The sequence below is a fragment of the Streptomyces sp. NPDC048185 genome (assembly GCF_043202495.1).
Lineage (GTDB): Bacteria > Actinomycetota > Actinomycetes > Streptomycetales > Streptomycetaceae > Streptomyces.
In genome coordinates this window covers 1-56,344 of the sequence record NZ_JBIDAN010000014.1, presented here as the reverse complement: position 1 = coordinate 56,344, position 56,344 = coordinate 1, and the positions used below count along the sequence as shown (strand labels likewise).

General features: G+C 73.1%; 50 protein-coding genes and 1 pseudogene (1 of these 51 cut by a window edge). 14 read left to right on the top strand and 37 right to left on the bottom strand.

Annotation, left to right across the window (positions count from 1 at the left end; genetic code table 11):
- The 4 genes from ACGF3H_RS31405 to ACGF3H_RS31390 form a co-directional block, all read right to left on the bottom strand.
- On the bottom strand, positions 1-1,226 hold the 5' end (the start) of the coding sequence (locus ACGF3H_RS31405) for an AAA family ATPase (RefSeq protein ID WP_362491727.1). The gene continues 1,723 nt to the left of window position 1, outside the view; 1,226 of the gene's 2,949 nt are visible here — the first part of the coding sequence; the start codon lies at positions 1,224-1,226; the stop codon falls past the left edge of the window.
- A gap of 63 nt (positions 1,227-1,289) precedes the next feature.
- On the bottom strand, positions 1,290-1,643 hold the full coding sequence (locus ACGF3H_RS31400) for a UBP-type zinc finger domain-containing protein (protein ID WP_362491730.1): 354 nt from the start codon (positions 1,641-1,643) through the stop codon (positions 1,290-1,292).
- On the bottom strand, positions 1,640-3,097 hold the full coding sequence (locus ACGF3H_RS31395; protein WP_362491732.1) for an ATP-binding protein: 1,458 nt from the start codon (positions 3,095-3,097) through the stop codon (positions 1,640-1,642). Before ACGF3H_RS31395 ends, ACGF3H_RS31400 begins: the two co-directional genes overlap by 4 nt.
- Positions 3,094-4,770, bottom strand: coding sequence for an FAD-dependent oxidoreductase (locus ACGF3H_RS31390; RefSeq protein WP_393588255.1), 1,677 nt, complete (start codon positions 4,768-4,770; stop codon positions 3,094-3,096). The genes ACGF3H_RS31395 and ACGF3H_RS31390 overlap by 4 nt, the downstream gene beginning before the upstream one ends.
- A gap of 185 nt (positions 4,771-4,955) precedes the next feature.
- Here ACGF3H_RS31390 and ACGF3H_RS31385 point away from each other — a divergent pair, with 185 nt between their 5' ends.
- A complete protein-coding gene (locus ACGF3H_RS31385) occupies positions 4,956-5,828 on the top strand; it encodes a universal stress protein (protein ID WP_362491735.1) in 873 nt (290 codons plus the stop codon).
- Between the two features lie 17 nt (positions 5,829-5,845).
- Here the strand turns inward: ACGF3H_RS31385 and ACGF3H_RS31380 are convergent, their stop codons facing one another.
- From ACGF3H_RS31380 to ACGF3H_RS31330, 11 genes are all read right to left on the bottom strand, one after another.
- On the bottom strand, positions 5,846-7,078 hold the full coding sequence (locus tag ACGF3H_RS31380; protein WP_362491737.1) for a DUF4032 domain-containing protein: 1,233 nt from the start codon (positions 7,076-7,078) through the stop codon (positions 5,846-5,848).
- A 10-nt stretch (positions 7,079-7,088) separates the two neighbouring features.
- Positions 7,089-7,835, bottom strand: coding sequence for an MBL fold metallo-hydrolase (locus ACGF3H_RS31375; protein ID WP_362491740.1), 747 nt, complete (start codon positions 7,833-7,835; stop codon positions 7,089-7,091).
- 76 nt (positions 7,836-7,911) lie between these two features.
- Entirely contained in the window at positions 7,912-8,541 is a 630-nt protein-coding gene (locus tag ACGF3H_RS31370) for an alpha-ketoglutarate-dependent dioxygenase AlkB (RefSeq protein ID WP_362491743.1), read from the bottom strand.
- A gap of 50 nt (positions 8,542-8,591) precedes the next feature.
- Complete coding sequence (locus ACGF3H_RS31365; protein WP_362491745.1) at positions 8,592-9,302, bottom strand: hypothetical protein; 711 nt, start codon at positions 9,300-9,302, stop codon at positions 8,592-8,594.
- Positions 9,299-9,880: an RNA polymerase sigma factor gene (locus ACGF3H_RS31360; protein WP_362491791.1), complete on the bottom strand. Its 582-nt coding sequence runs from the start codon at positions 9,878-9,880 to the stop codon at positions 9,299-9,301. The genes ACGF3H_RS31365 and ACGF3H_RS31360 overlap by 4 nt, the downstream gene beginning before the upstream one ends.
- A gap of 34 nt (positions 9,881-9,914) precedes the next feature.
- Positions 9,915-10,895: a serine/threonine-protein kinase gene (locus tag ACGF3H_RS31355; RefSeq protein WP_362491748.1), complete on the bottom strand. Its 981-nt coding sequence runs from the start codon at positions 10,893-10,895 to the stop codon at positions 9,915-9,917.
- Positions 10,892-12,766, bottom strand: a complete 1,875-nt coding sequence (locus ACGF3H_RS31350) for an ABC transporter ATP-binding protein (RefSeq protein WP_362491751.1) — start codon at positions 12,764-12,766, stop codon at positions 10,892-10,894. The genes ACGF3H_RS31355 and ACGF3H_RS31350 overlap by 4 nt, the downstream gene beginning before the upstream one ends.
- A gap of 75 nt (positions 12,767-12,841) precedes the next feature.
- The gene (locus ACGF3H_RS31345) at positions 12,842-12,976 is read right to left on the bottom strand and encodes a hypothetical protein (RefSeq protein ID WP_362491753.1); all 135 of its coding nucleotides are present in this window, start codon (positions 12,974-12,976) and stop codon (positions 12,842-12,844) included.
- A gap of 97 nt (positions 12,977-13,073) precedes the next feature.
- On the bottom strand, positions 13,074-14,096 hold the full coding sequence (locus ACGF3H_RS31340; RefSeq protein WP_362491794.1) for an NAD(P)/FAD-dependent oxidoreductase: 1,023 nt from the start codon (positions 14,094-14,096) through the stop codon (positions 13,074-13,076).
- A 14-nt stretch (positions 14,097-14,110) separates the two neighbouring features.
- Positions 14,111-14,626 (bottom strand): isoprenylcysteine carboxylmethyltransferase family protein, encoded by a 516-nt coding sequence (locus ACGF3H_RS31335; protein ID WP_362491755.1) that lies wholly within the window; start codon positions 14,624-14,626, stop codon positions 14,111-14,113.
- Positions 14,627-14,634: 8 nt separating this feature from the next.
- A complete protein-coding gene (locus tag ACGF3H_RS31330) occupies positions 14,635-15,777 on the bottom strand; it encodes a 3-oxoacyl-[acyl-carrier-protein] synthase III C-terminal domain-containing protein (protein ID WP_362491757.1) in 1,143 nt (380 codons plus the stop codon).
- A 69-nt stretch (positions 15,778-15,846) separates the two neighbouring features.
- On the opposite strand from ACGF3H_RS31330, the gene ACGF3H_RS31325 reads away from it, so the two are divergent.
- The 4 genes from ACGF3H_RS31325 to ACGF3H_RS31310 all read left to right on the top strand — a co-directional run bounded on the left by ACGF3H_RS31325 (position 15,847) and on the right by ACGF3H_RS31310 (position 19,868).
- The gene (locus tag ACGF3H_RS31325) at positions 15,847-16,674 is read left to right on the top strand and encodes a UbiA family prenyltransferase (protein WP_362491760.1); all 828 of its coding nucleotides are present in this window, start codon (positions 15,847-15,849) and stop codon (positions 16,672-16,674) included.
- A gap of 326 nt (positions 16,675-17,000) precedes the next feature.
- Positions 17,001-17,648, top strand: coding sequence for a TetR/AcrR family transcriptional regulator (locus tag ACGF3H_RS31320; RefSeq protein WP_362491762.1), 648 nt, complete (start codon positions 17,001-17,003; stop codon positions 17,646-17,648).
- A 28-nt stretch (positions 17,649-17,676) separates the two neighbouring features.
- The gene (locus ACGF3H_RS31315) at positions 17,677-19,350 is read left to right on the top strand and encodes an FAD-binding dehydrogenase (protein WP_362491765.1); all 1,674 of its coding nucleotides are present in this window, start codon (positions 17,677-17,679) and stop codon (positions 19,348-19,350) included.
- 68 nt (positions 19,351-19,418) lie between these two features.
- Positions 19,419-19,868: a DUF6098 family protein gene (locus ACGF3H_RS31310; RefSeq protein ID WP_362491767.1), complete on the top strand. Its 450-nt coding sequence runs from the start codon at positions 19,419-19,421 to the stop codon at positions 19,866-19,868.
- 10 nt (positions 19,869-19,878) lie between these two features.
- On the opposite strand, the gene ACGF3H_RS31305 is transcribed toward ACGF3H_RS31310, so the two are convergent.
- Together ACGF3H_RS31305 and ACGF3H_RS31300 are read right to left on the bottom strand one after the other, a co-directional pair.
- On the bottom strand, positions 19,879-20,130 hold the full coding sequence (locus ACGF3H_RS31305) for a WhiB family transcriptional regulator (RefSeq protein WP_362491770.1): 252 nt from the start codon (positions 20,128-20,130) through the stop codon (positions 19,879-19,881).
- Positions 20,131-20,246: 116 nt separating this feature from the next.
- Positions 20,247-21,161, bottom strand: coding sequence for a LysR family transcriptional regulator ArgP (locus ACGF3H_RS31300; RefSeq protein ID WP_362491772.1), 915 nt, complete (start codon positions 21,159-21,161; stop codon positions 20,247-20,249).
- Between the two features lie 96 nt (positions 21,162-21,257).
- Here ACGF3H_RS31300 and ACGF3H_RS31295 point away from each other — a divergent pair, with 96 nt between their 5' ends.
- Positions 21,258-21,872, top strand: coding sequence for a LysE/ArgO family amino acid transporter (locus ACGF3H_RS31295; protein WP_393588241.1), 615 nt, complete (start codon positions 21,258-21,260; stop codon positions 21,870-21,872).
- Positions 21,873-21,973: 101 nt separating this feature from the next.
- Positions 21,974-23,290 carry an MFS transporter gene (locus tag ACGF3H_RS31290; RefSeq protein ID WP_362500390.1) on the top strand — a complete coding sequence of 439 codons (1,317 nt, stop codon included), beginning with the start codon at positions 21,974-21,976 and terminating at the stop codon, positions 23,288-23,290.
- A 7-nt stretch (positions 23,291-23,297) separates the two neighbouring features.
- Here ACGF3H_RS31290 and ACGF3H_RS31285 read toward each other — a convergent pair whose 3' ends face one another.
- The 3 genes from ACGF3H_RS31285 to ACGF3H_RS31275 form a co-directional block, all read right to left on the bottom strand.
- Positions 23,298-23,753, bottom strand: a complete 456-nt coding sequence (locus ACGF3H_RS31285) for a cyclic nucleotide-binding domain-containing protein (protein WP_362500389.1) — start codon at positions 23,751-23,753, stop codon at positions 23,298-23,300.
- 324 nt (positions 23,754-24,077) lie between these two features.
- A complete protein-coding gene (locus tag ACGF3H_RS31280; protein ID WP_362500388.1) occupies positions 24,078-25,556 on the bottom strand; it encodes an ornithine decarboxylase in 1,479 nt (492 codons plus the stop codon).
- Positions 25,557-25,786: 230 nt separating this feature from the next.
- Positions 25,787-26,008 carry a hypothetical protein gene (locus ACGF3H_RS31275; protein ID WP_362500387.1) on the bottom strand — a complete coding sequence of 74 codons (222 nt, stop codon included), beginning with the start codon at positions 26,006-26,008 and terminating at the stop codon, positions 25,787-25,789.
- A gap of 164 nt (positions 26,009-26,172) precedes the next feature.
- On the opposite strand from ACGF3H_RS31275, the gene ACGF3H_RS31270 reads away from it, so the two are divergent.
- From ACGF3H_RS31270 to ACGF3H_RS31255, 4 genes are all read left to right on the top strand, one after another.
- Positions 26,173-26,595: an ATP-binding protein gene (locus tag ACGF3H_RS31270; RefSeq protein ID WP_362500386.1), complete on the top strand. Its 423-nt coding sequence runs from the start codon at positions 26,173-26,175 to the stop codon at positions 26,593-26,595.
- A gap of 179 nt (positions 26,596-26,774) precedes the next feature.
- The gene (locus ACGF3H_RS31265) at positions 26,775-27,641 is read left to right on the top strand and encodes a SigB/SigF/SigG family RNA polymerase sigma factor (RefSeq protein WP_362500385.1); all 867 of its coding nucleotides are present in this window, start codon (positions 26,775-26,777) and stop codon (positions 27,639-27,641) included.
- Between the two features lie 305 nt (positions 27,642-27,946).
- Positions 27,947-28,780: a DUF1206 domain-containing protein gene (locus ACGF3H_RS31260; protein ID WP_362500384.1), complete on the top strand. Its 834-nt coding sequence runs from the start codon at positions 27,947-27,949 to the stop codon at positions 28,778-28,780.
- A 41-nt stretch (positions 28,781-28,821) separates the two neighbouring features.
- Positions 28,822-29,256, top strand: a complete 435-nt coding sequence (locus ACGF3H_RS31255; protein WP_359403252.1) for a hypothetical protein — start codon at positions 28,822-28,824, stop codon at positions 29,254-29,256.
- Positions 29,257-29,260: 4 nt separating this feature from the next.
- Here ACGF3H_RS31255 and ACGF3H_RS31250 read toward each other — a convergent pair whose 3' ends face one another.
- The 10 genes from ACGF3H_RS31250 to ACGF3H_RS31205 all read right to left on the bottom strand — a co-directional run bounded on the left by ACGF3H_RS31250 (position 29,261) and on the right by ACGF3H_RS31205 (position 45,058).
- Positions 29,261-31,507: an FUSC family protein gene (locus ACGF3H_RS31250; RefSeq protein WP_362500383.1), complete on the bottom strand. Its 2,247-nt coding sequence runs from the start codon at positions 31,505-31,507 to the stop codon at positions 29,261-29,263.
- A gap of 89 nt (positions 31,508-31,596) precedes the next feature.
- Positions 31,597-32,970: an NAD(P)/FAD-dependent oxidoreductase gene (locus ACGF3H_RS31245; protein ID WP_362500382.1), complete on the bottom strand. Its 1,374-nt coding sequence runs from the start codon at positions 32,968-32,970 to the stop codon at positions 31,597-31,599.
- Between the two features lie 224 nt (positions 32,971-33,194).
- Entirely contained in the window at positions 33,195-34,931 is a 1,737-nt protein-coding gene (locus ACGF3H_RS31240; protein WP_362500381.1) for a SpoIIE family protein phosphatase, read from the bottom strand.
- The gene (locus tag ACGF3H_RS31235) at positions 34,928-35,992 is read right to left on the bottom strand and encodes an ATP-binding SpoIIE family protein phosphatase (RefSeq protein WP_362500380.1); all 1,065 of its coding nucleotides are present in this window, start codon (positions 35,990-35,992) and stop codon (positions 34,928-34,930) included. The genes ACGF3H_RS31240 and ACGF3H_RS31235 overlap by 4 nt, the downstream gene beginning before the upstream one ends.
- Positions 35,992-36,432 (bottom strand): anti-sigma regulatory factor, encoded by a 441-nt coding sequence (locus tag ACGF3H_RS31230; RefSeq protein WP_362500392.1) that lies wholly within the window; start codon positions 36,430-36,432, stop codon positions 35,992-35,994. The genes ACGF3H_RS31235 and ACGF3H_RS31230 overlap by 1 nt, the downstream gene beginning before the upstream one ends.
- Entirely contained in the window at positions 36,432-36,863 is a 432-nt protein-coding gene (locus ACGF3H_RS31225; protein ID WP_362500379.1) for an STAS domain-containing protein, read from the bottom strand. The genes ACGF3H_RS31230 and ACGF3H_RS31225 overlap by 1 nt, the downstream gene beginning before the upstream one ends.
- Positions 36,860-37,756: an STAS domain-containing protein gene (locus ACGF3H_RS31220; RefSeq protein WP_362500378.1), complete on the bottom strand. Its 897-nt coding sequence runs from the start codon at positions 37,754-37,756 to the stop codon at positions 36,860-36,862. The genes ACGF3H_RS31225 and ACGF3H_RS31220 overlap by 4 nt, the downstream gene beginning before the upstream one ends.
- A 154-nt stretch (positions 37,757-37,910) precedes the next feature.
- Positions 37,911-38,303 (bottom strand): STAS domain-containing protein, encoded by a 393-nt coding sequence (locus ACGF3H_RS31215; protein ID WP_362500377.1) that lies wholly within the window; start codon positions 38,301-38,303, stop codon positions 37,911-37,913.
- Positions 38,304-38,475: 172 nt separating this feature from the next.
- On the bottom strand, positions 38,476-40,965 hold the full coding sequence (locus ACGF3H_RS31210) for a SpoIIE family protein phosphatase (protein ID WP_393816563.1): 2,490 nt from the start codon (positions 40,963-40,965) through the stop codon (positions 38,476-38,478).
- A 97-nt stretch (positions 40,966-41,062) separates the two neighbouring features.
- Positions 41,063-45,058, bottom strand: a complete 3,996-nt coding sequence (locus ACGF3H_RS31205) for a HAMP domain-containing protein (protein ID WP_362500376.1) — start codon at positions 45,056-45,058, stop codon at positions 41,063-41,065.
- Between the two features lie 346 nt (positions 45,059-45,404).
- Here ACGF3H_RS31205 and ACGF3H_RS31200 point away from each other — a divergent pair, with 346 nt between their 5' ends.
- Positions 45,405-45,776: a PRC-barrel domain containing protein gene (locus ACGF3H_RS31200; RefSeq protein ID WP_362500375.1), complete on the top strand. Its 372-nt coding sequence runs from the start codon at positions 45,405-45,407 to the stop codon at positions 45,774-45,776.
- A 61-nt stretch (positions 45,777-45,837) separates the two neighbouring features.
- The gene (locus tag ACGF3H_RS31195; protein ID WP_362500374.1) at positions 45,838-46,290 is read left to right on the top strand and encodes an ATP-binding protein; all 453 of its coding nucleotides are present in this window, start codon (positions 45,838-45,840) and stop codon (positions 46,288-46,290) included.
- Positions 46,291-46,299: 9 nt separating this feature from the next.
- On the opposite strand, the gene ACGF3H_RS31190 is transcribed toward ACGF3H_RS31195, so the two are convergent.
- Positions 46,300-46,734 carry an ATP-binding protein gene (locus tag ACGF3H_RS31190; RefSeq protein ID WP_362500373.1) on the bottom strand — a complete coding sequence of 145 codons (435 nt, stop codon included), beginning with the start codon at positions 46,732-46,734 and terminating at the stop codon, positions 46,300-46,302.
- A 134-nt stretch (positions 46,735-46,868) separates the two neighbouring features.
- The gene (locus ACGF3H_RS31185) at positions 46,869-48,779 is read right to left on the bottom strand and encodes an AMP-dependent synthetase/ligase (protein WP_362500372.1); all 1,911 of its coding nucleotides are present in this window, start codon (positions 48,777-48,779) and stop codon (positions 46,869-46,871) included.
- 149 nt (positions 48,780-48,928) lie between these two features.
- Between ACGF3H_RS31185 and ACGF3H_RS31180 the strand changes: the two genes are divergently transcribed.
- Entirely contained in the window at positions 48,929-49,162 is a 234-nt protein-coding gene (locus ACGF3H_RS31180) for a DUF6480 family protein (RefSeq protein ID WP_362500371.1), read from the top strand.
- 52 nt (positions 49,163-49,214) lie between these two features.
- Here ACGF3H_RS31180 and ACGF3H_RS31175 read toward each other — a convergent pair whose 3' ends face one another.
- From ACGF3H_RS31175 to ACGF3H_RS31155, 5 genes and pseudogenes are all read right to left on the bottom strand, one after another.
- Complete coding sequence (locus ACGF3H_RS31175) at positions 49,215-50,306, bottom strand: glutamate--cysteine ligase (RefSeq protein ID WP_362500370.1); 1,092 nt, start codon at positions 50,304-50,306, stop codon at positions 49,215-49,217.
- A gap of 110 nt (positions 50,307-50,416) precedes the next feature.
- Positions 50,417-52,639, bottom strand: a complete 2,223-nt coding sequence (glgB, locus tag ACGF3H_RS31170; protein ID WP_362500369.1) for a 1,4-alpha-glucan branching enzyme — start codon at positions 52,637-52,639, stop codon at positions 50,417-50,419.
- A gap of 3 nt (positions 52,640-52,642) precedes the next feature.
- Entirely contained in the window at positions 52,643-54,004 is a 1,362-nt protein-coding gene (locus ACGF3H_RS31165; protein ID WP_362500368.1) for a maltokinase, read from the bottom strand.
- Positions 54,005-54,032: 28 nt separating this feature from the next.
- Positions 54,033-55,751: a maltose alpha-D-glucosyltransferase gene (gene treS, locus ACGF3H_RS31160; protein ID WP_362500367.1), complete on the bottom strand. Its 1,719-nt coding sequence runs from the start codon at positions 55,749-55,751 to the stop codon at positions 54,033-54,035.
- Positions 55,748-56,344: pseudogene (locus tag ACGF3H_RS31155) on the bottom strand (alpha-1,4-glucan--maltose-1-phosphate maltosyltransferase); the annotation flags it as partial. The gene treS and the pseudogene ACGF3H_RS31155, both read right to left, overlap by 4 nt.

The following is a 56,344-nucleotide window of genomic DNA, read 5'->3' as shown; positions in this document are numbered from 1 at the left end:
GGCGCGCCGACGCGCTGGGCGTGGTCGGCGGCCTCCAGTGAGGCGGCCAGGGCCTCGGGCAGGTCGTGGCTCTCGCGGTAGTGATGAGCGCGCTCGGCGGCGCTGCCGGACCGGCGGCCCGGCACGGCGAGCAGCCGGGCGAACGCGCCGTGCAGCCGGGCCCGTTCGCCCGAGAGCAGATCGGCGTAGACGGCCTCCCGCGCCAGCGCGTGCCGGAAGGAGTACGTGTTCCCGTCCCCGGAGACGAGCAACTGCCGCTCCACGGCCTCGCGCAGGGCCGACTCCAGCTCCTCCTCGGGCAGCTCCACGGCGTCCCGCAGCAGGTCGTGCCCCACGCGGCGCCCGGCCACGGCGGCGGTGCGCAGTACCTGCTGGGCGGTCTCGGACAGCTGCTCGAAACGGATGAGCAGGACGTCGGCCAGGCCGCTGGGCACGCCCCCGGCCGGGGTGTCCGTGGCCGCGACCAGTTCCTCGGCGTAGAAGGCGTTCCCCTCGGCGCGTTCGACGATCCGGTCCACGGTGGTGTCCGGCAGCGGCCGGTCGCGCAGCGCGCGTACCAGCCGGGCCACGTCGGAGTCCGGCAGGGGCCGCAGCTCCAGCCGCTCCACGGCGGGCAGCCGCACCAGCTCGGCGAGGAGCGGGCGCAGCGGGTGGCGGCGGTGCAGGTCGTCCGCCCGGTAGGAGGCGAACACCGAGATCCGGTGGTGCTGCAGCACCCCGCGGCCGAGCAGGAACCTCAACAGGTCGCGGGAGGACTGGTCGGCCCAGTGCAGGTCCTCGAGGACCAGCAGCAGCGGGGCGATGTCCGCCACGTCGGTCAGCACGGCGGCCACGTCCTCGAGGAGCAGCAGCCGCGAACGCGGGGCTCCGGCGTCGTCCTCGGGGCCGCCGCCGAGCAGCCGCTCGGCCACCGGGTGCGCGGCCGGCACGGCGGCGAACCGCTCGTCGGCGGCCAGCGCTCCGAGGATCTCGGTGAACGGCAGATACGGCAGACCGACGTCCCCCAGGTCGACGCAGTGCCCGGTGAGCACGGTCGTCCCGGCCGCGGCGGCCCGCGCGGCGACCTCGTTCAGCACCCGGGTCTTGCCGACGCCGGCGTCCCCGGCGAGGAGCACCGCACGGGCCTCACCGGCACGGGCGCGTTCCAGCGCGCCGGTGAGACGCGCGAGTTCGTCCTCGCGACCGACGAGTGGGCTGGTGAATGAGGTCCGCGACACGCCGCCCATCCTGACACGCGCCCGCGGCGACGGACGTGGCCCCGCACGCACGGGCCGCGGGCCCGCGCGCGGTCAGCGACGCAGCGTGGCGGCCCAGTCCGCCGGTACCCGCCCCTCCGGTCCCGGTGAGGGCTGGTCCCCGGGGTGACTGGCCGGCGGGGCGAGGTCCGGTCCGGAGGCCCGGACCTCTTCCGTCGCGTAGTCCCAGAACCAGTCCTCGCCGGGCTCGAAGCTCTGCACCACCGGATGCCCGGTGTCCCGGTAGTGACCGGTCGCGTGCTGCCCCGGCGAGCTGTCGCAGCAGCCGACGTGGCCGCAGGCCGCGCAGCGCCGCAGGTGGAACCACCAGCCGCCCGCCGCGTCGCACTCGACGCAGCCGGCGCCGCTCGGCGGGACGGCGGGGTCGATTCCGGTGTCACTGGTCATGCCGGCTCCTCGGTCGGTTCGGACGCGGCCGCGGTGAGCGGAAGGAGGACCTGGAAACGGGTGTCTCCCGGCACGGAATCGACCCGGAGGGTGCCGTGGTGCTTGTTGACCACGATCCGCCAGGAGATGTCCAGGCCGAGCCCGGTGCCCTCGCCCACCGGCTTGGTGGTGAAGAACGGGTCGAAGATGCGCTCCCGGATCTCCGGGTCGATCCCGGTGCCGGTGTCGCGGAACTCCACCAGCAGCCGGTCGTGGTGGAGCGCGGTCCGCACGGTCAGCATGCCCTCCCCGCCCGCGGCGTTCACGGCGGAGACCGCGTTGTCGATCAGGTTGGTCCACACCTGGTTCAGCTCCGCGGGATAGGCCGGGACGGCCGGCACCGTGCGGTCGTACTCCTTGACGACCTCGATCCGGGAGCCGATCTTGCCCGACAGCATCAGCAGCGTGCTGTCGAGGAGTTCATGGACGTCGACGGTCCGGTAGGGCGCCCGGTCCAGCTGGGCGTACTGCTTGGCCGCGTCGACGAGATGCGAGATGCGGGCGGTGGAGTCCGCGATCTCGTTCATCAGCAGCTCGGTCTCGACGGTGTAGTTGAGCCAGCCGACCGCTCCCGGCAGGATCTCCGCGTCCACCGCCGCCGCGACCTGGTCCAGCCACTCGGTGTCCAGTCCTGCCTGCACGAAGGTCGGCGCGAGCTGCCAGCCCTGCTCGATGCCGTGGTCCTCCAGCCAGTCGGTGAGGGTGTCCTCCCGGTCGGCCGCCTCCAGCGGGCTCAGCGACGGCGCCTTCGCGACCCGCTCGGCCGTGCGCTCCTGGATCTCGATGAGACCGGCCAGGGCGTCCCGGGAGAACGGCCCCTCGGCGATGACGGCGAGCTTGTGCCGCATCTTCGCCACCCGCTCCCGCAGCGTCGAGGTGGCGCGTACGGCCGCCGCCGCCGGGTTGTTGAGCTCGTGCGTGAGACCGGCGGACAGCGAACCGAGCGCCAGCAGCCGCTCCCGCTGCCCGATGGCCCGCTGGGTGGACTTCGAACCGAAGAACAGCCCCTCCAGCAGGTGCACCGCCATGGGGAACCACTCCCGCATGACCGCGGCGAACGTGTCCGCCGGCAGCACGAAGAACCGCGTCGGTTCGGTGACCCGCATGGAGTTGTTGTAGACCTGCGGCACCCGGTCGCCGACGTACGCCTGCATCGCGCCCGCGTACACCCCGCGCTGCGAGGTGCGGTTGGTCTCCACGTCGTCCCCGGCGACCCGGCGGGAGAGCACGACCGTACCGTCGAGCATCACGTAGAAGCAGGTCGCCGGCTCGCCCTCGGTGTACACCGGGCCCGGTTCGAACAGCTCCACCCGGCCCTCGGCGCACAGCCGGCCGAGCTGTTCGGGAGACAGCTTCTCGAAGAGGAACAGCGCACCGATCTCGCCGGGGCTGCACGGCATCGGCCGCCCGCTCACGACTGCTCCAGGTAACGGTGGACGAGCATCACGGCCATGGCTCCCTCTCCGACGGCGGACGCGACCCGCTTCGCCGACTCCGCGCGGGCGTCACCCGCCACGAACACGCCCGGGACGCTGGTCTCCAGGTGGTACGGCGGCCGGTCCAGCTCCCAGTCCGCCGGCGGCCGTCCGTCGGGGGTCAGGTCGGGCCCGGCCAGGATGAACCCGCGCTCGTCCCGCAGCACGGTGCCGTCCAGCCAGTCGGTGAGCGGGGCCGCGCCGATGAACACGAACAGCCACTGGGCGTCGACGAGTTCGGTGCTCCCGCTCTCCGTGTCGCGCAGCGTCAGCCGCTCCAGGTGCCCGTCGCCGTGCGCGCTCTCGACGACCGTGCCGCAACGCACGTGGATGGTGGGAGTCTCCTCGATCTGCTGGATCAGGTAGTGCGACATCGACGCGGCCAGGGAGCCGCCGCGCACCAGCAGCGTCACCGACTTGGCGCCCCGGGCCAGGTACATCGCCGCCTGCCCGGCCGAGTTCGCCCCGCCCACGATGTACACGTCGTGGTCCTGGCAGGAGGCGGCCTCGGTCAGCGCCGAGCCGTAGAACACCCCGCAGCCGGTCAGCTCGTCCGTGCCCGGCGCGGGCAGCTGCCGGTAGGAGACGCCGGTCGCGAGGATCACGCTGTGCGCGGCGACCGCCGAGCCGTCCGAGAAGCGGACGACCCGCGCAGCCCCGTTGGCCTCGAGTCCCGTCACCTCCCGCGCGGTGAGGATCTCCGCGCCGAACTTCGCCGCCTGCCGCCGGGCCCGCTCGGTGAGCTGGCCGCCGGACACGCCGTCGGGGAAGCCGAGGTAGTTCTCGATCCGGGAGCTCTGCCCGGCCTGCCCGCCGGTCGCCGACCGCTCCACCAGCACCGTCCGCAGCCCCTCCGAGGCCCCGTAGACGGCCGCCCCGAGCCCGGCCGGACCGCCGCCGACGACCACCAGGTCGTAGAACTCGGCCGCCGGCGTCGTCGCCAGCCCCACCCGGGCGGCGAGGTCCGGCGCCTCCGGCTCCACCAGTGGCGTCCCGTCCGGTGTGATCACCACCGGCAGCCGCTGTCCGTCCTGCCCGGCCGCCGACAGCAGCCGCCGTCCCTCCGGTTCGTCGGAGGAGTACCAGCGGTAGGGGACCTGGTTGCGGGCCAGGAACTCCCGGACCTCCGAGGAGCGCGCCGACCAGCGGTGCCCGACGACCTTGGTGCTGGGCACCGGGCGGTGGTCGCCGGTGCGCCACGCCTGCAGCAGGTCGTCCAGCACCGGGTAGAGCTTCTCCTCCGGCGGGTCCCACGGCTTGAGCAGGTAGTGGTCCAGGTCGACGACGTTGATCGCGTCGATGGCCGCGTTGGTGTCGGCGTACGCGGTCAGCAGCACCCGGCGGGCCCCCGGGTAGACGTCGAGGGCCTGCTCGAGGAACTCGATGCCGTTCATCTGCGGCATCCGGTAGTCGGCGAGGATCACGGCCACCAGGTCCCCGCGCAGCTTCAGTTCGCGCAGTGCCTCCAGCGCCGACTCGCCGGACTCCGCCCGCACGATCCGGTACGAGGCGCCGTAGCGCCGCCGCAGGTCACGGGCGACGGCGCGGGAGACCCCCGGATCGTCGTCCACGGTCATGATGACGGTCCGCGTCGCCCCGTCCGCCTGTGCCATACGTCCCCCACGTCAACGGCCGGATTCACGGCACGGCGTCCCCGTCACCGCACCGGCCTGCGACCCATCGTATGTTCGTTCGCCCCGCACCGCTCGGTCCGGCGGAGGGCCGCCGTGCCCGTCCGGCGCCCGGTGTGGGGAAGACTGGGCCCATGGACGTGACCGCGACACACGAGGGGACCCGCATGACACGCCCGATCACGGCAGGGGTGGACGGATCCGAGGAGAGCCTGGCGGCACTGGCCTGGGCCGCCAGGGAGGCGGTCCGGCGGGGAGCTCCGCTGCACGTCGTGCACGCCTGGCGGGCCGAGCCGGAAGCGGCCGGCGCGGGGGACCGGGACGCGCAGGAGCGGTGGATCCGGGACTCGGTCGACGAGTCGGTCCGGACCGTCACCGAGCGGCACCCGGACCTCACGGTGTCCACGGACGTCACCGAGGCCGACGACGCCGTCGCCGTGCTGCTCGCCGCCGCGGCCGACGCCCGGACGCTGGTCCTCGGCTCGCGCGGCCACGGAGCGGTCGTCGGCTTCCTGCTCGGGTCCGTCGGGCAGCAGGTGATCGCCGAGGCGCCCCGGCCCGTCGTCCTCGTGCGGGCCGGGGACGAGGCCGCGGCGGAGGCCGCCGGCCGTGAGATCGTCGTGGGCCAGCAGGGGGAGCCGGAGGACAGCGCCGACGTGATCGGCTTCGCTTTCGAGGCGGCCGCCGCGCGCGGCGCCACCGTGCGGGCCGTGCGGGCCTGGACCCTGCCGACGGTCTTCACCTACAGCCCGGGCTCGATGCGCCTCGCCGACGAGGCCGGGGGCCTGGAGCAGTACGAGCGCAAGGCCCTCGGCGAGGCGCTCGGGCCGTGGCGCGAGCGCTTCCCCGACGTCCCGGTGATCGAGCACGTCGAGATGGGCAGCGCGGGACAGGTGCTGCTGACGGCGGCCGCGAACGCCCAGCTGACCGTCGTCGGCCGCCGCGCCCGCCGCACCGCCGTCGGCGCCCGGATCGGCTCGGTGGCGCACGGCGTGCTGCACCACGCCGCCTGCCCGGTGGCGGTCGTCCCGCACGCCTGACCCGTGCCCGGAGGGCCTCAGTCCGAGGTGGGCTGGAGCGTCTCCCGGGCCTTCGGCAGGATGTTCGTGAGGTAGTCCCGGACGACGGTGTCCAGGTCTATGTCGTGCTGGGCCCGCTCGGCCAGGTACCAGCGGTGCTCCAGCAGTTCGTGGTAGATCTCGGCCGGGTCCATCGCCCCCCGCAGTTCGACCGGCACCGCCCGCACGGTCGGCCGGAACACCTCCCGCACCCAGCGGTGGGCGAGGACCTCCGGGCGGGCGCCGAGGGGGTCGCCCGGGGCGTAGTCGTCCTGGGTGGCCATCCAGCTCTCCAGGTCGTTGAGCAGCCGCCGGGCCTGGTTCTCCTCGGCGTCCAGGCCCGTCAGGCGCAGCAGTTGGCGCTGGTGGTGGCCCGCGTCGACGACCTTGGGCACGAAGGTGACGGTGTCGCCGTTGGAGGCATGCTCGATCTGCATCTCGGCCACGTCGAAACCGAGGTCGTTGAGCCGCCGGATCCGGCGCTCGATGTAGTGGTGCTTGCCCGCCGGGTAGACGGAGGTGCGGGTCAGCTCCTCCCACAGGCGGCCGTAGCGCGCGCAGATCTCCCTGCCGAAGTCCACCGGGTCGACGGACGGGTGCAGCGCCCCGGACGCCTCCAGGTCGAGGAGTTCGCCGCTGATGTTCACCCGGGCCAGGTCGAGGTCGTAGTCGCGTTGGCCGTCGCTCAGCCGCGGGTGCAGTTCACCGGTCTCGGCGTCCACCAGGTAGGCGGCGTAGGCGCCCGCGTCGCGCCGGAAGAGCGTGTTGGACAGCGAGCAGTCGCCCCAGGCGAACCCGGCCAGGTGCAGCCGGACCAGCAGCACGGCGAGGGCGTCCATCAGCCGGTGCATGGTCGCCGGGCGCAGCGTCGTCTCGAACATCGACCGGTACGGCATGGATCCGCCGAGGTGCCGCGTGATCAGCACCGGCTCCAACGGCGCACCGGCGCCGTCGGTGCGGCCGGTGACCACGCCCAGCGCGTCCACCGCGGGGATGGCCAGCCGGTCCAGGTCGCGCAGCAGCCCGTACTCGCGCAGCGCGGGCCGCTCGGCGAGCTCCTTGACGGCGATCACCTCGTCGCCGGCCCGGGCGTAGCGCACGACGTGGCGGGAGATGCCGCGCGGCAGCGGCACGAGGTACTCCTCGGGCCACTCCTCCAGCGGCAGGTGCCAGGGCAGTTCGAGCAGGAGCGCCGGGTGCTCCGGATTGGTGGCACTGATCTGCAAGGCCATGGCCCGAACTCTAGAACGTCCGTTCCCCGGCCAGTCGCGCGGCGTCCCGCACCGGGCCGCGGTGGACGGGCCCGTGCCCGGGGAGCAGCACGTCGCCGTCGAGCCGGGCGATGATGTCGAGCGAGGCCACGGTGCGGTCCCGCTCGTGGTGGAACATGCCGGGCAGCAGCTGGGGCCCCTTCACCCGCGAGGTGGGGTGTCCGCTGACCAGGGCGTCGCCGGAGACCACCACCCCGGCGTCCGGCAGGTGGTAGACGCAGTGGCCGTCGGTGTGCCCGGGGGTGTGGACCGGCACGGGCCGGCCGGGCAGGTCGAGCGGGCCGGCCGCGGGGAAGGGGGCGGGGGCGGTCACCGGGTGCCGCTGGGTGCCGCCGGAGCGGAGCACGTGCACCATCCAGGGCAGCACGCCCGGCCGCCAGCTGTTGCGCAGTACCTCGCCGACCGACACCTGGTGGAGGAAGTCCCGCCGGGCGTGCGGTACCTCGGCCTCGTGGAGGAGGACGGGGGTGCCGTGGACGGCGCGCAGGTACTCGGCCGAGCCCAGGTGGTCGTTGTGGGCGTGGGTGATCAGCACGGCCGTCACCGCCTCGGGTGAACTCCCGATCGCCGTGAGGGAGTCGAGCAGGAGCGGCCGGTCGCCGGGGTATCCGGTGTCGATCAGGGTCACCGCGTCGCCCTCGGTGAGAAGGACCCAGTTGGTGTTGCTGCCGTGCACCAGGTAGGTGCCGTCCGCGACCTGCCGCACGTCCGCGCGCATGGCTGTCCCCGCATTCCCGGTTGCCGTCCGAGGGGACAGCCAATCAGACGCGGCGGTCACGCCGGGTGCGCGACGCTCAGCGCACTCCGTGCGGACGGAACTGGATGCTGATCCGCGGGCCCACGGCGCGGGTGCTCTTGGGGACGCAGTGCTCCCAGGTGCGCTGGCAGGAGCCGCCCATCACGATCAGGTCGCCGTGGCCCAGCGGGCGGCGCACCGTGTCCCCGCCACCGCCCGCCGGGCGCAGCAGCAGGTCGCGGGGCGCGCCGACCGAGAGGATGGCGACCATGGTGTCCTGGCGCCCGCCCCGCCCGATCCGGTCGCCGTGCCAGGCGACGCTGTCCCGGCCGTCGCGGTACTGGCACAGCCCGGCCGTCGTGAACGGCTCGCCCAGTTCCTCGGCGTAGTACGCGGAGAGCGCGTCACGGGCCTCGTCCAGCAGCGGGTGCGGCAGCGGTTCCCCGGCGCCGTAGAACGCGAGCAGCCGGGGCACGTCGACCACCTGGTCGTACATGGCACGCCGTTCCGCCCGCCACGGCACGTCGGCGGCCAGCCGCTCGAACAGCGCGTCGGCCCCGCTCAGCCAGCCGGGGAGCACGTCGATCCACGCGCCGGAGCCCAGCACGGTCCGGCGCAGCCCGTCGAGGGCGCCGAGCCGGGTCTCGTCCGTCTGGTCGAAGAGCGATCCCTGCAGGTGCCTGGTCATGGGGCCAGCGTACCGCGCATTCGAAAATAGGTTCTATTCCGGTCGACGTCTCAGCCGGACGGGTGAAGAGTGGCGCTCGCCACGACCGAGCTGTCGGCCGCGAGCAGGTGCACCTCGGTCACGGGCGGCGAGCCGGCGGGGTAGGAGGCCACCCAGTGCGCGTAGCCGGAGGTCAGGGAGAAGGTGCCGATGGTGGTGGTGGAGCCGTCCGCCCGTTCGATCTGACAGGTGAGGGTGGTGTGCAGCGCCGCTCGGTCGCGCGCGGGCAGGTCGTCGGCGTCCACCGACACGTACACCCAGTGCGGCGTCCCCGTGTACGCGAAGACGCGTCCCACGTCCTGGCGGTGGGAGGTGAGGTCGGCGCTGAGCAGCCGGTCGGGCCGGGCGGGGCCGACGGCGGACGGCGCGGACGTCGAGCTGACGCCGATGGCCCATCCGCCCAGGGCCAGCGCCGCGGCTGTCACGGCGGCGGCGAGGCCGACGGCGAACCGTCGGCGCATCGTCGGGCGCCGGTGCCGGGGTGGCGGTCCGATGCGCTGGAGCACGCGGCTCTCGAACCCCGCCGGCGGCTCGCGCCCGGGGATCAGGTGGATCAGTTCGTCGGCCGTGCGCGCCAGCTCCCGGACGTTCGCCAGGCAGGCGGGGCAGCGCTGCAGGTGGGCCAGGGCCGCGGCGCGCTCCTCGGCGGGCACCACTCCCAGGGCCACCTCGGCGGCCACGTCCCGCAGCCGCGGGCAGGCGAAGGTGTCGTCGCCGGTCATGACCGTGTGTCCTGCCTGCGTGTCAGGGCCTCGCGCAGTTTGGCCAGCGCCGTCCTGATCCGGGTCTTGGCGGTGCCGAGGGGGACGTGCTCCAGATCCGCCACCTGCTGTGCGGTCATGCCGTAGACGCCGGCCATGACGATGGCGCGGGCCTGGCCCGGCGGCAGCTCCGCGATGGCCCGCCGCAGCTCGGCCGACTCCTCGTCGGCCACCGCCACCCGCTCGGGGGTCTCGGTGATCGCCTCCATGAGCGGTGCCATCCGGGTGGGATCCACGGGGACGGCTCTGCGGGCGCGCACGGTGTCGATCGCCAGGTTGTGGGCGATGGCCGTCAGCCACGTCCGGACCGATCCACGGCGCGAGTCGTACACCTGGGCGTGGCGCCAGGCCTGTTCGAAGGTCTGCTGGGCCACGTCCTCCGCGAGCTGGGCGTCACCGGTGACCGTCATGGCCACCCCGAAGACCTTGTGCTGGAACCGGCGGACGAACGCCACCGCGAACTCGGGGTCGCCGGTCGTCAGCCCCGCCAGCAGCGCGTCGTCGGGCATCCGCTCCAGAGAAAGCCCCAAAGGGTGCATAACCCTCATACGTAGCATCCCCGCGGAGGGATTGTCACAGGTCCGCCCCGGGCGACGGTGGTTCCGCGTCCCTGCGGTGGACGGGCAGCACCGCGTCGAACGCCGCGGCGAGGGAATCCACCCCGGGCCGGGCGCCGGGGTCCGGTTCCAGGCACGCGTCGATCGCGCCGGCGAGCCCCGGCGGCAGGCGGCGCCGGGAGCCCACGGGGGCGGCCCTGTCCTCCAGTTGCGGGTACCGGCTCCGTCGGCCGTAGGTGCCGTCGAGGCTCGCGGACGCCGTCGGGGCGCGGGAGTCACCGGTGGGCTCTTCTCCCGTGGTCGTGGAGGTGACCTCGGGGAACGGGAGGTCGCCGGTGGCGGCCTCGTACAGGGTGATGCCCACCCCCCACACGTCCGCGGCGGCGGTCAGGTCGCCACCGCGGGCCTGCTCGGGGGAGAGGTAGCAGCGCGTGCCGACGCCGGCGGGCGCGGGCCCCGGCGGGCGGGCGACGCTGAGATCGAGGAGTTTGGCGCGCCGGCAGTCGATGATCACGTTCGACGGCTTCACGTCCAGGTGCAGCAGGTCCCGGCCGTGCAGGTAGTGCAGGGCGGAACACAGGTGCAGGCCCAGGAAGGCCACGTCCTGGGCGGCGAGCCGGTGCCGCAGCCGCTCGATGAGACGGGTGACGGTCTCGCCGGTCAGTGTCTCCAGGACCACGAGGGGCTCGGGCAGTTCGACGGTCTCGTACGCGCGGACCAGGTGCGGGTGGCTGAAGCCCTGCAGCCAGCGGCCCTCGCGCAGCAGGCGTTCGCGCAGGCGCTCTTCCCGCCGGCGGTCCGGACGCAGCGTCTTCACCAGGCAGCGGCAGTCCCGCTCGTGGCTCCAGGCGTCGTACACGTCGAGCCATCCGGTCCGGGTCAGGTGGGCCAGCACCTCGTAACCGGCGACCGGGGTCGCCCCCGGCGGCAGGGGAGGGGGCGCGACGGCCCGGTGCGGGGCCGCCGCTCGCGGTGCGGGGGCGTTCGGCCGGCTCATGGGAAGGCCTTGATCACGGGAGTCGTGGCAGAGGGGTCCGCGGCGGCGTGGAACCGGTGCAGCCGGGCGTAGGTCTTCCCGCTCAGCAGCAGGTCGTCGTGGGTTCCCTGCTCGACGACCCGGCCGTGGTCCAGCACCAGGATCCGGGAGGCGTCGCGGACGGTGAGGAGGTTGTGGGAGATGACGATCGTGGTGCGTCCGGCCATCAGCCGCCGCAACGGCTCCATGACGCGTCGGCCCGACTCGGCGTCCAGGCCGGTGGTCGGCTCGTCCAGGATGAGCACGGGCGCGTCGCGGATCATGGCCCGGGCTATCGCCAGGCGCTGGCGCTGCCCTCCCGACAGCAGCCTGCCGCGCTGGCCCACGACGGTGTCGTAGCCGTCCGGCAGAGCGGTGACGAAGTCGTGCGCGTCCGCGGCGCGGGCCGCTGCGACGACCTCCTGCTCGGTGGCGTCCGGGCGGCCGTAGAGGATGTTCTCGCGCACGGTGCCGTGCAGGACGAGCGTCTCCTGGAGCACCACGGCCACGTTGTCGCGGACGTCGGCGAGCCGCAGGGAGGCCAGGTCCGCGCCGTCCAGCCGGACGGTGCCGCGCTCGGGGTCGTAGAAGCGCAGCAGGAGTTTGGCGACGGTGGACTTGCCCGCGCCACTGGGTCCGACCAGGGCCAGGGTCTGCCCGGGCTCCACACGCAGCGACACGTCGCACAGCGCCTCCCGGTCGGTCCCCGGGTAGGTGAAGCCGACGCCGTCGAACTCCACTCGTCCCCGGGCCCGCCCGAGCCGTACGGGGGAGGCGGTCTCGTGCACCTGCGGGCGCTGGTCGAGCAGCTCGACGATCCGCTCCGCGGCCGCGGAGGCCGCGTAGAAGGTGCCGGTGAGGTGGGACATGCCCCGGATCGGGCTGTAGAGCTTGCTCAGCAGGGCCAGGAAGACCAGCAGCTCTCCCAGGGTGAGTCGGCCGCGGGCCAGTTGCCAGGTGCCCAGGCCCATCACCAGCAGGGCGCCGCTCAGCTCGACGAGGTCGACCAGCGGACCGAAGACGGCACGGATCCTGGTCGCGGCCATGGTGGCGCGGTACCGTCCGACGATCTCGCGCTGGAACCTGTCCTGCTCCCAGGTCTGGCGGTTGTACGCCTGCACCAGGGCGATGTTGCCCAGCACCTCCTCGGCGACCGCGCTGACCGACCCGCTGCGCCGGCGGCGCTCCCGGGAGGCGGCCTTCACCAGCCGGGAGAAGTAGCGGGCGGCGCACCAGAACAGCGGCACGATGACGAGCGCGAACAGCGTCAGGTCCCAGCTCAGGTAGAAGAGCAGGCCCAGGAAGATGCCGAGCCGCATCACATACCACAGGGCCTGGGCCACCCCCGAGAGCAGGAACGTCTCGACCGCGTCGACGTCACCGGTGATCCGGGCCAGCACGTCGCCGAGCCGGCGCCGTTCGAAGAGGGAGAGGCGCTGCATGTGCCGGAAGACGTCCGCCCGCAGGGCGAGCAGGAAGCGTTCGCCGACCCAGGTGGAGGTCACGTCGTCGGCGAACGCGAGGACGCCCGAGGCGAGGCTGAGTCCGACGTAGGCCAGGGCGATCGGCAGGAACGGGCTGAGATCGCGCTGGACGAGCACCTCGTCCACGACCACCTTGAACAGCCATATCTCGGCGGCGTCGATGGCGGGGCCCACGACACAGAACGCCACGAGCGGCAGCAGCCACTTGCGCCCGCCGTGCGTGTACGGCCAGAACCGCCGGAAGATCTGCCGCACCGGCAGTACCGGCGCGGCGGCGACGACCTGTTCGCTCTCCGGCTCGGACACGGAGAACAGCCGTCGCAGCCCCGAGGCCGGGGCTGCGTTGCGGACGGCACGGCGAAGCTTCACGGAACGGCGCCTTACCGGACGTCGGCCCCCGGCGACCGGAGGATCATGGCCACCGGCCGCCGAGGGGTACCGGACTCACTTGCGGTGGCCGGTGCTGGAGGTACGACGGTGGTGTTTGCGGTGGTGGGACGTCCTCCCCTTCGCGCTGGTCGTGGTCTTCTTGCCCTTGGAGTGCCTCTTGGCGGGTGCCAGGTGGCTGAAGAGCGACATGGTGTTTCCTCTCATCTCGCACGCTTCACTAGGACATACGTGCGGCCTCGCCCGGGGGATGGCGGTTCGGCAAGATTTTTCTCCGGTCCGGCAGCGGTCATGCCAGTGCGTTCACCGCCGCCGCGAAGACGCGGGGCAGGCGCACGGCCGTGGGCACGATGAGTGAAGCCAGCGCCGGTTGCCGGCGGGCCCGCACCAGGAGGTCGGTCAGCAGCCGGTGGCGGCGGGTCGCGCGGCACCAGTCGGTCTCGTAGCGGCCGGGTGTGCCGCGACGCACGTTGGCGACCAGGGCCTCGGCGCCGCTGAGGGCGAGCCGGATGCCCTCGCCGGTCAGCGCATCGGTGTAACCGGCGGCGTCGCCGACGAGCAGCACCCGTCCGTGCGTGCGGGAACGCGCCCGCCTGCGCAGCGGTCCCGCACCGCGTACCGCGGTGACGGCCGCCCCCGCGGGGAGGCGGGCCGCCAGTTCGGGGAAGGCCTCGAGCTGACGGCCGAAGGGCGCTCGCCGGGCCGTGAGCAGGGCGACGCCGACGAGCGCGGGGCCGAGCGGGGTCACGTACGCCTCTCCGTACGGCCCCCAGTGCACCTCGACGTGCGAGGACCAGGGAGGCACCGCGTAGTGGCGCCGCAGGCCGTATCTGGGCGCCGCGCCGGTCTTCACGTCCAGGCCGAGCGAACGGCGCAGCGGTGAGTGGAGTCCGTCCGCGGCCACCAGCCACCGCGCGCGCAGGCCCGTACCGGGTAGCGTCACGCCCGTCGCGTCCTGACGGACCTCCCCCACCCGCAGGGGCAGGACCGGCACCCCCGCGTCCACCACGGCCCGGTGCAGGACGGTGTGCAGGTCGGTGCGGCGCACGCCGAGGCCGGGGCCGTGCCGGAACGCGGCCTGGACCCGGTGGGAGCCCTGGACGTAGCGGATGCCGGTGACCGGGTGGCCGGGCACCTCGAGCCCGAGTGCGCCGAGGGCCCGGACCGCGCCGGGCATCAGGCCCTCGCCGCACGCCTTGTCGACCGGCGTCCGGCGCGGCTCCGCCACGACGGTGTCGAACCCGGCGCGCGCGGCGTGCAGCGCGGTCGCGAGACCTGCGGGACCGCCTCCGACGATCAGCAGGTCGTGCACGTCGTGGCCGCCGCTCACGCGGGCGCCGCCGTGGCGAGCGCCGTGTTCTCGCAGCGGATGCGGACCGCGAGCAGCAGCGCGTTGGCCGCGGTGAACGCCGTGGCGGTCAGCCATGCGGAGTGGACCAGCGGCAGGGCGGCGATCTCCACGACGACGGCGACGTAGTTGGGGTGCCGCAGGAACCGGTAGGGCCCGGCGCCGACCAGGCGCGCTCCGGGGACGACGATGACCCGTGTGTTCCAGTACGGCCCCAGCGTGGTGATGCACCACCAGCGCAGTGCCTGCGCGAGGACGGCGAGCGCCAGCATGGGCCACCCGAGGACGGGCAGGAACGGCCGGTGGCCGAGCACCGGTTCGGCGAGACAGCAGACGAGCAGCCCCGTGTGCAGCACGACCATGACGGGGTAGTGGCCGCGGCCGTGCTCCACGCCGGCGCGGGAGAGCGTCCAGGCGGCGTTGCGCCGGGCGACGAGCAGTTCGGCGACGCGTTCGGCCGCGACGGCGAGGACGAGCAGCGTGTACCAGGGCATGAGGGCACTCACCAGCGCAGCAGGACGACTTCGGAACAGAACCCCGGCCCCATCGCCAGGAGCAGGCCCCACGTGCCGGGCGGCGGGCGACGGGATTCCCCGGTCCCCTGCAGGATGTGGAGCACGGAGGCGGAGGACATGTTCCCCACCGCCGCGAGGGACTGCCGGGCGGTGTCCAGCGCGTCACCGGGCAGGCCGAGGGCGTCGGCCACGCCGGAGAGCACCTTGGGCCCTCCCGGGTGACAGACCCAGCTTCCGATGTCCTGCGGGGTGAGACCGTGGTCGGCCAGGAAGGCACGCACCTGCCGGCCGAAGGGGCCCCGCACGATGCCGGGGACACCGGCGTCGATCACGACGCGGAACCCGGTGGGGCCGATGTCCCAGCCCAGGAGCTGTTCGGTGTCCGGGTACAGGTGGCTGCGGGTGGCGACCACGAAGGGTCCCGTTCCGTCCGGCCCGGCGCCGCCGCCCCGCGCCACGAGCGCCGCCGCGCCGTCGCCGAACAGGGCGCCGGCGACCAGGTTGGCGCGGGAGGCGTCGCGCCGCTGGAGGGTCAGCGAGCACAGCTCGACACTGAGGAGCACCGCGGTGTCCGCCGGGTGCCCGCGCAGGTAGTCGTGCAGCCGGGCGAGACCGGCCGCCCCCGCCACGCACCCCAGGCCGAACACCGGGAGCCGCTTGACGTCGGGCCGCAGTCCCACGCGCCCGGCCAGCCGGGCGTCGAGCGACGGAGCGGCGATGCCGGTGATGGAGGTGCACACCAGCAGATCCACGTCGGCGGGTTCGAGGCCGGCCGCACGGAGCGCGCCGACGAGGGCTTCCTCGCCCAGTGCGAGTCCGGCGGCCATCCACGCGTCATTGCTCCGCCCGAAGTCCCCGAGGTCGGAGTACCGCTCGATCGGCAGGGCGAGATGGCGGGTGCGCACACCGGCGGAGGCGTGGAGGCGGCGCAGCAGGGCGCGGTCGGCCCCGGGCGGCAGGCACAGGTCCCCGATCGCCTCGGTGAGGTCGTCCTGGGCGTACCGGTACGGCGGCAGCGCGGTGCGGATCGCCGTGACCGCGGTCGTCGCGCGGGGCGCGGACGGCCGGGGCGGCGCGGAGGCCAGGGGAAGGGCGTCGTCGACAAGTGCAGTGACACGCATGTCGGTCATGCCTTCCTCGTGCTCTTTCTCCCGTAACGTCCCCGTGTGTCTCTCCACGCGCCCGGAGCCCGTCTGCCCGTGACACGCCGAGTCCCGGCGTTGTTGCGCTGCTGCCACCTGGAGCCGGCGCTGGCGGTGACCGCGTTCGTGACCTCGCTCGCCGTGGCGGCGGGCCGTGGGGCGGCGGGGTCCGTGGCGGTGGCCGCGGCCGTGCTGGCCGGCCAGCTCTCGGTCGGCTGGTGCAACGACGCGGCCGACGCCCGGCGCGACGCGGAGTGCGGGCGCCGCGACAAACCGGTGGCCACCGGTGAGCTGCCGCCCCGGGCGGTGGCCGTCGCGGCCGGGACCGCGCTCGCGCTGTGCGTGCCGCTGTCCCTGCTGAGCGGCGCCGCCGCCGGAGCGGCGCATCTGGGCATGGTGGCCATGGGCTGGGCCTACAACCTGGTGCTCAAGCACACGGTGTTCTCGCCGCTGCCCTACGCCGTCGCGTTCGGAACGCTGCCGGCCTTCGTGACCCTCGGTCCGCCCACGCCGTCCTGGCCCGCCTGGTGGGCGGTGGCGGCCGGTGCGCTGCTGGGTGCGGGGGCCCACCTGGTCAACGTGCTCCCGGACATCGAGGACGACATCGCGACCGGTGTGCGCGGGCTGCCGCAGCGGCTGGGCCGCCGTACCTGCCGGTGGCTGGCCCCGTCGGTGCTGCTGACGGCGGTGGGCGTACTGGTCGTGGGCCCGCCCGGAGCGGTGGGCGGGCCGAGCGGGGCCCTGGCGGCGACGGCCGGTGCCGTCGCGGTCGCGGGCACGGCCGTGCCGTCGGACACCCGGAGCCGGTGGCCGTTCCGAGCGGCGATCGTCGTGGCGGGCATCGCCGTGGCGCAGATGCTGCTGCGCGGCTCGGAGCTGGTCTGACCCGATCCGGGGGCGCCCCGGCCGGCGCGCCCCGGGCCCCGCCGCCCGGTGAGACGGGCTCCATGCCGGTGACGCCGCGTGAGCCGGAGGCGGGAGACTCGTGGGGGCCCGCCCGCCCCGGAGAGGGGAGAACCTGTGGGGGCTGCGTCCCGGAGCGGCGGGAGAACCTGTGGGGGCTGCGTCCCGGAGCGGCGGGAGAACCTGTGGGGGCTGCGTCCCGGAGCGGCCGGCGCGGGACCGCTGGGGGCGAAGAGTGCGCGGACCCTTTCGATACATCGGTGTATCCGATACATTCGCGTATCGAACAGCGGAGAGGCGGTGCCGACATGCCGGTGGGGCAGGCCTCCGGGCGCACGACCAGACGGCGCGCGCGAACCCGGGCCGACCTGCTGGAGGCGGCGTTCGCGGTGTTCGCCGCCAAGGGCTTCGGCCGGGTCCCGATCGAGGAGGTCTGCGAGGCCGCCGGCTACAGCCGGGGCGCCTTCTACTCGAACTTCGACAGCCTCGACGAGCTGTTCTTCGCCCTCTACCGCGAACGGGCCGACCTGATCGCGGACCAGGTGTCCGGGGCTCTCGCCCTCGACGGACCGGACCTGGACGTGCGGGCCGCCGTGGAGCGCGTCACCGAGGTGCTGCTGCTGGACCGGGACTGGCTCCTGGTCAAGACGGACTTCCTGGTGCACGCGGCCCGGCACCCGGACGTGGCACAGACCCTGCTGGAACACCGGGCGCGGCTGCGCCGCGCGATCGCCGGCCGCCTCGCCCGGGCGCACGCCCGCACCCCGCTGCCCGCCGCGCTGGGCGACGCCGAGGCCGCCGCGCACGCCGTGGTCGCCGCCTACGACGGCGTCACCACGCAGCTGCTGCTCGACGGGGACGCCGAGCACGCGCGCCGCTGGCTCGGGCAGTTGCTCACCGCGCTGCTCACCGACGGCGGCAGCACCCCCGGCAACACCACCGACAACACCCCGTGACAACACGGACGAGGAAGGGACGGTCGCCATGGACGCCGACGTCATCGTGGTCGGAGCGGGCCTCGCGGGCCTGGTCGCGGCGCACGAGCTGACCAGCCGGGGCCGCAGGGTCGCGCTGGTCGACCAGGAGAACGCGGCCAACCTCGGCGGACAGGCCTTCTGGTCCTTCGGCGGCCTCTTCCTCGTGGACTCCCCCGAGCAGCGGCGCCTCGGCGTCAAGGACTCCTTCGACCTGGCCTGGAGCGACTGGCAGGGCAGCGCCGGCTTCGACCGGACCGAGGACGAGGACTCCTGGGCGGTGCGCTGGGCGAGGGCGTACGTCGAGTGGGCGGCGGGGGAGAAGCGGTCCTGGCTGGCCGGGCACGGCATCACCTTCCTGCCCACCGTCGGCTGGGCCGAGCGCGGCGACCTCACGGCCGGCGGGCACGGCAACTCGGTGCCCCGTTTCCACATCGCCTGGGGCACCGGCACCGGAGTCGTCGAGCCCTTCGTGCGGTACGCGCGGCAGGCCGCGCGCGACGGCCTGCTCACCTTCCACCACCGTCACCGCGTCGACCACCTGGTCGTCGAGGGCGGCATCGCGCGCGGCGTGCGCGGCACGCTCCTCGCCGAGGACACCTCGCCCCGCGGTGTCGCCTCCAACCGCGACGCGGCCGGGGAGTTCGAACTCACCGCGCAGGCCGTGATCGTCACCTCCGGCGGTATCGGCGCCGACCACGACATCGTGCGCCGCCACTGGCCCGCGCGCCTCGGCACGCCGCCCGCCGAGATGGTCACCGGCGTCCCCGCCTACGTCGACGGGCGGATGCTGGACATCAGCGCCGAGGCGGGCGTCCGCCTGGTCAACCGCGACCGGATGTGGCACTACACCGAGGGCCTGCGCAACTGGGACCCGATCTGGCCCGGTCACGGCATCCGCATCCTGCCCGGACCGTCGTCCCTCTGGTTCGACGCCCTCGGCCGTCGCCTCCCCTCGCCGTACCTGCCCGGCTACGACACCCTCGGCACGCTCAGGCACCTGCGCACCGCCGAGGATCTCGCGGACCACGACCACTCCTGGTTCATCCTGACCCAGAAGATCATCGAGAAGGAGTTCGCCCTCTCCGGCTCCGAACAGAACCCGGACATCACCGCCAAGGACCGCGGGGGATTCCTGCGCGAACGCGTCCTCGGCAAGGGCGCGCCCGGTCCGGTGGACGCCTTCCTGCGCAACGGCGCCGACTTCGTGACCGCGCCGAACCTGGAGCAGCTGGTCGACCGGATGAACGGGCTCACCGACAAGCCGCTCCTGGACGCCGCCTCGATCCGGCGCCAGATCGAGGCCCGGGACCTCCAGATGGACAACCCGTACGCCAAGGACGCGCAGGTGCTGGGCATCCGCAACGCCCGCCGCTACATCGGTGACCGGCTCGGCCGGGTCGCGTCCCCGCACCGCGTCCTCGACCCGGAGGCGGGTCCGCTGATCGGGGTCAAGCTGCACATCCTCACCCGCAAGACCCTCGGCGGCATCCAGACCGACCTCGACTCCCGTGCCCTCGGTGCCGACGGCACGCCGGTCGAGGGGCTGTACGCGGCCGGAGAGGTGGCGGGTTTCGGCGGCGGCGGGGTGCACGGCTACAACGCCCTGGAGGGAACATTCCTCGGCGGGTGCCTGTTCTCCGGCCGGGCGGCGGGCCGGGCCGCGGCACGACGGACCGCCTGACCCACGCGATTTCTCCCTGCCCTCCCGGGTACTCCGTCGCCCCGACGGACGACGAGGGAGGTTCGCACATGGGCGCATCGGACGACCTGCCGGTCGTGCGGACCCTCGCCGAACTGGCCGACCTGGTCGAACACCACCGGGGCCTGTACGTGCGCTGGTCGCGCGGCCCCGGGACCGATCTCCCCCGGGTCTCCAGCACCGACGAGCTCACCGGGGTGGCCATGCCGGGGCTGTCCGCCAACCCCCTCGACGTGGAGGAGTGGTGGGCGGACCGCCCCGTACGGGTGTGGGCGGCCCGCAGGCTGTACGACTACGGGCATCTGCTCCACGACAAGGGCCGCGGTGTGCGGCCCTGGGTCCTCACCGGCCGCGAGGCCGGTCGCGGCCCGGACAACGAGCCGTTGGTGACCGACGCCCGGCCGATGTGCTGGATCGCCCCCCGGGTCATCGAGGAGGCACGGAGCGAGGTGGAGCGGCAGGAACGGCCCTGGGGCCCGCTGCGCCGCACCGGCCGCTGAGGGCCGGCGCTCACCCGGAGCGCCGCCGTGCCGCCGCCCGGCGCTTGAGCGCGCGGCGCTCCGTCTCGCTGGTCCCGCCCCAGACGCCGAGGGACTGCCCCGTGTCGAGTGCCCACTGAAGGCACTGCTCCTGGACCGGGCAGCGCCGGCAGACCGCCTTCGCCTGCTCGGTCTGCAACAGGGCCGGGCCGGTCGTGCCGATCGGGAAGAACAGGTCGGGGTCCTCCGTACGGCACGCGGCGTGCTCGCGCCAGTTGTCCATCAAAAGTCACCTGCGATCGAATCGAGTCGTGCCCTCGTGAATCCCTTACTCCGTTTCGGGTGACCTGTCGACAGCGGAGTGAAACCGGCGGTCTTCCGCGAGTCCCGGCGGGCCGCTCAGTTCCGCAGGGTTTCGGCCGCCGCCGTCACCACCGCGTCGGCCACCACGGCCAGCGCGGGGGAGTCGAGCTTCCACTGCTGCCAGTACAGCGGCACGTCGACGGCCAGGTCCGGTGCGAGGTCGACGAGCCTGCCGGTGCCCAGCAGGGGGTCCGCCTGCTGCTCCGGCACCATGCCCCAGCCCAGCCCGGCGGCGACCGCCGCCACGAAGCCCTCGGAGGTCGGCACGTAGTGCCGCGCAGTGCCGGCGCCGTCCCGCGCGAGCCTGCGCACGAAGCCGTCCTGGAAGTCGTCCCGCCGGTCGAAGACCACCACCGGCGCCCCGGTGAGGGCCTCCGGCAGTGGGCCACCCACATGCCGGGCGGCGAAGCCGGGAGCCGCGCAGGGCCGGTAGCGCATCCGGCCCAGGGGCCGGACGGTGCAGCCCGGGACCGGCTCGGGCGAGGAGGTCACCGCGGCCATCACGACCCCCTCGCGCAGGAGGGCCGCGGTGTGGTCCTCGTCCTCGCGGCGCAGCTCGAAGCAGAGCCGGGGCTCCTGGGGCACCCGCGTGAGCACGCCGAGGAACCAGGTCGCGAGCGAGTCGGCGTTCACGGCCACCGAGATCCGGGTGGGCTCCCCGGCGCCGCTCAGCCCCAGCTGCGCGTACGCGTCCCGCTCCAGCCGTGTCACCTGCCGGGCGAGCCGTACCAGCACCGCCCCGGACTCCGTGGGCCGCACCGGCTTGGTGCGCAGCAGCAGCACGCGTCCGGTGCGCTGTTCCAGCGCCTTCACCCGCTGACTGACCGCGGACGGTGTCACGTGCAGCACGGCGGCGGCCGCGTCGAACGTGCCCTCGTCCACGACGGCCAGCAGTGTGCGCACGTGGTCCAGCGGCAGATCCGCGAACCTCGCTGGATTGTCCGTGCTCACCGCGGCTCCTCCATTCGTCCGACCATCAGCTCGGCTGAAGATACGTAAGAATCTTTAGCTGTACGTCCGGTGATCCGCTCGCTTAGCGTCACCGGCATGACCAACGCACTCACCGCCGCGGCCGCCGGCTTCGGCACCGGTCTCTCGCTCATCGTCGCCATCGGTGCCCAGAACGCCTTCGTGCTGCGCCAGGGGATCCGCCGCGACGCCGTCCTCGCCGTGGTCGGCATCTGCGCCCTGTCCGACGCCGTCCTCATCGCCCTCGGCGTCGGCGGGGTCGGCGCGGTGGTGGTGGCCTGGCCGGACGCGCTGACCGCGGTCGCCTGGGTCGGGGGCGCCTTCCTGCTCTGCTACGGCGCCCTGGCCGCCCGGCGGGCGTTCCGGCCGGCCGGCGCGCTGCGGGCGGAGGGCGACGCGGCCGGCTCGCGGCGGCGGGCGGTGCTCACCTGCCTGGCGCTGACGTGGCTCAACCCGCACGTCTACCTCGACACCGTGTTCCTGCTGGGCTCCGTCGCCGCCGACCGCGGCCCGCTGCGCTGGACCTTCGGCCTGGGCGCCGCCCTCGCCAGCGTGTGCTGGTTCGCCGCGCTCGGTTTCGGCGCCCGCCGGCTCGGCCGCTTCCTGACCCGGCCCGGCGCCTGGCGCGTCCTGGACGGACTGGTCGCCGCCACCATGATCGTGCTCGGGCTCACGCTGATCGCCGGCGCGTGAACACGGCCGGGGCCCGGACCTGCCGCGCTGCCAAGGCCGTCGAACAGGGCTGCGATAGTAAGGCCCTGAACCGAAAGATGTAACGAGCATGTAGGAAGCGCGTGGACACGAGCGAGAGCAGTACCGAATCCCCGGACGAGGCCTCCGCCCCGACACAGGCCCTCGCCCCGGACGGGGGCCGGCGGCGCGGCTGGCGCCGCTGGGCGATGGACACCCGGCCCCTGCGCCGTCCCGCCTACCGCAGGCTGTGGTCCTCGACCATCGTCACGGCCGTCGGCAGCCAGCTGACCGCCGTCGCCGTGCCCAAGCAGATCTACGACATCACCGGCTCCTCCGCCTGGGTCGGCGCCGCGAGTCTGGCCGGGCTGCTGCCGCTGATCGTGTTCGCGCTGTGGGGCGGCGCGGTCGCCGACACCATGGACCGCCGCAAGCTCCTGCTGATCACCAACACCGGCATCGCCGTCACCTCGCTGCTGTTCTGGGTGCAGGCCGTCACCGGCCTGGCGTCGGTGGCCGTCCTGATGCTCCTGCTCGCGCTGCAACAGGCCTTCTGGGGCCTCAACGCCCCGGCCCGCAACGCCTCCATCGCCCGCCTGGTCCCCGAGGGCGAACTCGCCGCGGCCAACGCGCTCGGCTCGACCGTCATGCAGACCGGCCAGGTGGTCGGACCGCTGCTCGCCGGCGCCCTCATCCCCGTCGTCGGCCTGCCGGAGCTCTACCTCATCGACGCGCTGGCGCTCTGCGTCACGGTGTGGGCGGTCCACCGGCTGCCCGCCCTGCCGCCGCTCGCCGGCACGGCGGTCCGGCGCGCGGGAGTCCGCGAGGTCGTGGCCGGCTTCCGCTACATCGCCGGGCACAAGGTGCTGCTGCTGTCGTTCCTGGCCGACGTCGTCGCCATGGTGTTCGGCATGCCCCGCGCGCTGTTCCCGCAGCTCGCCGCCGAGACGTACGCCCCCTGGGGCGAGGGCCTCGCCCTCGGGCTGCTGTTCGCGGCGATCCCCATCGGCGCGGTGGCCGGGGGACTGTTCTCCGGCACCTTCTCCAGGGCGCGCCGGCACGGCTGGATGGTGATCGGCGCGGTCGTCGTCTGGGGGGCGGCCATCGCCGGGTTCGGGCTCAGCGGCAGCCTGTGGCTCGCGGTCGCCTTCCTCGCCGTCGCGGGAGTCGCCGACATGGTGTCCATGGTGTTCCGCGGGGCGATCCTGCTGTCCGCCGCGACCGACGAGATGCGCGGGCGCATGCAGGGCGTCTTCACCGTGGTCGTCGCCGGCGGCCCGCGCCTGGCCGACGTCCTGCACGGCAGCGCGGGCTCCGCCTTCGGCGCACGGCAGGCGGTCGCGGGCGGGGGGCTGCTCGTCGTCGTGGTGATGCTGGCCCTCGCCGCCGCCGTACCGGCACTGCGCCGCTACCGCGTCTGACGCGGCGTCACAGCGCGCTGCGGCCCCGCAGCGCGGCGTACTCCATGAGCCGGCCCCGGGTGGCCTCCAGCCGGTGCGCGAGGATCTCGGCCACCGTCCGCACCAGCACGATCCCGAGCTGCGGGTCCTCCTCGCACAGGGCGAGCACCGAGGCCGCGTCGAACTCGTAGGCGCGCACCGGGCTGAAGGCCTCGGCGCCGAAGTCCCATTCGTACGGCGGGAACAGCCAGGACCAGCCGAGCAGGTCGCCGACGCCCAGGCTGGCGACCGTCACCCGTTGCAGGGAGGTCACCTGCTGGGTCAGGGAGACGGCGCCGGACCGGATGACCCAGAAGCGGTCGGCCCTGTCTCCGGCCTCGAAGATCCGGGCGTCCTCCGGGAAGGAGACCTCGCGGGCGAGCGCCGTGAGACGGCCGCGCTGGGGCGGGGGGAGGGCGGTGAGCAGTTTGATCTCTTTGGTCATGACCTGGGGCTCCTCGCCGGAGATGCGGTTCCGGTGCTTTCCCTATGCACCATTTGAGCCGCTGCCGCCGCCCTGAGCACCTCGGCGGACGGAGAATCCCGTGCGAATTCCGTGCCGGTCGTGGGGACGCGGGGCCAAGGGCATGAAAAAGCCCTGGCTGGACGGGGGAAGCCAGCCAGGGCCGTAAGCGGTGACGCACGGAGGACATGTCCGTCGACTCCGTCGCCACGTATGGATGAACGCTAAACCATCTTTCGGCGTTCCGGAAACCCGGAAGCGGGTCACGTGACCTGTTTCACTGGCTCGTCACACGGTGGCGAACAGTCACCCGCTGCCGGGCGCGACGACCCGGACGGTGTCCAGCGACGGATCGCTCGGGTCCGGCAGGAACATCCCCGCGTCCAGACCGCTGCGCAGGTACCGCAGCACGGGCTCGGTCAGCCGCTCGCCCGGCAGGACCGCCGGGATGCCGGGCGGATACGGCGTGATCATCCCCGCGGCCACGCGCCCGGCGGCCCGGTCGAGCGGCACCGCCTCGGCCGGCCCGAAGAAGGCGTCCCGGGGCAGCATGACCTGGGCCATCCGCAGCTCCGACGGCGACGGGACCTCGACACGCGGAGCGGCGTCCAGGCCCGGGGCCGCCTGCGCGAGGTCCTTGAGCGCCGCGAGCAGTTCACCGGCGGTCTCCGGGTCGTCGCCGTGGGAGAGCTGGGTGCCGATGCGGCGGTGGTCGGTCAGCTGAGCCACGATGCTCCGGTGTTCGCGCAGCCAGTCCGCCGCCTGGTAGCCGGACACCCCGAGCTCGTCGAGGTCGACGACCACGGGCAGCGGGTCGAAGCCGTGGGCGAACCCCGGGTCGCAGAAGTCGTCGCGGTCGTTGACGTGCAGCCCGTCGATGTCCTCGACGGCCGCCCGGACCTCGGCCGCCAGATCCAGCGCACCGCCCATGATCTCCCGCCCCCGCAGCGCCATCTGGCGGCGCCAGCCGTCCAGGCCGGCGAAGATCAGCGCCGACGGGCTGGTCGTGCCCAGCAGGTCGGCCCGCATCCCGAGCAGCTCCGGCGGAACCAGGTCGCCGCGCAGATGGAACACGGAGCCCTGCTCCAGGCCGCTGCCCATCTTGTGGATGCTGGTCACGCAGATGTCGGCCCCGGCGTCCATCGCCCAGGACGGCAGATCGGGGTGGAAGGGGAGGTGCGCCCCCCACGCCTCGTCGACGATCAGCGGCGCCGAACGGCGGTGGCACACGTCGGCGACGGCGCGCAGATCGGCGCTCGCCCCGTACGGCGTCGGGCTGACGACGAGCGCGCCCCTGGCGTCGGGGTGGGCGGCGAAGGCCCGCTCGAACGCGTCGGCGGACGGGGGATGGGCGAGGTGCCGCTCCGCGTCCCAGCTGGGCTCCACCCAGACCGGCTCGATGCCGGAGAGGATCAGACCCGCCACGACGGACTTGTGGGCGTCCCGGCCGATCAGCAGCTTCTCGTGCGGGCCCGCCACGGCGAGCATCGCCGCCTTCACCGACAGGCTGCTCCCGCAGGTCGAGAAGAAGGTGTGGTCGGCGTGCACCGCGTCGGCCATCAGCTCCTGGGCGCGCTGCAGCACGCGGCCCCCGGTGAGCCGGTCGTCGAGGCCGCCGGTGGCGAGGACGTCGCTGAAGAAGGCGGCGTCGCCCAGCACCTCCCGCACCGCCGGGTCGGCACCGCGTGCCTGCTTGTGTCCGGGCGGCGTGAACGACAGCCGTCCGTCGCGGCGGTATGCGTCGAGGGCTTCCAGGACGGGCGCGCGGGTGTGATCGACGGTCATGCCGCCCCGGTTTCCCACCCACCCCCTCGTCAATCCGCCACCGCCCCGCCGACGCGTCTCGCCCGCCGACTCGCCGGCCCGATGTCTGTCGGCCCTGCCGGGACGGGAACCAGCCGTCTCGCCGACCCGTGGCCCACCGGCCGCTGATCCGGAACCCGCGGCCGGTCGGCCCGGAGCCGGCCCCGGCCCTGCCCGTGTGCCGCCCGGCCGCAGGGATCCGTGCCGGGGTGTCAGCCGGGTTCCGTGTGGCGGCCCGGGGTCAGTACCTCGTCCAGCACCCGCAGGACCGCCTCGTACGCCACCGTCCGGACGGCTGCCTCGCGGGAGGCCTCCGGGTCGGTCGTCCGCAGCTCTTCCCTCCGCGCCCGCCACGTCCGTTCCTGTTCCATCGCGCAGGCCCTCGCGCGGTGCATGCGGCGCAGCAGTTCGTCCGAGTCCACAACATCCGTCATGCATTCCGCGTACCCCCGCACGGCGCCCGGATGGCCGTTGGGCCGTAAGGAGGGCCGCAGGTTTGGGGGTGCGGTCAGAGGTCAGCCGGAAAAGCGAGGCCCGCCGCGGAGCACCGCGCGGGATCCGGCCGTCCCGCCCATGTCACCGACCAGGGAGCTGACGGATGTACGACAGGCACACCACCTCACCCGCCCGACGCCGGCCGTCACCGCCATGCAAACCCGCCGAGGCACGCAGCGCGGTGGAGCGCGTGGTCACCGAATGCTGCCGCACCGACCACCTGCCGTGCGACGCCGGAGCCCTGTCGGACGCGGTGCTCGTCGCCTCGGAGCTGACCACCAACGCGATCCTGCACGGAGGCGGCATCACCGACTTCCAGGTCGACGTGGTCGGTCCCGGCGTCCGCCTCTCGGTGTGCGACCGCAGCTCCGAGCTGCCGGTGGCCGTCGCGCCGACCGATCCGCAGGGCCGCCGCCGCGTCGGCGGCCGCGGCTGGCCGATCGTGTGCCGGCTGGCACGCGACGTGCGCGTGGCAGATCTTCCGTCCGGCGGCAAGCGCATCACCGTCGTCGTTCCGCTGTCCTGAGTACATTTCGAAAAGCGGAGTTTGTTCCACCGGGGCGGGGGCAGTCGCAAGTTCGTGCTTCGGACCGGAGGCGCAGCAGCGGGAGCGGTATGACTGCTCCGGCCCCTCCGGGTGGACACCCGGACAGTGCCGCTTCCGCGGAAAGTTCCCCTGAGACCACCGTTCAGGAGCGAATCCGCATGCTCATTGAATCGCCCACCATCCGTCCCGGTACCCCTGAGCCCACTCACGCCTCCGCCGCCCCTGCCGCCGCGACCCGCCGCCGGCACGACGACGCGCCGGACACCGCCGCCCTCTTCGCGCGGCTGTCGGCCCTGGAGGACGGGCTCGAACGGGATGCCGTCCGCGACGAGCTCGTCACCGCCTGGCTGCCCATGGCCCACCGCATCGCCGGCCGCTTCCGGGACCGCGGCGAGTCCATCGAGGACCTGCGCCAGGTCGCGGCGCTCGGGCTGGTGAAGGCCATCGACCGCTTCGACCCGGAGCGCGGTGCCTTCGAGAGCTACGCGGTGCCCACCATCACCGGCGAGGTCAAGCGGCATTTCCGGGACCGGATGTGGGCGCTGCGCGTGCCCCGCCGCGTCCAGGAACTGCGCAACAAGGTGCGAGTGGCGCGGCGCGAGCTCACGCAGAGCCCGGGCAGTCCCGAACCGTCGGTCGCGGCCCTGGCCGCCCACACGGGCCTCACCGAGGACGAGGTCAGCGCCGGGATGGAGGCCCTGGAGAGCTTCAGCACCCTGTCGCTGGACGCCGAGCTGTCGGCCGGCGACGACGGCTACAGCCTCGCGGACACGCTCGGCGCGGCCGACGCCTCGTACGACACCGTGATCGACCGCGAGTCCGCCAAGGAGGGCCTGCGCAGGCTGCCCGAACGGGAGCGGGCCATCCTCTACATGCGCTTCTTCGAGGACATGACGCAGAGCCGCATAGCCGACCGCCTGGGCATCTCGCAGATGCACGTCTCGCGGCTCATCAGCCGCAGCTGCGCCCGCGTGCGCGACGAGGCGTTGGGCCAGGGCCCGGTCCGCCGGCGCACGACGATGTGAGGACGGCCGGACGGCTCCGCCGGGACGCTCCCGGGATGCGAGGGGACGGATCCTGACGCCTCACCCGCTCCGCCGCGCCGGTTCGCCGCCGGCCACGGCCGGCGGCGCGGACCGCGGCGCGACGGACGGGCAGGGCGAGGTGGCGTGCCGCCCCGTACGCGATCGACGAACGGTCGACGGCGTACGGGGCGGACGCATGTCCGCATGTCCGCGCCGGAGCTGAGCGGGCGCGCGCACCGGCCGCGAAAGTGCCCCGTGTGCAGGGGAGAAGGCGGGGCATGCGGAGTCCCGGAGGGGAGGCTCGCATGAGTGTTCTGACACGCACCGGCCGCAGCAGGGCCCGACGGGCGGCCAACGGATCGGCCGCCGAGGGGGCCGCACGGGCGGGACTGACCGCTCGCGGCGTCATCTATCTTCTGGTCGGCCTGCTGGCCCTGCGGATCGCCTTCGGCGACGGGCAGCGGCAGGCGGACCGCGGCGGCGCCCTGGCCGAGCTCTCGGACAAGCCGTTCGGCGCCGTACTGCTGTGGGCACTGGGCGCCGGGCTCGTCGGCATGGCGCTGTGGCGGCTGTCCGAGGCGCTCTTCGGCGCCGTCGGAAAGGACGGCCACAGCGCGAAGAAGCGTGTGCCGGCCGCCGCCCGCTGCGTCTTCTACTCGTTCGTCGCCTACTCGGTGCTGGCCTTCGCGGCCGGCTCCCGCGGCAGCGGCGGCGGAGCCGGCGACCGGCAGTCCCGGGACGTCACGGCCAAGGTGCTGGAGATGCCCGCCGGACGGTGGGCCGTGGGTGTGGCCGGGATCGCGATCGTCGTGGCCGGAGTGGTGATCGCCGTCCAGGCCGTGCGCCGCAGCTACCACAAGAAACTGAAGCTCGGCGAGCTGAGCCCGCGGGTGCGGCGGCTGGTCGACGTCACCGGCGTCGGCGGCGGCGCGGCCCGGGGAGCCGTGTTCGCGGCGGCGGGCGCCTTCGCCGTGCAGGCCGCCGTCGACTACGAACCCGACAAGGCCAAGGGCCTGGACGACACCCTGCGCTCCTTCGCCGGCACCCCGCTCGGACCGTGGCTGCTGGTCGGTGTCGCCGCCGGTCTGGTGCTGTTCGGCGTGTTCTCGTTCGCCCTGGCACGCTGGCGCCGGGTCTGAGGCCGAGGTCTGAGCCGCGCCTCACGGGGAACACGGGGCGAATGAACGAACACGAGATTCCTCCGCCGGACGGACGTCCCGTGGACGTCTACCTGGACCTCCTGCGCTTCCGCATGGAGACCGACGACTACCAGCTGCTGCTCAGCGTGGTGGAACCGGTCCTGCAGGCGATCGACGAGCACCAGATGCCCACGATCGACTTCTCCCTGGACGGCGACAACGCCGAGGCGCTGCCCCAGGAGATCCGCGACGAGGCCGCCCTGGTCATCGCCACCGCCGTCACCGGCCGGCTCGACAACGAGGTCGTCGAGATCAGCACCGACGAGACCGGTCCCGTCCGCGTCGTCACGGACGCGGTCACCGCCTCCGACCCCGAGCGCCTGGGCGAGATCGCCGACTACCTCAAGGAACGCCACCGGCAGAACGAGGAGCTGCGCGGCATCGCCGAGGCGAGCGGCATGCCGACCGACTTCTGACCCGTCACCGCTTCGGCGTCGCGACGGACACGCCCAGCGGCCGGGCGAGGCCCACCACGGCCTCGTCCAGCCGCTCCAGATGCCGCAGGACGCGCCCGGTGATCCTGCCGTACCGCGGCACACCGCCCGGCTCGAACTCCAGCAGCGAGGCGATGCTGGGCCCGGTCTCCACCTCGGTCCTGACGTCCGCGTCGGCGACACGCGCCGCGATCGCCTCGATGTTGCGCACCGTGCGCCGTACCGCCCCGCGCAGCCGCGGATCGGCCGCGATCGACGGATGGGTGGGCAGCAGCTCGGCCGTCGCCGCCAGGGACCGCGCGTGATAGGCGCACGTCTCCAGCAGCGCGACCACGTACTGGGCCGTGTTCCGGCGCGCCCGCAGCGGCGTGATCGGGTGGGTGAGCGGCTGGGTGGCGCCGCGCAGGTCGCCCAGCGCCTGGTCCAGATCGCGCGCCGTGTCCAGCAGGTCGGCGGCCGGCCCGCCGCTGAGCTGGTCCACGGCGCCCTCGGTGACGTCGACCAGCCGTTCCAGCACGGTGCCCAGCAGTTCGTTCGTGCGCCGGTCGGTGCGGATCGGCAGCACCAGCGCCGCCGCGATGATCCCGCAGGCCGCGCCGAGCGCCGTCTCCTCCACCCGCAGCACGAGCACCGCCATGCTGTACGTGTGCAGCAGGGTGTACAGCAGCCCGAGCATCGCGGTCACGAAGAACGACATCAGCGTGTAGGACAGCGGCGCCGTGTAGAACATCGCGAAGATGAACAGCAGCACCAGGCCGAACGCGGTCCAGGTGTGGTTCCCGACCAGCCCGGCCAGCACGATCCCGGCCACCACCCCCAGCATGGTCCCCACCAGCCGGCGGTACCCCTTGACCAGGATCTCCCCGGTGGAGGCCGTGTTGAGGAAGACGATCCAGCAGGTGAGCACCGCCCAGTACCAGCGCTGCGAGGACAGGAACTCCCCGCCGACGATGGCCAGCGAGGACCCCACGGCGACCTGCACGGCGGCGCGGGTGGTGGGCCGGCGCAGGCCGGTCGGCTCCTCCTCCGTCGCGGCCTCCTCACCGGCGTCGATGGCGGCGTCCTCGGCGTCCAGCTCCTCGCGCGAACGGGCCGTCGCGGGGCTGTCGTCCGACTCGTCCTGCGGGCCGTCCAGCGCGATCCTGAGGCCCATGACCGCGCGGGCGGTCTCACCGATCCCGCGGAAGACGTCCTGCACGGCAGGCGTCGCCTCGGGCAGGTTCTCCTCGTCGCGGTAGCCGAGCAGCCGGTTGCGCAGGTGGGACAGGGCCGTACCGCGGGCCTCGGCCGGGGGTCGCAGCACCAGCGCGCGCAGCGCCCCGAGGTCCCGGCGGAGGACCGCCGTGGCCTCGCCGGGCGCGGGAGTGCTCCCCACCGACGGGGCCGGAGCGCCCGGCAGGTGCAGGGTGAGGGTGTCCGCCCGCTCGGCGCTGCGCGCGGTCAGCAGCAGCAACCCGAGGCGCTCGGCGGCGATCTCGGCGTCCGCGATGCGCCGCTGCACCAGCCGCGCCGTGGACGCGTCCGGTGTGCCCTCCTCGAGCCGGGACTGGATCAACAGCGCGGTCTCGTGCAGCCGTGCCGTGCCGTCCCGCAGGTGCTCGAGCGTCCTGTCGATCTCGTCCGGCCCGGCGTCCAGCAGTTCGAGCTGCGCCGAGATCAGCTGCGCCAGCCGGGCCCGGAAGGCCTGCCGCAGCAGTGACAGGACGCGCGCCGGTGTCGCCGGGACGATCGCGAAACGCACCAGGGCGCTGCACGCGAACGCCACGGCGATCGCGGCCCACAGCCCCGGCAGCGCCGACGTCCTGGCGCCCACGAACAGGGACACGAAGTAGACCTGGAAACCGATCAGGCCCAGGGCGGTGCCGCGGTCGCCGAACCGGCGGCTGTAGACGGCACAGAAGATCAGAACGACGAAGAAGGCGTCACCGACGACGACCCGCGAGGTGAGCAGCGCGCTCACCGACACGGACGCCAGCGCCACGGGCAGACCCAGCGCCAGGGTGACGGCCTGCGCGCCCGGCTGCTTCTCGCGAATGGCGAAGGTGGCGACCATCGCCGACATGGCGCCCGCCACCAGATGCTTGACGTCCGATCCGAGGAGCGCCAGCACGGCCAGCGCCAGGGCGATGGCGCCCACCGTCCGCAGCCCCGCCGTCAGCCGCAGCAATCCGGGATCGGACGCGGCGACGCGGTCCCGCAGTCGTGTCCGCACCGAGCGCCCCGCCTGCTTCACGCCGCCGTACACTCTCCCGATTCACGTCGAATTCACGCCTAGATCCACTTCTCAGCATGCCATGCCGCGAGCGGGCCGCCGGCAGCGGGTCAGGACTGCGCCCGGCCCGCCTCGACCTGCTTGCGCACCTGCTCCGGCGTCAGATAGGCGTCCGTGTACTCGAAGTCCTTCAGCTTCGCGGGCTTGCGGGCCTGGAAACCGGTGCGCACGAAGTCGTCACCGGCGACCGCGTTAAGCAGCCAGTTGGTCGCCACCCGGGCCTTGGCCACGCCCGTGCGCAGCGCCGACCAGTGGTACCCGCGGGCCACCGCCTGCGCGGGCACGCCGTGCAGTTCGACGCCCAAGGGCTTGGACACCGCGTCGGTGCCGCCGAGGTCCACGACCAGACCGAGGTCCTTGTGGACGTACGGCCGCATCGGCTGGTTGCGCAGGGTGGCGATGATGTTCTCGGCGACGTGCCGGCCCTGCCGCATGGCGTGCTGGGCGGTGGGCGGGCAGACGGCGCCCTCCTGGCCCTTGGCGAGGTCGGGCACGGCCGCGGAGTCGCCGAGCGCGAACACCCCGTCGTGACCCGGCAGGCACATCTCGGCGGTGACCGCGAGCCGTCCCTTGACCGTCTCCGCGCCGAGCGTGGCGATCAGCGGGCTCGCGACCACGCCGGCGGTCCAGATCAGCGTGCGGGTGGGCACCACCCGGCCGTTGGTGAAGGTGACCTCCTCGGGCCCGGCCTTCTCGATGGACACGCCCAGGGAGATCTCGATGCCGCGCCGGGTCAGGACCTCCTGCGCGCTGCGCCCGAGCTTGTCGCCCAGCTCGGGCATCAGCTTCGGCGCGATGTCGATCAGGTGCCACTTGATCAGGGCCGGGTCCAGGCGCGGGTAGCGCTTGACGGCCGCGTGCGTGAGCCGCTGCAGGCAGGCGGCGGTCTCGGTGCCCGCGTATCCGCCGCCGACCACCACGAACTGGAGCCGGGAGGCGCGCTCGGCGGGGTCCTGGCTGGCGTCGGCCAGGTCGAGCTGCGAGATGACGTGGTCGCGGATGTAGGCGGCCTCCGCGAGCGTCTTCATGCCGAACGCGTTGTCGGTGAGCCCGGGAATGTCGAACGTGCGGGTGATGCTGCCGGGGGCCAGCACGATGTAGTCGTACGGTTCGTTGACGATCTCGCCGGTGATGGTCCGCACCACGCAGACCTTCGCCTTGAGGTCGACGCCGATGGCCCCGCCCGGGATGATCCGGGTGCGGTACCTGCTGCTGCGGCGCAGGGACAGCGCGATCGACTGCGGCGTCAGCACCCCCGAGGCGACCTGGGGCAGCAGCGGCAGATAGAGCTGATAGGCGAACGGTGTCACCAGGGTGACGTCGGCCTCGTCGGGGGAGAGCCTGCGCTCGAGACGGCGGACGCACTCCACGCCGGCGAAACCTGCGCCGACCACCAGGATCCTGGGTCGTGTCACGGTGTTCATCCCTTTCTGCGGCTCCAGGCGGTCTGCCGCGAACGCCATTCGCCTGCCCCTGGATCGCTGCTTCGCACCTCGTCGATCCCATCGCGTCCGCGGCGGTTCGGCGAGCCGGGAGCGCCAGGCAGGCGACACACCCTGTGGACCACCATGCCCCTCCCCGGGCCGGACCGCACCGGGCGGGAGTGAACGCCCGGGACCGGACCGGTGGGGGAGTGGTGACGGGCAGGTCAGCCCCGGCCGTCCAGGTGGCACAGCAGCAGACACACGTCGTCGTCGCGCTCGGAGTCGCTGAGCAGGGGCCGCAGGATCCCGTCCGCCGAGCCCTCCAGGTCGGTCTCCAGCTGTTCGGGCGCGAACGAACCCAGCGCCTCGGCCAGGCGTTCGATGCCCGGGTCGATGCCCCGGGCCCGCCGCTCCACCAGACCGTCCGTGTACAGCGCCAGCGTCGAACCCGGCGCGAGCCGCTCGGTGTGGTCGGCGATCTCCTGCTCCAGCGGGATGCCGAGCATCGCCCCCGGTTTGGCGTCCAGCGTTCGCACCCGGCCGTCCGGGGTACGCAGCACCGGCGGCGGATGACCGGCCGCGGCCCACGTCAGGGTCGGGTCGTCGGGGTGGAAGCGCGCGATGACCGCGGTGGCGAACAGGTCCGGCTGGAGGTGGTGCAGGAACGTGTGCAGCCGGGTCAGCAGCCGGCCCGGGCTGCCGCCGTCGACCGCGTAGGCGCGCAGCGCGGTCCGCAGCTGGCTCATCATCACGGCCGCCCGCAGCCCGTGCCCGGTCACGTCACCGACCACGACGATCACCCCGCCGTCGGGCTGGCGGAACGCGTCGTACCAGTCGCCGCCGATGTTCAGCCCGTGCGTGGCCGGCAGATAGCGCGCGGCCAGACTCAGCCCCGGTGGCGCCGGAAGGTCCGTCAGCAGGGCGCGCTGCAGGGTCTCGGCGATGTCGCGGTTGTGCTGGTAGCGCTGCGCGTGGTCGATCGCGATGGCGGCCCGCCGGGTGAGTTCGATCAGCATCACGGCGTCGTCCGGGTCCCAGCGCTCCCCGGGCGGGGTGAGCGTCAGTACCCCGAGCGGCGCTCCCCGGGTCGGCAGCGGGATGCACAACAGGGGCTGGTCGGGGTGGAGTGCCGACGGCGGCTGGTCGTCGACGCCCGGCAGCCCGCCCGGGGCCGCGGCGGCGTACTGAGGCCGTCCGGTGCGGGCCGCGACCACGGCCGCGGCGGAGTGCACCGGGGGCCGGTTCCGGTCGCCCTCCTGGTCGAAGATCCAGACCTCGACGCCGGCGGCGTACTCGGGAACGAGCAGGTCCGGCAGGCGGCGCACGATCTCGTGGTGGTCGAGCGACGCGGTGAGCACCGCGCTCGCGTCCGCCAGGAACGTCAGCCTGCGACGGGCGTTCTCCGCCTCGGTGCGCGCCTTGCGCTCGGCGGCGAACGCCTCCCGCTGGGCCCGCCCGGCGGCGTCCAGCTCGGCGTGCAGCGCCACGACGCCCTGGTTCGTCTGCTGGAGCTCCTCCCGGTGGAAGGCGACGAGGGCCTCCTGCTCGGTGAGCCTGTCCAGCACCAGCGCCGTGTCCTCGTCGGCACCCAGCAGGGCCTCCGCCAGCGCGGCGGAATCGTCCGCCACGGCGTCGTCCCGCGCGGCCGGCACCGCCTCGGGGCAGGGCACCGTCATCCGCCACGGCGGCTCACCGGCGGCCGCGGCCTCACGCGCCGGCGTCACCACGGCGTGCAGCACGTCCTGTCCGGCGCCCGGCGTGTCCCCGGGCGCCCTCTCCGTCTCCAGGGTCAGCAGCCAGGTGCCGCCCTTGGTCAGGCACTGCCGCAACCGCGTGCTCAGCGAGGTGGCCAGCCGCGTGCGCTCCAGCGGCGGCACACCGTACGCCGCGGCCAGCCGGGCGGTGGCGATACGGGCCCGGGCGGCGTCGGTGACGCCGCTGATCTGCCAGGTACGGGTCATGGGCGGTCCGGCGGGGTCGAGGTCAGGACGGCCACGGCGGTGTCGTCACGCACGGGGCGGGCGGAACTGCTGGCGTCCCGGACGGTCACGGCGGCGGTCACGGCCGGGTCGACGTTCGCGGCACAGGCGTCGGGCGACGGCGTCCAGCGGCTCGGCAGGCCGTCGCTGTGCAGGATCAGCACCCGGTCGTCCGCCCACTCCCGCTCCTCCTCGCGCACGGTCGTGGGCCGGTGGGTGCCGACGATGCCGGGCTGGGACACCAGTGGCCGCCAGGTGCCGCCCGCGCAGAGCCGGGCACCGATGTTGCCGACGCCGGCGAACCGGAGCCGTCCGGCACGCGGGTCGACCTGGGCCACCGCGACGGCCGCGCCGCGGGTGCCGGCCAGTGCCGCGTCCAGCCGCTTCAGAACCTCGGAGGGTGGCAGGTGGGCGGCGCCGCGCAGCGCCTCCACCGCGGCCGACGAGGCCCGGGCCGCCTCGGGGCCGTGGCCCAGCCCGTCGGCCAGCATCAGCGTCGCCCGGTCCTCGGTCCGCACCCACGCCCAGGCGTCGCCCGAGTGGTCGGCACCGGCGAACGGCACGTTCACGCCACCCGCCCGCAGGCCCCCCAACGGGTCCTGCGCCGCGGCAGGACGGAGCGGGGCGCCGCCGATCCGGGCCAGCGCCACGGTGCCCCGGCCGGGGACGCTGTGGAGCTCGAAGTCCTCGGCGAGGCGCGCACAGGTGCCCAGGCCCGCGCCGAGCGAGGACGAGGTGGTGAAGCCGTCGCTCAGGGCGGCGGTCACGTCGGGGATGCCCGGACCGTGGTCGACGGTCGCGATCTGCACGGCCCTGGCCTCGTCCCGGCCGGCCGTGAGGACGGGCGGGGACACCACGTCGATGAGGACCTGGCCGCCCCCGGCGTGCTTGAGCAGGTTGGTGGCGAGCTCGGTCGCCACCAGCGCCGCGGAGGCGGTGCACTGCTCGTCCAGCCCGGCCAGGGCCGCCGCGTGCTCGGCGGCCACCCGGGCGTCGCGCACCCGGGTCGAGTCGTGCACGGGCACGTCCCACACGCGTGGCATCAGGACTCCTCTCGCGGGCGCGGTGGACGGCTCACCCAGGACGTCACCCGCACGGTGGTGCCGGTGTCGGGGCCGCTGTCGATCGTGAACTCGTGCACCAGACGCCGGGCACCGCCCAGTCCCATGCCGAGTCCGTCGCCGGAGGTGAAACCGTCGCTGAGCGCCTGCTCCACATCGGCGATTCCGGGACCGTCGTCGCTGAAGGTGAGCCGGAGTCCGGGTACACCGCCCTCGGTCAGGGCCTCCGCGTCCATGGTCCCGCCACCGCCGTACACCAGGGTGTTGCGGGCCAGTTCGCTGGCCGCCGTGACCAGCTTGGTCTGGTCGACCAGCCCGAAACCGAGCTGGGCGGCGGCCTGCCGCACGTGCTGTCGCACCCACACCAGATCCATGTCGGAACGGATCGGCAGGCGGGCCTGGGCGCCCGCGGCAGTGTGCATCACGGACTCTCCTGGCGCAGTCCGCCGAAGCGGGACGACGGAGCCTGCCGTGTGAGGAGCTCCATGGCCACCTCGGTACTGAGCGCGGTGTGCACCCGCGGCAGGGTCAGGCCGAGTTCCACCAGGGTGATGGCGACCGCGGGCCGCATGCCGACCACCACGGTCCGCGCGGCCAGCAGATCGGTCTGCCCGGCGATCTCGGCCAGCACACGCCCCAGGAACGAGTCGACGATCTCCACACCGGAGATGTCGATGATCACGCCGGTGGCCCCGGTGCGCACGATGGTCTCGGCGAGGTCCTCCTGGAGCTGCTGCGCCGTGCTGTCGTGCAGATCGCCCTGGAGGGTGACCAGAAGGACGTCACCGAGCCGCAGGACCGGTACATGCCCCGTCACGAGACCCGGGTGGGGCCCGGGGAAAGCGTCGTTCACCGCGCGACCGGACCGTTCGCGCCGGGGGTCACGATGCCGACCCCGAGCTGGTGCAGGACATAGCCCAGCGCGTCGGCGAGACTGGCCCGGGTCACCACGGTGCCCAGGTCCAGGCCGAGGTGGACCATCGTCTGCGCGATCGCGGGACGGATGCCGGAGACGATGCACTCGGCCCCCATCAGACGGGCCGCGGCGACCGTCTTCATCAGATGCTGGGCCACCAGCGAGTCGACCGTCGGCACTCCGGTGATGTCCAGGATCGCGTAACGCGCCTGCTGCTCGACGATGGACTCCAGCAGGGTCTCCATCACGACCTGGCTGCGGGCGCTGTCCAGCGTCCCGATCAGCGGTACGGCCACGATGCCGTCCCACAGCTTGATGACGGGTGTGGCCACCTCCAGCAGCTGCAGCCGCTGCCGGTCGATCAGGGCCTGGCCCTCGCTCAGCGCCGTCTGCATGACCACCACCCGCAGGGTCCCCATCAGGACACTGAGCGTGGTCACACAGTCCCGGGCATGGTCGGCGGAGGCGTCCGGGAGATCGGCGAGCAGCAGCTTCTCGACCGGCGGGCGCAGGGCGGCCAGCTCGCCCGACACCTGTGCCGCGCTCAGGCCCGCGCGGGAACGGGCCGCACCCATCCGCGCCAACTGCTCGCGCACCGCGGTGAATCCCGCGGCGTCCGGGTCCTCGACCCGGGACGCGTCGGCGACTTGGGCCAGCGCGTCCACCACGGACTTCCCCGCCTCCACCGCCTCGTCCCGCGACACGGTGAACACGGCGCGGAACAAGGGCTCGTCCGCCCACCGCTGGGCGATCTGCTCACGGTGACGCCGCAGGAACTCCCTGATCTCCTGCGTCGCCGATCCGGCCGTTCCCTCCGCCTGCTCCGGCACCTGCTCCACTCCTCATCCGCGCTGCGCCGTACCGACCCCGCGGGCGACGTGACGGCGACGTGACTCTGCCGGGCGACAACTGTAACCACCCGTCGACCTCGTACGACACCTGATCCCGCACGAGCGGCCCGGATGAGCGGCGGGGCGGGCCGGCTCAGGCGTCCGGCACCGCCGGGCCCCCCGGTTCCCGGTCGATCCGCGAGAGCGCCTCCTCGGCGCTGTCGGAGACCGGCACGGTGATGCTCACACCGGTCAGGTCCAATATGCGCAGCACCGCGGGGGCGGGCGAGATGATGTGCACGCTGCCGGGAAGGTCGCGCGCCTCCTGGTAGACGCGGAGGATGATGTTCATCCCGGAGGAGTCCATGAACGGGACGTCCGACAGGTCCAGCAGGAAGTGCCGTCGGCCGTGATGCAGTTGGTTGGCCAGGTGGTGCTGGAACTCGGTCGCGGTGTCGACGTCCAGATAGCCCTCCACCTTGAGCAGCGCGACGTCCTCCCGGGGCAGCGTCACCTCGACGGACAGCGGGTTCTGGGCAATGGGCACGTGTACCTCCAACGATCCTGACGGCCAGGGGCTGGGCCACCCCCGTGAGCGGTCTCGCAGTCCGCGGACGAGGGGCACGACCGGTGACCGAACTCTCACCACCTGCCGTGTCCCCGTCCGTGGACACCACTCACCGCGCCGGGCGCCTACCCCCGAATGCGACGGCCATACGTCACCCGACCCGGATGCCCACGAGACACGTGTCGTCGTCCGTGTCCGACCTGCTGTAGGTGAGCAGACGGTCCAGGTGCTGGTCCAGCGACCTGGGGGTGGTACCGGCGGTGCTCAGCAACTGGGTCAGCGACTCCTCCACCGAGCGGTCGCGGCGCTCGATCAGGCCGTCGGTGTACATCAGCAGCGTGTCCTCGGCGGCCAGCTGCACCTCGTCCTCCTCGTAGGCGGCCTCCGCCACCGCGCCCAGCAGCATGCCCCTCACCAGCGGCAGGGGCTCGGCCTCCGGCCCCCTCACCAGGACGGGCGGCAGATGCCCCGCGCGGGCCCAGCGCAGCGTCCGCCGGGCCGGGTCGTACAGGCCGCACACCGCCGTCGCCGTGACACCGCCCGTCAGATGGTGCGCCACGATGTTCAGCCACGACAGCAGCTGTCCCGGGCCGGCGCCCGTCACCGCCAGCCCGCGCAGCGCGTTGCGCAGCACGACCATGCTGGTCGCGGCCTCTATCCCGTGCCCGGCCACGTCCCCCACGCACAACAGCACCTTGTGGTTCGGCAGCATCACCGCGTCGTACCAGTCACCGCCCACCAGCTGCTCCGTCTCCGCCGGCCGGTAGCGGACGGCCACCTGGAGATCCGGCACCGTCAGCGGGGTCTGGGCGGGCGGCATGATGGCGTGCTGCAGTTGCAGGGTCAGCCGGGCGCGCTCGATGGCCTGCTGCTCGGTGTGCGCCAACTGGTCGCGGGTCGCGGCGAGCGCCACCTCCGTCCAGTGCTGGGCCGAGATGTCCTGGTAGGCGCCGCGCACCGTGAGCAGGCGGTCGTCGGTGTCCAGCACCGGTTCGGCCACCACCCGCACGTGCCGCGTCACCCCGTCCGGACGCTGCAGCCGGAACGCCGCCGACGCCGGCCTGCGGTGGTGCAGCAGCATGCGCAGGAACCGGCCGATGGGGACGGCGTCGTCCGGATGGGCATGGGCGGCCAGCTGCTCCAACGGCACCGGGACACTGGTCTGCGGGCGTCCGTACAGGTCGAAGAGCTGTCCGTTCCAGGTGATCTCACCGGTCAGCAGGTTCTCCTCGAAGCCGCCGATGCGGCCGAGGCGCTGGGCGTGCTGGAGGAGGCTGGCCAGCCGGGCCGTCTCGTCCTCGATACGCCAGATGAGCAGGACGGCGTTGCCGTGCCGGCTGATGCTGATGTCCGCGATCGCCGACAGCGGCACCTGGTCGACCAGCGCGGTCAGGTTCATCCGCCGGGCCCGGAACGACTCGCCCGTGGCGTACACCCGCTCCACGCTACGGAACAGCTCGCTGTCCCCGGCGGCCATCGGATAGGCCTCCAGGAGCAGCGCGCCGCCCACCACGGCGCGCGGACGCCCGGCGGGGTCCAGGAAGCGCTTGTTCACGTGCTGGATGCGGAAGTCCGCCAGGTGCCCGGCCGCGTCCAGGTGCGGCACCAGGACCAGGGCGGGGTCGTGGAGCCCGTCCGCCAGGTCCATCAGCTCGGCGGCGTCCGGCAGCACCCGCGGCTCCGGCCCGGCGCCGTGCGACGGCGTGTACGTCTCCAGCGTGTGCGCGCACAACTCCGCCAGGGCCTCCACCTGGCGCACCACCTGGGGCGGCTGCGCGGGCAGGGGCTGTGGCCAGGCGATCTCCAGCACGCCGTGGATGCGTCCCCCCGTACCCGCGGGCACGGCGACCCGGCCGCCGTCCGGGTACTGGTGCCGGCCCACGCTGGGCAGCCCGGTCTCCGCGAGCGACGTGATCCACTGGCCCGTGCGCTCGGTCAGGCCGCGCCGCGCCACCGTCGCCACGTCCGGCGGCACATAACGCCAGCGCGTGGCCTCGGCGGGGGAGAACCCGGCGCAGCCTGCCAGTGTGAACGACCCGTCGGAGCCGGCCGCCCAGATGGCCACGGCGGCCGCGCCGAGCGGGCGCAGCGCCTGCTCCAGCAGGGCGTCGGCGACGGCCTGGGTGTCGTCCGCGGCCAGCGCGCCGCTCTCGGCCGCCCGCAGCCGCACGGCGGCGGAATCGGCGGACGGCTGCCCGGCCTCCTCCGGCTTCTCCGCCTCCGCCGCCGCGGTGGCCGCGAGGAACGCGTCCGTGACCTCCGACATCCGGTCCCGGGCGGCCTGGTTGATGACGTCGACCGCGAACTCCAGCGGCGTCACCTGGGACTGCTCGGCCAGCTCGGCGAGCTGCCGGGCGGCCTGCGCCGGACCACAGCCGAGCCGGGCGACCAGCACGCCCTTGGCGAGCTCGATCAGGGCCCGGCCCTCGGCCTCCGCCTGGGCGGCCCGCACCTCTCGGCTGAGCCGGTCCACCGTGGCCGCGAGCCGGCCCACGGGAGACAGCGGGGTCATGCCGCGCAGGTCGGCGGCGGGGCCGTCGACGGCGTGCGACCGGGGTGACGCGGATCCCGGGGGCCGCGCCGCGGACGCACCGCCCGGTTCGCTGCCGCCGGGTCCGGGTGGCTGCTCGGAGATGCTCACGGTCGGGTCACTCCTCGGCTGGAGACCGCCACGGACCACGACGAAACGCGTCGCGCGCCGTCCGGCCCACCGGTGTACGGAACGGGGGACGGGGCGCTCATGCGGGCAGCCAGCGCCGGACGCAGGAGATGAGGTCCTGCGTGTCCACGGGCTTGGTGACGTAGTCACTGGCACCCGACGCGATGCTCTTCTCCCGGTCGCCCGGCATCGCCTTCGCCGTCACCGCGATGATGGGCAGCTCCGCGTACTGCGGCATCCGGCGGATCTCCGCCGTCGCCGTGTAGCCGTCCATCTCCGGCATCATCACGTCCATCAGGACCAGGGCGACCTCCGGATGGCCCACCAGCGTCTCGATGCCCCGCCGCCCGTTCTCCGCGTGCAGGACCCGGAAACCGTTCAGCTCCAGGATCCCGCTGAGGGCGAAGAGGTTGCGCGCGTCGTCGTCCACCACCAGGACGGTGCGGCCCGACGGCGCCTCGGCCACGGGCAGCGGCACGACGCGCTGCGGCTCCTCGGGGCGTACCAGCGACAGCACGTCCCCGGGTTCCTCGGCGGCCAGGTGCAGCGCGATGCGCTCCCGCAGCTCGTCCAGGCTGGACAGGAACTCCAGCGCACCGCCGCCGGCGCCGGCGCGCAGCCTCTCCTCCAGCGCCGCGTCCGCGCGGTGACCGCTGTGCACGAGCACCGGCACGCTCGCCAGCGCCGAGTCGCCCCGCAGCGCCTCCAGGAACCGGGACGCCTCGGAGTCCGGCATGCCCAGTTCCAGGACGACGCAGTGGCACGGGTCGGCCGCCAGCGCACCGGCCGCCTCCTGCGCCCCGACCGCGGTGATGACGTCCAGCGGGGGCCTGCCGCCCGCGTCGTCCCGCCCGTGCGACAGGTCCGCGACCACGCTCTCCGCGACCAGGGTCAGCAGACCGCGGGGCCGCTCCTCCACCACCAGCAGGCGCCGCGGACGCTGCCGGTGCCCGCCCGTCAGCTCGGGCAGCGGCGCGGGGCTCGTGAGCACGTCCGCCGGCGACTCGGCCGGCGCCTGCTCGGTGCCCCGGCCCAGCAGGTCCTCGAAGTCGGGCCGGGCCACGGGCAGGAACAGCGTGAACGTGCTGCCCCGGTCGGGCGTGCTGTCCACCGAGACGGCACCGCCCAGCAACTGGGCGATCTCCCGGGTGATGGACAGGCCGAGACCGGTGCCGCCGTACTTGCGGCTCGTCGTGCCGTCCGCCTGCTGGAAGGCGCCGAAGATCGACTCCAGGTTCTGCTCCGGGATGCCGATGCCCGTGTCCTTCACCCGGAAGGCCACCACGGCACCGCCCCGGACGACGCCCTCGGGCACCTCGTTGTCCGGCGCCGGCTCGATGGCCAGCTCCACACCGCCCCGCTCGGTGAACTTCACCGCGTTGGACAGCAGGTTGCGCAGCACCTGACGCAGCCGGGAGTCGTCGGTCAGCAGGTCGGCCGGCGCGCCCGCGGCCGTCGTCACCGTGAACTCCAGGCCCTTCTGCGTCGTCATGGGACGGAAGGTGGCCTCGACGTACTCGATGAGCTGCCGCAGCGTCACCCGCTCCGGGGAGACGTCCATCTTGCCCGCCTCGACCTTCGACAGGTCCAGGATGTCGTTGATCAGCTGGAGCAGGTCCGAGCCCGCCGAGTGGATGATCCCCGCGTACTCGACCTGCTTCGGGGTGAGGTTGCGCGACGGGTTCTGGGCGAGCAGCTGGGCGAGGATGAGCAGGCTGTTGAGCGGGGTGCGCAGCTCGTGGCTCATGTTCGCCAGGAACTCCGACTTGTACTTCGAGGCCAGCGACAGCTGCTGGGCGCGGGCCTCCAGCTCCTGCCGGGCCTGCTCGATCTGCAGGTTCTTCGCCTCGATGTCCCGGTTCTGGGTGACCAGCAGGGACGCCTTGTCCTCCAGCTCGGCGTTGGAGCGCTGCAGCTCCTCCTGCTGCACCTGCAGCTCCGTGGAGCGGGCCTGCAGCTCGACCGTCAGGCGCTGCGACTCCGCGAGCAGCTCGTCGGTACGGGCGTTGGCCACGATCGTGTTGACGTTGACACCGATGGTCTCCATCAGCTGTTCCAGGAAGTCCCGGTGGATCGGCGTGAACGGGGTGACCGACGCCAGCTCGATCACGCCGAGGACCTGCCCCTCGACCACGATCGGTACCAGCACCAGGGCGGTCGGCACCACCTGGCCGAGCCCGGAGGAGATGGTCACGTAGCCCGGCGGCAGCTCGTCCACCACGATGGTGCGGCGGCTGCGCGCGGCCTGGCCGACCAGTGTGCGGCCGAAGGCGATCCGTGTGGGCCGGTCCACCTCCTCGGGATAGCCGTAGGAGCCGACGAGCCGCAGCTCGGGCCCCTCCTGGCCGTCCTCGGCCAGGTAGAAGGCGCCGTACTGCGCCGACACCAGCGGCACCAGCTCGTCCATGATCAGCTCGGCGACCACGGGCAGGTCCCGGTGGCCCTGCATCAGGCCGGAGATCCGGGCGAGGTTGGTCTTGAGCCAGTCCTGCTCCTGGTTGGCCCGCGTGGTCTCGCGCAGGGACTGCACCATCGCGTTGATGTTGTCCTTGAGCTCGGCGACCTCGCCGGACGCCTCCACGTTGATCGAGCGGGTCAGGTCGCCCTCGGCGACGGCACTCGTGACCCCGGCGATGGCGCGGACCTGGCGGGTCAGGTTGCCCGCCAGCTCGTTGACGTTCTCCGTGAGCCGCTTCCAGGTGCCCGAGACGCCCTCCACCTCGGCCTGGCCGCCGAGCCGGCCCTCGGTGCCGACCTCGCGGGCGACGCGGGTGACCTCGTCGGCGAAGGCGGAGAGCTGGTCGACCATCGTGTTGATCGTCGTCTTGAGCTCGAGGATCTCGCCGCGCGCGTCGACGTCGATCTTCTTCGACAGGTCGCCCAGCGCCACCGCCGTCGTCACCAGCGCGATGTTGCGCACCTGGCCGGTGAGGTTGTTGGCCATCGAGTTGACGTTGTCGGTGAGGTCCTTCCAGGTGCCCGCGACGTTGGGCACGTGCGCCTGGCCGCCGAGCCGGCCCTCGGTGCCGACCTCGCGGGCCACGCGGGTGACCTCGTCGGCGAACGCCGACAGCGTGTCGACCATCGTGTTGATGACCTCGGCCAGGGCCGCGATCTCGCCCTCGGCCTTGACGGTGATCCGCTGCGACAGGTCGCCGCGGGCCACCGCGGTGGCGACCTGGGCGATGGAGCGGACCTGGCCCGTCAGGTTCGACGCCATCACGTTGACGTTGTCGGTGAGGTCCTTCCAGGTGCCGGACACGCCGCGCACCTGCGCCTGCCCGCCCAGGTTGCCGGCCGTGCCGACCTCGCGGGCGACGCGGGTGACCTCGTCGGCGAAGGCGGAGAGCTGGTCGACCATCGTGTTGATGGTGTTCTTCAGCTCGAGGATCTCGCCGCGCGCGTCCACGGTGATCTTCTGCGACAGGTCGCCCTTGGCCACCGCCGTGGCCACCTGGGCGACGTTGCGGACCTGGTTCGTCAGGTTGCCGGCCATGAAGTTCACCGAGTCGGTGAGGTCGCGCCAGGTCCCCCTGACGCCCTGGACGTCCGCCTGGCCGCCGAGCCGCCCGTCGGTGCCGACCTCGCGGGCGACGCGGGTGACCTCGTCGGCGAAGGCGGAGAGCTGGTCGACCATCGTGTTGATGGTGTTCTTCAGCTCCAGGATCTCGCCGCGCGCGTCGACGTCGATCTTCTGCGACAGGTCGCCCTTGGCCACCGCCGTGGCCACCTGCGCGATGTCGCGCACCTGGGTCGTCAGGTTCCCCGCCATGGCGTTGACCGAGTCCGTCAGGTCGGCCCAGGTCCCCGAGACGCCCGGCACCCTGGCCTGCCCGCCGAGGGTGCCCTCGGTGCCGACCTCGCGGGCCACCCGGGTGACCTCGGAGGTGAACACCGACAACTGGTCCACCATGCCGTTGAAGACCTTGGCGATGTCGCCCAGCAGGCCGTCCGCCTCGTCCGGCAGGCGGGTGCCGAAGTCGCCGTCCCGCACGGCCGTCAGGCCGGCCAGGAGGCGTCGCAACTCCTGATCGCCCGGGACAGTGTCCACGGTCCCGGCGCTGTCGCTGGTCATGCGCACCCTCGTTCCGCTCCCCAAGAGCCCCCGGGCACCCGAGGGCTCGGAACACCTCCGGACCCGTCGGTCGGTCCGGTCTGTTGTGCGTGCATTTCCGCAGTTCACGGATCTGCGCGATGAGAAAAATACGTCAGAGGCTAACCCAGGTGCCGGTCGTGCGACAAAGCGGGGAACCCCTGCCGTGCCCGGCGTCCGGGACGCCGCGCGGTCGCGGGCCCCGAATGCGGCGGCCCGCGCCGGGTATCTGCTGCTGTGGAGCCGGTCGGGCCGGCCCGACCGCGGTGTCCGGGCCCGCCGTGCGCCGATCCATGCGGAGCCGATCCATGCGGAAGGGAAGGGCAGCGTGCCGACGGACAACATCTGGTCGTACGCCGTGGACAGCGGACACACGGAGGGGCAGGACCTCACGGGCTGCACCGTGCTCGCGAGTGACGGCACCGTCGGCCACGTCGACCGGGAGGCCGACCACTTCGGCATGCGGCACCTGGTCGTCGACACCGGCGTCTGGGTCTTCGGGCGCAGCGTGCTCGTCCCGGTCGGCACGGTGCGGGGCATCGACACCACGGCACGCACCGTCACCGTGGCGTGCACCAGGGCGGAGATCAAGGCCGCGCCGCGGTTCCGGACGGACAGCGAGACCATGGACCGGCAGTATCTGGCGGCCGTCGGCGAGTACTACGACGGCTTGCCGCAGCGGGAGACCACGGACGACTGACCCGCCGACCGACCGGCGCAGGACGACAGCACGGCCGCATCAAGTCAGGGACCTCACAGACATGGAACGAACCGACCGGACCATCACGTCCGCCTCCGGCACCGCGCCGGCCGGCACATCCGCGCGGCCCGCCGTGACCACCGCGGCCGACGCGCGGGCCCACGCGGAGGCGGCGGTGCGCGAGCGGTGGGGCGGCACGGACCGCGGGGTGCGTGAAGAGGACGTCGTCGACCTGCTGCTCGTCGTCTCGGAGCTGGTCACCAACGCGATCCGGCACGGTGGGGGACTGACCGGTTTCGACTGCCGGACCACCGGCGACGGCGTGTGGATCGCCGTCCACGACAACAGCGCGGTGATACCCCGGACGGTGTGCGCGTTCCCCACCGACCACCACGGCAGTGGCTACGGCTGGCCGCTCGTCGCCCGGCTGACGCGGGACATCACCGTCGAGCGGCGCCCCGAGGGCGGCAAGACGATCAGCGCGCTGGTGCCGATGCGCCCCGCCGGCGCCTGACCGGGACGGTCACCAGGGCAGGAAGACATGGATGTCCTTGCCCCGCCCACCGGTGACCACGCTCACCTGGTCGGACAGGGTGTGGATCAGATGCCAGCCGATGCCGCCGCCGCCGCTGCTCGGATGGAAGGGGCGCGGCGCGGGCTCCGTGGTGCTCGTGTCGTGCATCACCACGTGCACGCCGTCGAAGGTCCGGCGCATGCGCAGCTCGAAGGGCCCCGGGGCGTACTGCACCGCGTTGGCCGCCAACTCGGTGACCACCAGCAGGATGTCGTCCCAGTGCTCGGGCGCCGAGGGCGGTGCCGCACGTGCCAGGTCGTAGAGGAACTCCTCCGCGACAAGGCGAGCACCGGTCACATTGTGCAGCTCCCCGGTGAAGCTGGCGGTGCGGCTCGTGATCTCCTCGGAAGCCAGTGTCCTGTCCCAACGCGACTCGGCTGCCATCTCGCCTTCCCGGCCCGGTGTCCGCCGGGCGTCGTACCTTCCTTCGCTTCCCTTTCGTTTGTTAGTTCCCGGGTCGGCGGATGCTACGCGCCCTCTGTGCCGGAACGGCGCGCCCACCGTGAGTGGCACTCCCGTCACCGGAAGAAGACGTTGTCCGAGTCCTCCCAGCCGGCCGGCTCCCGCGCCGGCACCTGGGGCCGCCGCCGCGAGCGGGCCTCGTACATCGCGTCGATCTCGAGGGCGTAGGTCCGCACGATCTCGTCCCGCCGCAGCTTCATCGACGGTGTCAGCAGCCCGTTGCTCACGTCGAACGGTTCCGGCAGGACACGGAAGACCCGGATGGACTCCGAGCGGGAGACGGCACTGTTCGCCGCGGCGACGGCCCGGGCGATCTCCTCGCGCAGCGCGTTCTCCTCGCGCGCCTCGCGCACCGGCGCGTCTCCCTGGAGCGCCAGACCCGCCCGCCAGTGCGTCAGGAACTGGGGGTCCAGCGTGATCAGCGCACCGACGCAGGGCCGGTTGTCGCCCACGACCACCGCCTGGTGGACGAGCGGGTGCATGCGCAGCCGCTCCTCCAGGGCGGCCGGGGCCACGCTCTTGCCGCCGCTGGTGATGATCACGTCCTTCTTGCGGCCCGTGATCGCCAGGTAGTTCTCCTCGTCCAGGTGCCCGAGGTCCCCGGTGGCCAGCCATCCGCCGCGCAGGACCCGGCGGGTGGCCGCCGCGTCACCGACGTACCCCTGGAACAGCGACGGCCCGCGCACCAGGATCTCCCCGTCGTCGGCCACCCGGATCTCCATGCCGGGCAGGGGCTGACCCACGGTGCCCGACTTCTCCCGGCCCAGCGGCTGCATCGTGAGCCCGCCGCTGGTCTCGGTGAGGCCGTAGCCGTCGTGCACGTACACGCCGATGCCCTCGTAGAAGAGGGACAGGTCGCGGCTGAGCGGCGAACCGCCGCACGTCGCCCGCCGCACCCGGCCGCCCAGCGCGGTCCGCAGCCGGCGGTACACCGTCCGTTCGTACAGGGCGTGCTGGAGCCGCAGGTCGAAGCCGGGCCCCGGCCCCCTGCCGAGCCGCTGGCGCTCCAGCGCCGCGGCGAAGTCCCGCGCCGTGCCGGCGGCGCGCTCGAACAGGGCCCCGCGGCCCGCCTGCTGGGCCGTGCGCAGGAAGTTCTTGTAGAGCTTCTCCAGGACCGACGGGACGGCGTAGAAGTACGTGGGACGGAAGGAGCGCAGCGCCGCCGACAACGCCTCCTCGCTCATCGCGGGCTCGTGCGCCATGAGCAGCCCGCCCCGGACGCACAGGCTCTGGATCATCAGTCCGTACACGTGGGAGAACGGGAGGAAGGCGAGGACCGCGCCCTGTTCCCCTTCGGGTGCCACCGTGTGGCCCCAGCCGGCCAGCAGCGTGTCGCACGGGGCGGCCAGACTGCGGTGGCTGAGCGCACAGCCGAGGGCCCGGCCCGAGGTGCCGGAGGTGTAGGCGACGACGGCGGTGGAGTCCGGCAGCACGATCCGGCGCATGGAGTCGACGGTCGCGTACGGGATGTACTCACCGCGCGCCACCAGCGCGGCCGGCGCGCCCGCGTCCAGCTGCCACACGTGCCGCAGCGAGGGCAGCGACGCACACACGGAGCCGACGGTCATCACGCTCTGCTCGTCCTCGACCACGACGGCCACGCAGCCCGCGTCCCGCAGGATCCACTCGACCTGCTCGCGCGAGGAGGTCGGGTAGACCGGGACGACCTCGGCCCCCACCGTCCACAGCGCGTAGCTGAAGACCGTCCACTCGTAGCGGGTGCGGGCAAGGATCGCCACCCGGTCGCCCGGCTGGATCCCGGACGCGATGAGCCCCTTGGCCAGGTCGACCACCTCGTCACGGAACTCCACGGCGGTCACCTCCTCCCAGACGGCGGAGGACGGCACCGGGCGGCGCGCGAGCATCGGCAGGGCCGGGGTACGGGCCGCCGTCTCGAAGAGACTGTCGGCGAGCCCTCCGGTCAGGGGCGGCGGGGCGGCCGGGGGAGCGAGAGCGAGGTCGCGCATGCGCTGCTCCTGACGTGTACGGAGGGTGACATCGCCGACGGGCACCGTCATCGGCGGCTCGAATCTAGCCGAGGCGCGAGCGACGGGGGGCCGGGACGGCAGAAGTGTTCCCGCCCGGTGATCCCGGCGGATCGGGGGACCCGGGGGACATGAGCTATACGAACCCCGATCCCGACCCGGAACGCACCACCGGCCTCGAACCCGGCGGCGGCGTACCGCCCGGCGAGACCCCGCCGGCGGAGAGCAGCCTGCCCGAGGCGGGCCCGTTCGAGGTGCACAACCCACCCAAGGGCTGGGCCAAGGGACCCCTCTTCCTGATCCTCGCCCTCGTGGTGCTGATGGCGGCGGGTTTCCTCGCCTACGCCCTGGCCCTGATCTTCTGAGCGGCCGCGGTCAGGAGACGGCCGAGGCGGCCCGGGCGGGCCGCGGCCCGCCTCAGGCCGTCTGGGTGCGGCGCACGCACTCGGTGACGACGTCCCGCAGGCTGCCGGTGCGCTCCAGCAGCTCGCGTTGCACGCGGGCGCCGTTGCCGTGCCGCAGCAGGTCCTCGGCCAGCTTCTCGACCCGCTCCAGGTCCCCGGCGGCGGCCAGCGCCTCCTGTACGTGCTCCAGCAGGGCCCGGACGACCGTCTCCGCGGGCATGCGCCGCATCGTCGCGGGGTGCAGCAGCTCCTCCGTCAGCCCGGACCGGGCGGCCCGCCAGGCGGCCAGGCGCAGCACGCTCACACTGTGCCCGACCGGCTCCCTGCCCTCGCGCCACTCGCGGGCGGCCGTCTCGACCAGCGCCCGGGCCAGGGCGGCGATCAGCACGGCGGTGCTCGCGTCCAGGCAGACGTCCATGACCCGGAACTCGACCGTCGGGTAGCGCCGGGACAGCCGGACGTCGAAGTAGATCATCCCCTCGTCGAGGATGGTGCCGGTGGCCACCATGTCCGCGACCCTGCGGTGATAGGTCTCCGCGGACCCGAAGAGTTCCGTCGGCCCGGCCGACGGCCAGCGCTGCCAGACCCGGCTGCGGTAGCTGCTGTACGCCGAGTCCCTGCCCTGCCAGAACGGGGAGTTGGCGCTCAGGGCGGTGAGTACCGACAGCCAGGGCCGGACCCGGTCGATCACCGCGACGCCCTCCTCGTCGGACTCCACGGAGACGTGCACATGGCAGCCGAGGACGAGCTGCTCGTGCACCACGACGCCGTACTGCTCGGCCATCCACCGGTAGCGGTGGTTCATGCTCACGGCCGGACTGACCGGCAGCGGGGAGGTGGCGAGCGCGGCGACGGCACAGCCGATCCCCCCGGCGTGCCGTCCGGCCTCCTCACGGCAGCGGACGATCTCCGCGTGCAGTCGCTCCATGTCCGCCTGCGGATGCGTGGCGAACTCGAGCATCTGCTCGTGCAGTTCCTTCTCGAAGACGTCCTGCCCGGCATCGTCCTGGGAGACCCGGGCGAGCACCGCGGCGGACAGCGCGCGCGGCTCGCCGGACTCCGGATCGACCAGAAGGAGTTCCTCCTCCACTCCGACGGTACGCACGTCATGCCGCCTTTCTGTGGGTCTGCGGGGCGACGGCCGGGGTGTTCCGGTCGTCGGACCACGACTGCCCCCGGAAAGACGCCGGAACACCTGGCGGCGCCCGCCGCGCCTCAGAGACCGAAGGGCATCAGCCACACCGTGGCCAGTGGCGGCAGCGTGATCCGGATGCCGCCGTCCTCCGGCTTGACCGGGTCGGGGTTGGTGACACCGCTGCCGCCGTACTCCTCGGCGTCGGTGTTGAGGACCTCCTGCCAGAGGGGGACGTCGTCGCCGACGGCGAGCCCGTACTCGTGCCGGACCACCGGAGAGAAGTTCGACACCGCCAGCAGGGGGTTGCCGTCCTTGTCGAACCGCAGGAACGCGAAGACGTTGTCCTCGGCCGCGTCCACGGCGACCCAGCGGAAGCCGGCCGGATCGGTGTCGCGCTGCCACAGGGCCGGGGTCCGGCCGTAGCGGGTGTTGAGCTCGCGCACCAGGTCCTGGACGCCGCGGTGGTCACCCGCCGAGGCGTACCCCTCGTCGAGCAGCCACCACTCGGGGCCGTGCTTCTCCGACCACTCGGCGCCCTGCGCGATCTCCTGCCCCATGAACAGCAGCTGCTTGCCGGGGTGGGCCCACATGAAGCCGAGATAGGCGCGGACGTTCGCGCGCCGCTGCCACCAGTCGCCCGGCATCTTCGACACCAGCGCCTGCTTGCCGTGCACCACCTCGTCGTGGGAGATCGGCAGCACGTAGTTCTCGCTGTACGCGTACACCATCGAGAAGGTCATCTCGTGGTGGTGGTACTTGCGGTGCACCGGCTCGTGCGCCACGTACTCCAGCGAGTCGTGCATCCAGCCCATGTTCCACTTCAGCCCGAAGCCGAGCCCGCCGCTGTCGGTCGGCCTGGTCACCCCGCCCCACGCGGTCGACTCCTCGGCGATGGTCACCACGCCGGGGCAGCGGCGGTAGACGGTCGCGTTCATCTCCTGCAGGAACGCCATGGCCGCCAGGTCCTCCCGGCCGCCGTACTGATTGGGCTCCCACTGCCCGGAGTCGCGCGAGTAGTCCAGGTACAGCATCGAGGCGACGGCGTCGACGCGCAGCCCGTCGATGTGGAACTCCTCGCACCAGTACACGGCGTTGGCGACGAGGAAGTTGCGCACCTCGGTGCGGGCGAAGTCGAACGTGTACGTGCCCCAGTCCGGGTGCTCCGCGCGCCGGGAGTCCCCGGGCTCGTACAGCGGGTCCCCGTCGAACCGGGCGAGGGCCCAGTCGTCCTTCGGGAAGTGCGCCGGCACCCAGTCCATGATCACGCCGATGCCCGCCCCGTGCAGCGCGTCGACCAGGTACCGGAAGTCGTCGGGCGAGCCGAGGCGCGCGGTCGGCGCGTAGAAGCCGGTGACCTGGTAGCCCCAGGACGGACCGTAGGGGTGCTCGGCGACCGGCATCAGCTCCACGTGGGTGAAGCCCAGGTCCTTGACGTACGCGGGCAGCACATCGGCCAGTTCCCGGTAGGTCAGTCCCGGGCGCCACGAGGGCAGGTGCACCTCGTACACCGAGAACGGCGCCTCGTGCACCGGCGTGGCGGACCGGGTCCGCATCCACTCCCCGTCGTTCCACTCGAAGTGCGACGCCGTGACGACGGAGGCCGTGTTCGGCGGCTCCTCCGCCGCGCGCGCCATCGGGTCGGCCTTGAGGAACCGGTGCCCGTAGCGTGAGTGGATCTCGAACTTGTACCGGGTGCCCTCGCCGACGCCGGGCAGGAACAGCTCCCACACCCCCGACGAGCCGAGCGAGCGCATCGGGAACGCCGTGCCGTCCCAGTGGGTGAAGTCGGTGGCGACCCGCACGCCCTGCGCGTTCGGCGCCCACACCGTGAACCGGGTGCCGGTGACGCCCTCGTGGGTCGTCGGGTGCGCGCCGAGCGCCCGCCACAGCTGCTCGTGCCGGCCCTCGCTGATCAGGTGCAGGTCCAGTTCGCCGAGGGCCGGCAGGAACCGGTACGGGTCGTGCGTCTCCTGCTCGCCCTCCTCGTACGCCACGACGAGGGTGTACGCGGGGATCTCCGCGAGCGGCAGGACGCCGGAGAAGAGGCCGTCCTCCTCCGACGCCAGGCCGTGGCGCACGCCGTCGACGACCACGCTCACCTCGCGGGCGAAGGGTCGCAGGGCCCGGAAGGCGATCCCACCGGGCACCGGGTGGGCGCCGAGCAGCGCGTGCGGGTCGTGGTGGGCGCCCGCCAGCAGGCGCCCCCGGTCGGTCGGGTCCAGGGCCGGGGCGGCCCCGCACGCACCGGGTGCGTGCGGGACGGGAGCGGACGGCTCGGGGAGCGAGGTGTCGCGGAGGGCCACGGGTCAGTCTCCTCTCACGGCGAGTCGTTCGATCGCCGCCATGGGTACGGGAAGCCAGTCGGGGCGGTGCCGGGCCTCGTACAGCACCTCATACACGGCCCTGTCGGTCTCGTAGGCGCGCAGCAGGCCGTGCTTCTTGCGGGGGTCCCACCCGGCTCGGGCGGCGTAACCGGCGCAGAACGCCTCCCGGCAGCGGCGCGCCCACTCGGGGCGCCACGGGCGGCGCTGCCGGGCGGCGTAGTCGAAGGAGCGCAGCATGCCCGCGATGTCCCGGACGGGGGAGTGGGCGCTGCGCCGTTCGGCGAGCGGACGGGACGGTTCGCCCTCGAAGTCGATGACGAACCAGTCCCGTCCCGCCCGCAGCACCTGACCCAGGTGCAGGTCGCCGTGGATCCGCTGGGCGGGCGGACCGGAGTCGCAGGTGGTCAGCGCCGCGAAGGCCGACTGCAGACCCGGCACGAAGGGCTGGAGCGCGGGCACGGCGTGCGCGGCGGCGGTCAGCCGCTCGGTCATCGCCGCCGCCGTGCGGCCGTTCTCCCCGGGGGCGCCGGCCGGGAAGGCCGAGGCCAGCGCCAGGTGCACGTCGGCCATCGCCCGTCCCAGCTCGTGGGCCTGCGCGGTGAAGTCGTCCCCGGAGGACAGTGCCTCGAGGGCGAGGGTCCATCCGTCGGACGCGTCGTGCAGGAACGGCTGGAGCACGCCGAGCGTCGCCTCGTACGGGTCGGTCGTACGCAGCCACGCCACCGGAGCCGGAACCCGCCCGCACCCCTGCCGGGCCAGGGCGCTCGGCACCTCCAGGTCGGGGTTGACGCCGGGCTGGATGCGCCGGAACACCTTGAGGATGTACTCGTCGCCGTACACCAGCGAGGAGTTGGACTGCTCGGCGTCCAGGATGCGGGGCGCGAGCCCGCCGGGCACGGGGCGGGACGGGTCGCACTCGAAGCGCAGCGGACCCGCCTTGCCGGGCTGCCGCAGCCGTTCCAGGAGCAGCTGGGCCGTCCGCGGGTCGTGCAGCGCGTCGTAGACCGTCCGGCCGGCCAGCGGGCCGTCCTGCAGCTGCCCGATGAGCGCCCGGCCCAGACGCGGCGAAGGCCGCTCCCGCACACCGAGCAGCAACTGGTAGCAGTCGCCGGCCGGGGGCGCGCCGCCCGGCGCGGGCACGGGCCCGTGCCCGGTGTGGACCAGCAGATGCAGGCAGCCCGGGAACAGCTCGGTCATCGACAGCAGACCGAGTTCGGCCACGGGCCGGTCCTTGCCCGCGAACCAGCGCTGCTTCGGCAGCCACTCCCGCAGCAGCCCGCCGAGCGAGGCCATGGGCTCGGCGAGATGCGCCGGTCTCGGGCGCAGGGGTGCGGTCTTCGGCATGGTGACGCGTCCTTTCCTCGGCCCACGCTCACACGCGGCGGCCGATGCGGGATGCGACTCGGGTGAGCCGGAACCAGTAGAAGCCGTGGCCTCCGAGGGTCAGCAGGTACGGCAGTTCACCGATGGCGGGGAAGCGGACCCCGCCGAACAGCTCGACCGGATGGCGGCCGGCGAACTCGCGCAGGTCCAGCTCGGTGGGCTGTGCGAAGCGCGCGAAGTTGTTCACGCACAGCACCAGGTCGTCCTCGTACTCGCGCAGGAAGGCCAGCACGGCGGGGTTGGACGAGGGCAGTTCGGCGTAGCTGCCGAGACCGAAGGCGGGGTTCTGCTTGCGGATCTCGATCATGCGGCGGGTCCAGTGCAACAGCGAGGACGGCGAGGCCATCGACGCCTCGACGTTCGTCACCTGGTAGCCGTAGACCGGGTCCATGATCGTCGGCAGGTACAGCCGACCCGGGTCACAGGTGGAGAAGCCGGCGTTGCGGTCCGGGGTCCACTGCATGGGGGTGCGCACCGCGTCGCGGTCGCCGAGCCAGATGTTGTCGCCCATGCCGATCTCGTCGCCGTAGTAGAGGATCGGTGATCCCGGAAGGGCGAGGAGGAGGGCGGTGAACAGCTCGATCTGGTCGCGGTCGTTGTCCAGCAGGGTGGCGAGCCGCCGCCGGATGCCGATGTTGGCGCGCATCCGCGGGTCCTTGGCGTACTCCGCGTACATGTAGTCGCGCTCTTCGTCGGTGACCATCTCCAGGGTCAGCTCGTCGTGGTTGCGCAGGAAGATGCCCCACTGGCAGCCCGAGGGGATCGCCGGGGTCTTCGCCAGGACCTCGGAGACCGGGTAGCGGGACTCGCGGCGCACGGCCATGAAGATCCGCGGCATCACCGGGAAGTGGAACGCCATGTGGCACTCGTCGCCCCCGGAGGCGTAGTCGCCGAAGTAGTCGACGACGTCCTCCGGCCACTGGTTGGCCTCGGCCAGCAGCACGGTGTCCGGGTACTGCGCGTCGATCTCACGGCGGACGCGTTTGAGGAACTCGTGACTGGCGGGCAGGTTCTCGCAGTTGGTGCCCTCTTCGGCGTACAGGTAGGGCACGGCGTCCAGCCGGAAGCCGTCGATCCCCAGGTCCAGCCAGAACTTCAGCGCGGCCAGCATCTCCTCCTGGACCGCGGGGTTCTCGTAGTTCAGGTCCGGCTGGTGGGAGAAGAAGCGGTGCCAGAAGTACTGTCCGCGGACCGGGTCGTAGGTCCAGTTGGAGGCCTCGGTGTCGACGAAGATGATGCGCGCGTCCGCGTACTGCGTGTCGTCGTCGGCCCAGACGTAGTAGTCGCCGTAGGGGCCGTCGGGGTTCTTCCGGGACTCCTGGAACCACGGGTGCTGGTCGCTGGTGTGGTTCATGACGAAGTCGATGATCACGCGCATGCCGCGTTGGTGGGCGGCGTCGACGAACTCGACGAAGTCGGCCAGGTCGCCGAACTCGGGCAGGACGGCGGTGTAGTCGGAGACGTCGTAGCCGCCGTCCCTGAGCGGTGACTTGAAGAAGGGCGGCAGCCACAGGCAGTCCACCCCGAGCCACTGCAGGTACTCCAGTTTGGCGGTCAGGCCCTTGAGGTCACCGACGCCGTCGCCGTTGCTGTCCTGGAAGGAGCGGACGAGGACCTCGTAGAAGACGGCCCGCTTGAACCAGTCCGGGTCGCGGTCCTTGACCGGTGTGTCCTCGAAGGTGTCCGGTACGGGCTCGTTCACGGTCATGAGGCTGCTGATCCTTCGCTGTGCGGCGCGGCGGCGGACGACCGCTGGACGTGGAAGACGTGCGCGGGGGCCCGTCCGGGCTCGAGGCGCACGTAGTTCGTCCTGCCCCAGTGGTAGGTCTCGCCCGTGAGCTCGTCGCGCACCGGCACCGACTCGTGCCAGTCCAGGCCGAGCTGCGGCATGTCGAGGGAGATCGTGGCCTCCTGGGTGCGGTGGGGATCGAGATTGACGACCGCCAGCACGACGTCGCTCCCGACGCGCTTGCTGTACGCGATGAGGGCGTCGTTGTCGGTCCGGTGGAAGCGCAGATTCCTGAGCCGGTGCAGCGCGGGATGGTCGCGCCGGAGGGTGTTGAGCTTGGTGATGAGGGGGGCGATGGTGCGGCCCTCGCGGTGGGCGGCGTCCCAGTCGCGGGGTGTGAGCTGGTACTTCTCGCTGTCGAGGTATTCCTCGCTGCCCTCGCGCAGGGGGGTGTTCTCGCACAGTTCGTAGCCGCTATAGATGCCCCAGGTGGGGGAGAGGGTGGCGGCGAGGACGGCGCGGACCTCGAAGGCGGGGCGGCCGCCGTGCTGGAGGTAGGCGTGCAGGATGTC

What these genes read in the sequence shown, in the direction of transcription:
- treS (WP_362500367.1), bottom strand. Translation starts at nt 55,751, where the DNA reads ATGACCGTGAACGAGCCCGTACCGGACACCTTCGAGGACACACCGGTC.
- ACGF3H_RS31400 (WP_362491730.1), bottom strand. Translation starts at nt 1,643, where the DNA reads ATGACCAGTGACACCGGAATCGACCCCGCCGTCCCGCCGAGCGGCGCC.
- ACGF3H_RS31165 (WP_362500368.1), bottom strand. Translation starts at nt 54,004, where the DNA reads ATGCCGAAGACCGCACCCCTGCGCCCGAGACCGGCGCATCTCGCCGAG.
- ACGF3H_RS31355 (WP_362491748.1), bottom strand. Translation starts at nt 10,895, where the DNA reads ATGAGCCGGCCGAACGCCCCCGCACCGCGAGCGGCGGCCCCGCACCGG.
- ACGF3H_RS31270 (WP_362500386.1), top strand. Translation starts at nt 26,173, where the DNA reads ATGTACGACAGGCACACCACCTCACCCGCCCGACGCCGGCCGTCACCG.
- ACGF3H_RS31245 (WP_362500382.1), bottom strand. Translation starts at nt 32,970, where the DNA reads ATGAACACCGTGACACGACCCAGGATCCTGGTGGTCGGCGCAGGTTTC.
- ACGF3H_RS31320 (WP_362491762.1), top strand. Translation starts at nt 17,001, where the DNA reads ATGCCGGTGGGGCAGGCCTCCGGGCGCACGACCAGACGGCGCGCGCGA.
- ACGF3H_RS31195 (WP_362500374.1), top strand. Translation starts at nt 45,838, where the DNA reads ATGGAACGAACCGACCGGACCATCACGTCCGCCTCCGGCACCGCGCCG.
- ACGF3H_RS31335 (WP_362491755.1), bottom strand. Translation starts at nt 14,626, where the DNA reads ATGCCCTGGTACACGCTGCTCGTCCTCGCCGTCGCGGCCGAACGCGTC.
- ACGF3H_RS31280 (WP_362500388.1), bottom strand. Translation starts at nt 25,556, where the DNA reads ATGACCGTCGATCACACCCGCGCGCCCGTCCTGGAAGCCCTCGACGCA.
- ACGF3H_RS31330 (WP_362491757.1), bottom strand. Translation starts at nt 15,777, where the DNA reads ATGACCGACATGCGTGTCACTGCACTTGTCGACGACGCCCTTCCCCTG.
- ACGF3H_RS31260 (WP_362500384.1), top strand. Translation starts at nt 27,947, where the DNA reads ATGAGTGTTCTGACACGCACCGGCCGCAGCAGGGCCCGACGGGCGGCC.
- ACGF3H_RS31385 (WP_362491735.1), top strand. Translation starts at nt 4,956, where the DNA reads ATGACACGCCCGATCACGGCAGGGGTGGACGGATCCGAGGAGAGCCTG.
- ACGF3H_RS31315 (WP_362491765.1), top strand. Translation starts at nt 17,677, where the DNA reads ATGGACGCCGACGTCATCGTGGTCGGAGCGGGCCTCGCGGGCCTGGTC.
- ACGF3H_RS31285 (WP_362500389.1), bottom strand. Translation starts at nt 23,753, where the DNA reads ATGACCAAAGAGATCAAACTGCTCACCGCCCTCCCCCCGCCCCAGCGC.
- ACGF3H_RS31345 (WP_362491753.1), bottom strand. Translation starts at nt 12,976, where the DNA reads ATGTCGCTCTTCAGCCACCTGGCACCCGCCAAGAGGCACTCCAAGGGC.
- ACGF3H_RS31310 (WP_362491767.1), top strand. Translation starts at nt 19,419, where the DNA reads ATGGGCGCATCGGACGACCTGCCGGTCGTGCGGACCCTCGCCGAACTG.
- ACGF3H_RS31370 (WP_362491743.1), bottom strand. Translation starts at nt 8,541, where the DNA reads ATGACCAGGCACCTGCAGGGATCGCTCTTCGACCAGACGGACGAGACC.
- ACGF3H_RS31305 (WP_362491770.1), bottom strand. Translation starts at nt 20,130, where the DNA reads ATGGACAACTGGCGCGAGCACGCCGCGTGCCGTACGGAGGACCCCGAC.
- ACGF3H_RS31205 (WP_362500376.1), bottom strand. Translation starts at nt 45,058, where the DNA reads ATGACCAGCGACAGCGCCGGGACCGTGGACACTGTCCCGGGCGATCAG.
- ACGF3H_RS31230 (WP_362500392.1), bottom strand. Translation starts at nt 36,432, where the DNA reads ATGCACACTGCCGCGGGCGCCCAGGCCCGCCTGCCGATCCGTTCCGAC.
- ACGF3H_RS31185 (WP_362500372.1), bottom strand. Translation starts at nt 48,779, where the DNA reads ATGCGCGACCTCGCTCTCGCTCCCCCGGCCGCCCCGCCGCCCCTGACC.
- ACGF3H_RS31255 (WP_359403252.1), top strand. Translation starts at nt 28,822, where the DNA reads ATGAACGAACACGAGATTCCTCCGCCGGACGGACGTCCCGTGGACGTC.
- ACGF3H_RS31180 (WP_362500371.1), top strand. Translation starts at nt 48,929, where the DNA reads ATGAGCTATACGAACCCCGATCCCGACCCGGAACGCACCACCGGCCTC.
- ACGF3H_RS31365 (WP_362491745.1), bottom strand. Translation starts at nt 9,302, where the DNA reads ATGACCGGCGACGACACCTTCGCCTGCCCGCGGCTGCGGGACGTGGCC.
- ACGF3H_RS31275 (WP_362500387.1), bottom strand. Translation starts at nt 26,008, where the DNA reads ATGACGGATGTTGTGGACTCGGACGAACTGCTGCGCCGCATGCACCGC.
- ACGF3H_RS31375 (WP_362491740.1), bottom strand. Translation starts at nt 7,835, where the DNA reads ATGCGCGCGGACGTGCGGCAGGTCGCGGACGGCACCTACCTGGTGCAC.
- ACGF3H_RS31360 (WP_362491791.1), bottom strand. Translation starts at nt 9,880, where the DNA reads ATGCACCCTTTGGGGCTTTCTCTGGAGCGGATGCCCGACGACGCGCTG.
- ACGF3H_RS31240 (WP_362500381.1), bottom strand. Translation starts at nt 34,931, where the DNA reads ATGACCCGTACCTGGCAGATCAGCGGCGTCACCGACGCCGCCCGGGCC.
- ACGF3H_RS31190 (WP_362500373.1), bottom strand. Translation starts at nt 46,734, where the DNA reads ATGGCAGCCGAGTCGCGTTGGGACAGGACACTGGCTTCCGAGGAGATC.
- ACGF3H_RS31235 (WP_362500380.1), bottom strand. Translation starts at nt 35,992, where the DNA reads ATGCCACGCGTGTGGGACGTGCCCGTGCACGACTCGACCCGGGTGCGC.
- ACGF3H_RS31265 (WP_362500385.1), top strand. Translation starts at nt 26,775, where the DNA reads ATGCTCATTGAATCGCCCACCATCCGTCCCGGTACCCCTGAGCCCACT.
- ACGF3H_RS31380 (WP_362491737.1), bottom strand. Translation starts at nt 7,078, where the DNA reads ATGGCCTTGCAGATCAGTGCCACCAATCCGGAGCACCCGGCGCTCCTG.
- ACGF3H_RS31390 (WP_393588255.1), bottom strand. Translation starts at nt 4,770, where the DNA reads ATGGCACAGGCGGACGGGGCGACGCGGACCGTCATCATGACCGTGGAC.
- ACGF3H_RS31295 (WP_393588241.1), top strand. Translation starts at nt 21,258, where the DNA reads ATGACCAACGCACTCACCGCCGCGGCCGCCGGCTTCGGCACCGGTCTC.